Below are 55,815 nucleotides of genomic sequence, written 5' to 3'. Positions count from 1 at the left end.
GCCGGCGATCCGCGCGCCCTTCAGGGGCTTGGCCTCGCCATATTCCTGCCGCAGCGCCATCAGGCCGGGCATCTCGGTTTCCGCGATGTCGAGTTCCTTGCGGCCGAAATCGGCCAGCGTGATGTCGCGGATGATCGAACCGGATTCGGTCTGCATGTTACGGCCACCTGAGATGATTGTTTGCGCGCCCGAATGTCACAGCGGGGGCACGGGCGCAATCAAAAGGGCCGTGAGCGGGGCGTTCAGTTCAGCCCCGCCTGCCGGAAGATCGCGGCGGGGTCGGTGCTGTCGTGATAGCCGGTGCCCGAGGCAACGACGCAACTCGTCTGGTCGGCGCGGGTCAGCAGCATGGTCCAGGTTCCCATCTCGGCCGAGCCCCACAGATGCAGCCCGCCCTGCTTGCTCAGGACCAGCCGTTCGCCGAACTCGGAGCCGAGGGCGCCCGCGATCTCGCTGGTGGCGTCGCACCACGGGGTGCCGGCGTCCGACACGCCCGCCGGCAGCGATTCGGCCAAGTCGATCACCTGCCGCGCGCTGAGGCCCGCAACCGCCGACCATGCGCGGATCATCGACTGCTCGCCGCGTGGCTCGACCGCCGACCAGGCGGCGGTGACGGGCAGGGCGGCGGCCGAAACGGCCATCAGCAGGGCGGCGATACGGGTCTTGAACATGGAACCAATCCTTTGGCGGGAGTTGCCTTCCCGCGATGTCAAGAAAAAACGCGCCGGCCATGCCGAAGTTCCGGCGGAATGTGGCCAACCCGCATGACGTCAGGTAAGGCTGCCGTGAGCGCATTGTGAACGGAGCAGGCCAGGTGACTGACCTCGTGGCGGATATCGGCGGCACCAACCTTCGCATCGGAAGGGCCGAAAACGCGCGAATTTCCGGCGTTCAGGTGCATCGCGGGCCGGTCCCGCAAGCCGATCTGGTGCCGCTGCTGCGCGAGACAGGGCACCCCGAGCGCGTCGTGCTTTCGGTTGCTGGTCCGGTCTTCGACGGAATCGGGCGGCTGACCAACCGCGACTGGACCCTGTCCGAAAAGCAGCTCTCGGCCGAGCTTGGCTGCCCGGTGCATGTCGTCAACGACATGGCGGCGACCGGCTTTGCGCTGCCGCTTCTGGGCGAAGACGGGATCGCCCCGATTCGCGACGGCGGCGGCTGGCAAGGAAGCGGACAGTCGCTGGTGGTGAACGCCGGGACCGGCTTCAACATCTGCCCGGTGCGGCGGATCGACGGCCGGACGGTGGTGATCGATTCGGAAACCGGTCACGCCGCCCTGCCCGCCCCGGTCGCGGCGGCGCTGGGCGAGCGGATCGGGGACGCCGCCGCCTTTCCCACCATCGAGCATCTGCTGTCCGGTCCGGGCCTTGCCCGCCTCGCGGCCCTCATGGACGATTCGGTCGTCTTCGCGGCCGAGCTTCTGGGGATGACCTGCGCCGATCTGGCGCTGCGGCACCTGCCGGATGCCGGGCTGTTCCTGACCGGCAGCCCTGCCCGCGCGATGGCCGGGCAGCCCGAGGCGCTGCGGCGCGGGATCGACCGGGTGCTGTCCGGCTCCCTGCCGCCGCATCTGGCCCGGCAGCTCGGGCGGCTGAGGGTGCTTCAGATCACCGACGACCTGGCCCCCTTGCGTGGCTGCGCCGCAATGCTGGCCGAAATATGGGGCGAAAGCCGCCCTTCTTCTGGATTCTGACGGCCGCTGCTGCAAGACTGCCCGGAAACGACAAGACCGAAGCGGGCGGACAGGCAGATGCAGACCAACTTTGGCAAGAACCGGCCCGCGCGTGGCCGGGCGGGTTTTCTCGGTGCCTCGGCCGCGGCGATCTGCGTGGCGGGTATCGGCGCGGCGATCATCGGCAGCGCGTCGGCGCAATCCTTCGGCTCCGGCTCCATCGGCTCGGCCTCGTCGCCCTTTGCGCGGCTGTTCGGCGGCGGCGCGCCGGGGACGAACTCGCCCGTGGACCTGCAATTCCGCATCGGCGGCGAGGACGAAGGGCTGGAGCGGGCGATCCGCAACGGCTCGCTGCTGACCGGCGCGTTGCAGGAAGGCCGTGTCACCGCGCAGGACATGCTCGCCGCCGCGCGGGCCGATTACGCGCGGCTGCTCGCGATCCTCTATGACAATGGCTATTACAGCAACGTCATCGAGATCCGGCTGGACGGGGTCGAGGCCTCGACCATCGCCCCGCTCGACGCGCCCGAGGTCGTGCGGCAGGTGGTCGTCAGCATCGATCCCGGCCCGGCCTTCCGCTACAGCCGCGCCCAGATCGCCCCGCTCGCCCCCGGCACCGAACTGCCGAACGACTATCGCGCCGGCGAAGTCGCCAGCACCTCGGTCATGCGGCAGGCGGCCAATGCGGGCGTCGAAGGCTGGCGTCAGCAGAGCCACGCCAAGGCCGAGGTCGGCGCGACCGACATCACCGCGCATCACCCTTCCGCCACGCTCGACAGCCGCATCGCGCTGGAGCCGGGCCCGGCGCTGCGTTTCGGCCGCCTGACGATCGCGGGAAACGAGCGGATGAACCTCCGCCGGCTCAACAAGATCGCCGGCTTCCCGGAAGGCGAGCCGTTCGACCCCGACGACCTGGAAACCGTGCGCCAGCGCCTGCGCCGCACCGGCGTCTTTTCCGCCATCACCCTGGTGGAGGCGGACAACATCGGCCCAGGCAACACGCTGGACGTTCACCTGACCGTGGTGGAACAGCGCCTGCGCCGGCTGGGCGTCGGGTTCGAGATCAGCTCGCATGACGGGGCCAACGTCTCGGGCTACTGGATGCACCGCAACCTGCTGGGCGGGGGCGAGCGGCTGCGCGTGGACGCCGCCGTGCGCGACATCGGCTCGGGCAGTTCGGGGCGCGATCTGGAGTTCGGGGTCCGCATCGACCGCCCGGCGACGCTGAACCCCGACACCACCGCCTATGTCGAGGCCCGCGCCGCGCGGCTGTATGAGGAAGACTACGATCAGGATCTGGGCATCCTCGGGATCGGCTTCACCTATCACCCCCGCGACGAGTTGACCGCCGATATCGGGCTGCAATACCGCCGTTCGCGCGTCGATGACCACGAAGACGGCACGACCGATTTCGAGGTGCTGGCCCTGCCGATGTCGGTCACATGGGACCGGCGCGAGCCGCTGGAAACCGACGCCAAGCGCGGCTTCTGGCTTCAGGGCGAATTGACGCCGTTCACCGGCTTCGACGAGACCGGCTCGGGCGTCCGGGCGCTTGGCGAGGGGCGGTTCTACCGCAGCTTCGGCGAGGACGACCGCTTCACCTTCGCCGGCCGCGGCCGCGCCGGGTCCATCTTCGGCCCCGACATCGAGGGCACGCCGCGCGAATATCTGTTCTATTCCGGCGGCGGCAGTTCGGTGCGCGGCCAGCCCTATCAATCGCTCGGCGTCGAGGAGATCACCGGCCCCGGCGGCGCCATCAAGACCGGCGGGATGAGCGTCGCCAACGCCACCGCCGAGTTCCGCTTTCAGGTCCGCGAGCGGATCGGGCTGGCGCTGTTCGCCGATGCGGGCCGGGTCTGGACTGAGGAGGCGTTCGGGGGAGAGAGCGACTGGCACGCGGGCGCGGGCGTGGGGGTGCGCTACAACACCCCCATCGGCCCGCTGCGCTTCGACGTGGCCGGGCCGGTCGGCGGCGACACCGGCGAAGGCGTGCAGGTCTATCTGGGCTTGGGGCAGGCATTCTGATGAAACGCATCCTTCTGACGCTGTGGCTGATCCTGTTGCCCGCCTTCGCGCTGGCCCAGACCGAGGCGACCGGCACCGCCACGCCGAACGATCTGGCGACCGACATCGCGGAACTCTCGGAGGAGGTCGAGGATGACCGCGGCTTCCTGACCCGCCTGCTGGAACGCAACCTTTCCGGCGCGGGGCGCAGCGTCGTCATCAACGGCTTCGACGGGGCGCTGTCCTCGCGCGCGACCTTCACCTCGCTCACCGTCGCCGATGCCGAGGGCGTCTGGATCGAGATCCGAAACGGCGCGATCCAGTGGAACCGCTCGGCCCTGTTCGGGCGACGGATCGAGATCCAGGAGCTGTCGGCCGAGGAAATCCTGCTGCCGCGCCTGCCGCAAGGCGAAGGCGAGGCCGCCACGCCGGAAATCACCGAGTTCCAGCTTCCCACCCTGCCGGTCGCCATCGACATCGCCAATATCGCCGTGGGCCGCGCCGTCATCGGCGAGCCGGTGTTCGGCGAGGCCGCGACCGTGTCGGTCAACGGCGCGATGCGGCTCGGCGGCGGTGAGGGCGCGGCCCAGCTTGCCATCGAGCGGGTGGACGGCAAGCGCGGGACCTTCACGCTGGACACCGCGTTCAACAACGAAACCCGCAACCTGCGCCTGAACCTGACGCTGGACGAGGCGGAAGGCGGCCTTTTCGCCAACATGATCGAGCTTTACGACCGCCCGTCGGTCACGGCGGAAATCAGCGGCGAGGGGGCGCTGTCCGACTTCGCCGCCGACATCCGCCTTGCGACGGACGGGCAGGAGCGCGTCACCGGTCGCGTCGCCATCGCGGCGCGCGCGGGCGAGGACGGATCGCCCGGCACCGGCTTCCATGCCGAACTGACGGGCGACGTGGCCAGCCTGCTGCCGCCCGAGAACCGCGCCTTCTTCGGGGCGCAGTCTCAGCTGCTGGCCGAGGGCTGGCGGGGCGAGAACGGCGCGCTGTCGCTGCCGGTGCTGCTGGTGCGGACCGAGGCGCTGGCGCTGACCGGATCGGTCGCGATCAACGACGCGGGCGCGCCGCAGGCGCTGACGCTGCTGCTGTCGCTGGGCGAGGATGCGGGCGCGACCACCCTGCCCGCCCGCCTGCCCACGCGGGGCGAGCCGATCACCGTGCAGTCCGGCAATCTGCAAATCTCCTACGACGCTACGCAGGGCGAGGCATGGACCGCGCGCGGCCGGCTGGGCGACCTGACGCAGGGCGGCAACCGCATCGGCGCGGTGACGCTGGACGGCAGCGGCAGCGTGGTGACCGAGGCCCGCGCGCTGTCGGAACTGCTCGGCCAGATCAGCCTGTCCGCCAAAGGGCTGCAAGCCGCCGATCCGGGCCTTCAGGCCGCCCTGGGCGACGAGATCGAACTGGCGACCGGCTTTCATTTCACCCCCGGCAACGCGCTGGAGCTCAGCGGCTTCCGCCTGACCGGGCAGGATTACGGGCTGTCGGGCGACCTGCTGGCCGACGGGTTGCAAAGCGGCATCACCGTCTCGGGCGAGGTCGGCGCGGCCTATGAGGACCTGTCGCGGCTTTCCACGCTGGCGGACCGTCCGCTGAGCGGGCGGGCCGATGCGACGGTCAGGGGGCTTTATACCGTCCTGTCGCGCGGCTTCGACGGCGAGGCGACGATCGAGGGCACCGACATCAGCGTCGGGCAGGAACAGCTCGACCGGCTGCTGGCGGGCGGCTCGACCATCCATGCCAGCGCCCGGCGCGACGAGACCGGGATCGAGCTGCGCGAGTTCACCGTGAACGCGCAGCGCCTGACCGCCGAGGCGCAGGGCGTCATCAACAGCGACATGGCGGACCTGCGCGCCAATCTGCGCCTGTCGAGCCTGACCGACGCCGACCCGCAGATGGCCGGCAGCCTGTCGGCGGAAGCGGTGGTCAGCGGCGCGCAAGGCACCCGCCGCATCGCCCTGAACGGCGAGGCGGCCGATCTGGAGGTCGGCATCCCCGAACTCGACGGCGCCCTTCAGGGCAACACCAACCTCACCGTGATCGCGCAGCAGGTCGAGGGCGGGTTCCAGGTCGAGCAGCTTCGCCTCGCCAACCCGCAACTGACCGCCGAGGGTCAGGGCAACTTCGCGCCCGGCGCGCTCGACGCCGACCTGCAACTGGCGGTCGAAGATCTGGCGGTGTTCGGGCGCGGCTTCTCGGGCGGGCTGGAGGCGCAGGCATCGGTGACGGAGCAGGACGGCACCCGCTTCCTCGACCTGACCGGCACCGGCGAGGATCTGCGGCTCGGCCAGCAGGACGTGGACGGCGCCCTGACCGGCACCACGCAGCTTCGCCTGCGCGCCTCGCAGACGGCCGAGGGCGTCATCACGGTCGAAACGCTCGATCTTGCCAACCAGCAGATGCAGGCCACGGCCGAGGGCACCTTGGGCGAGGGGCTGGCCGATCTGCGGGCCAGCGTGGACATCCGCTCGCTCGCCGCCTTCGGGCGCGGCTGGGGCGGATCGCTTCAGGCGACGGGGAGCCTTGTCGATGACGGCTCGGGCGCGCGGCGGCTGGAAGTGGACGGGATCGGGCGCGACCTGACGCTGGGGCAGGCGAATGTCGATAGCGCGCTTGGCGGGGAAACCCGGCTAACGGTCCGCGCGGTGGAACGGGACGGCGTCTATACCATCGAGCAGGCGGTGATCGACAATCCGCAGGCGCAGGTGAACGCGACCGGCACCTACGGCCCCGGCCAGACCGACCTTCGGGGCCGCGTGGACCTGCGCAACCTTTCCGCTCTCGGCGTGGGGTGGAGCGGGTCGCTTGCCGCTGACGCCACCTTTGCCGAGGACGGCACCGGCGCGCGGCGCCTGACGCTTGACGGCACCGCCACCGACCTCGCGCTGGGTCAGGCGAACCTGGACGCGGCACTCGCCGGGCAGACGCAACTGGCCGTGCGCGCGGTGGAACGGGACGGCGTCCTGACCATCGAGGACGCGACGGTGCGCAACCCGCGGCTCAGCGTCGATGCCCAAGGCACGCTCGGCGGCGGGCAGACCGACGTGACCGCAAGCGTGAACGCCGCCAATCTCGGCTTTCTGGGGGGCGGCATCGGCGGGGCACTGAACGCGACGGGCCGGCTGATCGACGATGGCAGTGGCGCGCGGCGGATCACCGCCAGCGGCACCGCCGCCGGCCTGTCTGTCGGGCAGGAGCAGGCCGACCTTCTGCTGGCCGGCCAGACCAGCTTCGACCTTGCCGCGACCCAAGGCCCGCGCGGCATCGCCATCGAGCGGCTGATCGCCCGCAACCCCCAGCTTCAGGTGACGGCGGACGGAAGCCCGCAGCAACTGGACGTCAACGCCACGCTCAACGATCTCGCGCTGTTCGTGCCGGGGCTTTCGGGCCCGGCGACCGTGCAGGGCATGGTGGCCCAGAACGGACAGATCGTGCTGGACCTCGCCGCCACGGCGCCCGGCGGCACCCGCGCGCAGATCGCCGGGACGGTGGCCAGCGACGGATCGGGCAGCGACCTGCGGATCACCGGGGCGACGGACGCGGCCATCGCCAACCCGTTCCTGCGCGTCCGCTCGATCCAGGGGCCGGTCAACTTCGACCTGAGAATGCAGGGGCCGCCCTCGATCACGGCGGTCAGCGGCCGCATCACCCTGCCGAGCGCGCAGCTTTCGGACCCCAAGCTGGGGCTGCGGATCGAGGCGCTGACGGCGGCCGCTGACGTCCAGAACGGCGTCATCAACCTGAACGCCTCCGGCAACGTGGCCGCGGGCGGGCGGTTGACCGTGACCGGGCCGGTGGACCTGCGCGGCGGTGGGCCGGTGCTGGACCTGACCGCGATGCTGGACGGCGTCGTGCTGCGCGATCCGAATCTTTACGAGACCGTCGTGGACGGCACCGTGACGATCACCGGCGCGATGGCGGAAGGCCCGCTGATCGCCGGCCGCGTCTTCCTGCGCGAGACGGAGTTCCGCATCCCCTCGACCGGGTTCGGCGGCGCCCGCGACATTCCCGACATCACCCATCTGGGCGACCGCCCGCCGGTCCGCGCCACCCGCGCCCGCGCGGGGCTGCTGCCCTTCCCCGGCGAGGATGCCAGCATGGCCGGGCTCGCCGGGCCGCCCGCCTCGCCGCCGCAGGTGGCGGCGCGGTTCGACCTGACCATCGACGCGCCCAACCAGGTCTTCGTGCGCGGCCGGGGGATCGACGCCGAACTCGGCGGCCAGATCCGGCTGACCGGGGACGCCAGCAACGTCATCCCCATCGGCGAGTTGCAGCTGATCCGGGGCCGCGTCGACCTGCTCGGCAACCGGTTCGAAATGACCGAGGGGCTGATCGAGTTGCAGGGCAGCATGATCCCGGTGATCCGGCTGGTGGCGGAAACCCAGCAGAACGGCATCGTCACCCGCATCATCATCGACGGCGAGGTGCGCGACCCTGAAATCAGCTTTGAATCCGTCCCCGACCTGCCGGAGGAGGAGGTGCTGTCGCAGCTGCTGTTCGGCCGCGGGCTGGAAAGCATCTCGGCCCTGCAGGCCGCGCAGCTTGCGAACGCGCTGGCGGTGCTGGCCGGAGGGGGCAGCGCCGGAATCATCTCGGGCCTGCGCGATTCCTTCGGGCTGGACGATCTGGACCTGACGACCGACGCCGACGGCGACATCTCGGTCCGCGCGGGCAAGTATCTGTCGCGCAACCTCTATACCGACGTGCAGGTCGAGGCGGACGGAACCTCCAAGATCAACCTCAACCTCGACGTGTCGGACACGCTGACGGCGCGCGGCTCGGTCGCCAGCGACGGCGAAAGCACGCTCGGCATCTTCTACGAACGCGACTACTGAGCGGAGACCCCGATGCGCGCCTTCTACCACCCCGAGCAGGTGCTGCACGATCCGCAGCAATACATGCGGCTGGGCCGCGTCTCGGCCCCGAGGGACATTCCCGAGCGGACCGACCGCCTGCTGCAGGCCCTGAGCCGCAAGGGCGCGGAGGTCGAACGGCCGGGTGCGCTGGAAAGCCTCGCCGCAATCCACGCCGTCCACACGCCCGAATATGTCGCGTTCCTTCAGAACGCCTGGGACAGGTGGCAGGAGCTGCCGCCCGACCGCGGCCCCGAGGTCTGGCCCGCGACCTTTCCCTATTGGAGCGGGCGGCCCGAACAGGACAGCCGCCCGCCCTGCCCCGCCTCGGGCCTTCTGGGGCAGATCGGCTGGTATCTGGGCGACATGTCGGTGCCGGTCGGGCCGAACTGCTGGACCTCGACCCTGCGCTCGGCCGAGACGGCGGTGGCCGCCGCCGATGCGGTGATCGGCGGCGAGCGGATGGCCTATGCGCTCTGCCGTCCCTCGGGGCACCACGCCCGCGCCGACCGGGCCTCGGGCTTCTGCTATCTGAACAACAGCGCCATTGCGGCGCAGCGGATGATCGGCGCAGGGATGGCGCGGGTCGCGATCCTCGACGTGGACGCCCATCACGGCGACGGCACGCAGCAGATCTTCTACAACCGGCCGGACGTGCTGACTGTCTCGATCCACGCCGACCCGGACAACTACTACCCTTTTTACACCGGCTACGCGCAGGAGACGGGCAGCGGCGCGGGCGAGGGCTTCAACCTGAACCTTCCCCTGCCCCACGGCAGCGGCATCAGGGCGATGGAGCAGGCGCTGGACACCGCCGCGACCCGCATCCGCGATTTCGCCCCGCAGGCGCTGGTTCTGGCGCTGGGGTTCGACGCCCATCGCGACGATCCCATCGGGGTGCTGGACCTGATGGCGGGCGACTTCGCCCTGATCGGCCGCGCGGTCGCGGCGCTGGGTCTGCCGACGCTTGCCGTGCAGGAAGGCGGCTACGCCGTCGAGGCGATCGGCGACTGCCTGGGCGCGTTCCTGTCGGGTCTGGACGGGTGACGGATCACTGAACCGATCCGATGTGATTTGAGGAGGCCCGGCCGCAGGCGTATGATGACGCCGCGCCGGTCATCGGCGCCTTTCGTCGGGAGGCGAAAATGGGCCGTCATTACATCGACTGCCGCGAAGTCCCGAGTGACTCGAACTGCACCCTCGCCCTCTCCGCTGACACCGAGGACGAGCTGGAGAGCGCCGCCGCCCAGCACGCGGTGGCCGTCCACGGCCATCAGGACACGCCGGAGCTGCGGGCCGAGATCCGCAAGGCCATGCATGCGGGCAACCCGCCCGCGTGAACCGCGAGGCCCGAGGCGCGCCGCCGCCGGTCAGATCTCGACTGGCACCAGCACCTCGGGCTCGCGCACGTCCACATCCGGCAGCGCGGCCTTCAGCTCGCCGGCGTCCTGCGCCAGCAGCGGGAAGGTCTTGTAGTGGCTGGGGAACACCGTCTTGAAGTTGAAGTAGCGCTTGGCCGCATAGGCCGCCCGCTCCATGTCCATGGTGTAATGCCCGCCCGCGGCAAGGATGCCGATGTCGGGTTTGTGCAGGTCGCCCATCCACTCCATATCGGCCATGATGTCGGTGTCGCCGCTGAAATAGATCACGTGCCCTTCGCCCGCGATCATGTACCCCGACTCGTGCCCGGCATAGACCGGCCCGCTCCGGCCATCCATCGAGGATGAGTGGCTGGCATTGACCATCGTGACCTTCGCCCCGCCCAGGTTCACGGTGCCGCCCTTGTTGAAATCGATCCCGTCGATCCCCTCGAATTTCTTCCAGTAGCCGATCAGATCCGCGATCCCCGCGACAGGGATCTTCGCCTTCTTTGCGATCGCCACCGCATCGCCGGTGTGATCGCCATGGCCGTGGGTCAGCAGGATATGGGTCGCGCCTTCGGTCGCCTCATCCCGGCGGTCCTGGGGAAAAGCGGGATTCCCGTCGAACCAAGGGTCCACCAGGATCACCGCCTGCTCGATCTCGATGCGCCAGCCGCCGTGGCTCAGCCAGGTCAGTTTCATCGCGTCCTCCTTGCGTCGCCCTCCCGCTCCGCGCGGGTTGCAGGGTCCGTGCGCGGACGGTAAACCGCGCTGAAGCGAAAGGAAAACCCCTCATGGCGATTACCGAAGCCGAGGCCCGGAAGGTCGCGCATCTGGCGCGGATCGCGGTCGATGACGCGGCGCTGCCCGCCCTGGCGGCCGAGTTGAACGGCATCCTGCATTTCATGGAGCAGTTGAACGAAGTGGACGTGGATGGCGTCGAGCCGATGACCGGGGTCGAGCGGATGCGCCTGAAGCGGCGCGAGGACGTCGTGACCGACGGCGACATGCAGGACCGCATCCTGCGCAACGCGCCCGACGCGCGCGAGGGGTTCTTTGCCGTGCCGAAGGTGGTGGAATGAGCCTGAACGAACTGACCATCACCGAGGCGCGCGAGCGCCTGCGCAAGGGCGAGCTGACCGCCGCCGAGCTGACCGAGGGCTGCCTTGCCGCCGTCGAGGCGGGCGGCGCGCTGAACGCCTTCGTCCACCACACGGCCGACATCGCCCGCGCACAGGCCGAGGCCGCCGACGAGCGGCTGCGGACCGGCGACGCGCCGTCGATGTGCGGTATTCCGGTGGGGATCAAGGATCTGTTCTGCACGCGCGGCGTGCCGTCGCAGGCGGCCTCGCGCATCCTCGAAGGGTTCCTGCCCGAATACGAATCCACCGTGACGCAGAACCTGTTCGACGCCGGCGCGGTGATGCTGGGCAAGCTGAACATGGACGAATTCGCCATGGGCTCGTCGAACGAGACCAGCGTCTATGGCGATGCGGTGAACCCGTGGAAGGTGGACGAGCGCAAGCTGACGCCGGGCGGATCGTCGGGCGGGTCGGCGGCGGCGGTGGCGGCGGATCTGTGCCTTGCCGCGACCGGCACCGATACGGGCGGCTCGATCCGCCAGCCTGCGGCCTTCACCGGGATCGTGGGGCTGAAGCCGACCTATGGCCGGGTGTCGCGCTGGGGGACGATCGCGTTCGCCTCGTCGCTGGACCAGGCCGGGCCGATGACCAAGACGGTGCGCGACGCGGCGATCATGCTGGGGGCGATGGCCTCGGTCGATCCGAAGGATTCGACCAGCGCCGACCGCGAGGTGCCCGATTACGAAGCAGCCCTGACCGGCGACATCCGCGGCAAGAAGATCGGCATCCCCCGCGAATACCGGATGGAGGGAATGCCGGCGGAGATCGAGGCGCTGTGGAAACGCGGCGCCGAGATGCTGCGCGACGCGGGCGCCGAGATCGTGGACATCAGCCTGCCGCACACGAAATACGCGCTGCCCGCCTATTACGTCATCGCCCCGGCCGAGGCCTCGTCCAACCTCGCCCGCTATGACGGCGTGCGTTACGGCCGCCGCGCGAAACTCGCGGCCGGCGATGGCGTGACGGAGATGTATGAAAGAACCCGCGCCGAAGGCTTCGGCCACGAGGTTCAGCGCCGGGTGATGATCGGGACCTATGTCCTGTCGGCGGGTTTCTACGACGCCTATTACAACCGTGCGCGCAAGGTCCGCGCGCTCATCAAGCGCGACTTCGATCAGGCTTTCGCCGAAGGGATCGACACGATCCTGACGCCGGCGACCCCCTCGGCCGCGTTCGGCCTGGGCGAGATGAACGATGCCGATCCGGTCGAGATGTATCTGAATGACGTCTTTACGGTCACCGTAAACCTTGCCGGACTGCCGGGGCTTTCCGTTCCGGTCGGATTGGGTGAAAAAGGATTGCCGCTGGGTCTGCAACTGATCGGGCGGCCGTGGGAGGAAGGGAGCCTGCTCAACTACGGGTCGGTTCTGGAACGTGCGGCGGGATTTGTCGCCAAGCCCGACCGCTGGTGGTAAGCTGAGCCCAAGGGGCGAGGAGATTATGATGCGCAGTCTGATCCTGGTAACCGTCCTCGCCCTCGCCGCCTGTTCCGGCGAGAACGGCGGCTGGAACCCGAACTACAAGGCCCACGCCACGCCCTATGGCGACTATCTGCGCGCGCGGGAAAACGCGCTGATGGGCCGCCAGGACGAGCCGCCGCGCATCATTCCGGTGGCCCTGCCCATCAAGGCACCGACCGCTGCCGAGATCGCCGGACCCAGCCCGGTCCAGATGCTCGAGCGCGGAACGACCGAGTTCGGCACCACGATCGGCCTGCCGCCCCCGCAGCGGCGCGTCCTGCGCCCGCGCGGCGCGCCGGCCGTCGATCCGCATCTGCACCCGGCGATGTATCCGGCGGCGCAGCCCCAGACCGTCGTCGCCGTGCCCGTCGCCCGGACCCAGACCGTCGTGGTGGCGACCCCCGCGCCGCAGGCGCCGCTGCTGGTCCGCTATGCCGCCGCGAACGGCCATAACCCCGGCACCCGCGTCTGGCAGCGCGGCAGCGCCTCCAACCCGCAGGCCTGCGCTGCCTATGCCGACGCGGCCGCGGCCCAGACCGCTTTCATCATGCGGGGCGGCCCGGCGCAGGATCCGATGGGGCTGGACGCCGACGGCGACGGCTACGTCTGCGGATGGAACCCGGCGGCGTATCGTCAAGCGGCGCGTTGACCTTCCCTTCGCCGAATCACGGCGAAAGGCGCGGAGTCCAGCGGCCCGACCTGATCGTGCTGCATTACACGGGAATGGCCGATGCCGCGTCGGCCCGCGCCCGGCTCTGCGATCCCGAGGCCGAGGTTTCCGCCCATTGGCTGCTGCATGAGGATGGCCGCGCCGAGCCGCTGGTCGCGGAGGATCGCCGCGCCTGGCATGCGGGCGCGGGCTCGTGGCGAGGGCGCGGCGACGTCAACTCCCACTCGATCGGCATCGAGATCGTGAACCCCGGCGACCGCCCCTTCCCCGCCGCCCAGATGGCGGGGCTGGAGCGGCTGCTGCGGGACATCATGGGGCGCTGGGGCATCGGCCCTGCGGGCGTCATCGGCCATTCCGACATGGCGCCCGGCCGCAAGACCGACCCCGGCCCGCGTTTCGACTGGCGCCGCCTCGCCCGCGAGGGGCTGGCGATCTGGCCCGACACGCCCCAGGAAGGCAACCCGCCGCCGCTCGAAGACAGCCTGACCCGCATCGGCTATCCCCCGGCGGACGCGCAGACCCGCCTCGCCGCCTTCCGGGCGCGGTTCCATCCCGGAGCCGAGGGACCGGAAAGCGACGCCGACCGCTCGGTCGCGGCGGCTGTGGCAAGCTTGCCACAGCTTGGGGAAACGCTCGCCTGATTGCGCCCTGAACAGACGAATCACGCGCCGGGCCGTGATCCCGTTAAAGGATGATTAACCATTAACGCCGAAAAAGCTGTCAATGACGGCCGCTGAATGGTCGTGTCAAGCGAGGCAGCGAGATGGCAACCGGCACTTACAAGATAACGATGCTTACCTTCACGAGCCCGGTCACGATGACTTCGGGGCAACAGCCATTCAAGCCGGCCGAAAAATTCTCAGCGACGCAAACCAAGGTCACTCAAATTGAAGTGCTCGACGACGACGGCACTTTCGACACGATTTCTCGGTTCTACTATGAGGACAAGACATTTCAGACCTTGGCCGCCCCAGCCGAGTTCCAGGATGGGAAGGTCACTGCCGCGGGGGCCCGGCTGGGTGTCTGGAGCTACACCAGGATAGAAGAACTCGAGGACAACCAGCCCACCGGAAATTTCTTCTACGCACTGTTCCCCCGTCATTTCAAGAATGAATACGGCAGCAACGATTTGCTGGGCAACCAGCACAGCGTTCTGATCATCCCTGCTCCCAAGGTGAATGCAGCAGGGGACACGGCCTATCCCGTATTCGATCGGACGGCGACCTATCAGGTCCGCGAACATATTCAGATCAGCCAGACGAACTCCCGGCTGACCTACGCGCCGCAATGCTTCACCACCGGCACGCTGATCGAATGCGACAGCGGTCCCCGCCGGATCGAGACGATCCGCCCCGGCGATCTCGTCCGCACCCGCGACAACGGGCTCCGCCGGGTCCGGTGGATTGGCGGGCGCACGCTCGACGCGGCGGCGCTGGACCTGAATCCCGCCCTCCGCCCGATCCGCATCCGTGTCGGCGCATTGGGGAACGGTCTGCCGCGCCGTGATCTGACCGTCTCGCCGCAGCATCGGGTGCTGGTGCAATCCACCCTCACCCGCCAGCTCTGCGGCGAACCGCAGGTGCTGGTCGCCGCCAAGCACCTGACCGACATCGACGGGATCGAGGTCGTCCGCACCGCCACCGACGTCACCTACTGGCACATGCTGCTCGACGGGCACGAGCTTGTCCGCTCCAACGGCGCCTGGACCGAAACGCTGTATACCGGGCCGGAGGCGATGAAATCGCTCGCCCCTGCCGCCCGGCGCGAGATCCTGACGCTGTTCCCCGAACTCGCGAACGGCGAGCCGATCAGCCCGCCCGCCCGGCCGTTCCTGAAGGGCCGAGACGGCCGCAAGATCGCCCGCCACCACGCCCGCCAAAGCGCGGAACTGGTCGAGATGTAGGCGTCACCTGACGGAGATGCGCGACCAGCTGTCGGCGACGGCCTTGACCGCCCCGCCGATGCGCCGCACAAGCTTTCCATGCTGATCTACAAAGTCCTGCGGGCCGCGGAATGGGCCACCCTGCGCGAGCGCGGCGAAACCGCCGGGGCCCCCGTCGATGTGCAGGACGGCTTCGTCCATTTCTCGACCGCCGCGCAACTGCCGGAAACCCTGCGCCGCCACTTCGCCGGGCAGGACGGGCTGCAACTGCTCGCCTGCGACGCCGCCCTCCTCGGCCCCGTCCTGAAATGGGAACCGTCGCGCGGCGGCGACATGTTCCCCCATCTCTACCGTCCGCTGCGGATGGGGGACATCACCTGGCACCGCCCCCTTCCCCTCGGCCCGAACGGCCACGATCCCGGATCGCTGGAATGACGCTGATCGAGCGCATGGGCCTTTCCGCCCTGCACCGCATGGACCCCGAGCGGGCGCATGATCTGTCGTTGACCCTGCTCGCCCGCCGGCTGGTGCCGCTCGCGGGCGCTCCGGTCTCGACCCCGCGCCTGCGCACCGATCTGGCGGGCCTCGACCTGCCGAACCCGATCGGTCTCGCCGCCGGCTACGACAAGAATGCCCGCGCCATCGGCCCGCTGTCCCGCGCGGGTTTCGGCTTCATCGAGGTCGGCGCCGCCACCCCGCGCCCGCAGCCGGGCAACCCGAAGCCGCGCCTCTTCCGGCTGAAGGACGATCGCGCCGTCATCAACCGCTTCGGCTTCAACAACGACGGCGCGGGCGCCATCCGCGACCGCCTGACCCGGCGGCAGCCCGGCATCCCCGTCGGCCTCAACATCGGCGCCAACAAGGACAGCCCCGACCGCGCCGCCGACTTCGCCGAGGTGACGCGCCTCTGTGCCCCGCATGTCGATTTCCTGACCGTCAATGTCAGCTCGCCCAACACCGAAAAGCTGCGCGACCTTCAGGGTGCCGAGGCCCTCTCGGCCCTGCTCGCCGGTGTGGTCGCGGCGCGCGAGCAGTCCGGCGCCCGCCCCCCCATCTTCGTCAAGATCGCCCCCGATCTGGATGAAGCGGCGCTGCACGAACTCGCCGCCGCGATCATGGGCAGCGGGGTGGACGGCATCATCGCCACCAACACCACGCTGTCCCGCGACGGCCTGACCGACCCGCAAGCCGCGCAGGCGGGCGGCCTCTCCGGCGCGCCGCTGTTCGACCGCTCCACTCGCATCCTCGCGCGGCTCTATCTGCTGACCGAGGGCCGCCTGCCGATCATCGGGGTCGGCGGCATCGGCAGCGCGCAGCAGGCGTGGGACAAGATCGCCGCAGGCGCGACCGCCGTGCAGCTTTATTCCGCGCTGGTCTATCAGGGCCTCTCGCTGATCCCCCGCATCGCCCGCGAACTTGACGCGATGGCGCAGGCAAGCGGCCTCGCCCGGATCGCGGACCTCACCGGGCGCGAGGCCGAACGCTGGGCCGCGACTCAGCCCGCCTGATCGACCCGCACCAGCTGGTTCATCGATTCCGACGGATGCTCGCAGCCGGCATCGCCCACGATCCGCGCCGGAACGCCCGCGACCGTCTTGCAGGGCGGAACGTCCTCCAGCACGACCGAGCCCGCCGCGATCCGGCTGCTGTGACCGACCCGGATGTTCCCCAGCACCTTCGCGCCTGCGCCGATCAGCACCCCGTCTTCGATCTTGGGATGGCGGTCGCCGTCTTCCTTGCCGGTGCCGCCCAGCGTGACCGAATGCAGCATCGACACGTCATTGCCGACGACCGCCGTTTCCCCGATCACGATGGAATGGGCGTGGTCGAACATCACACCGCTGCCGATCCGGGCGGCGGGGTGGATATCCACCCCGAACAGCTCCGAGCAGCGCATCTGCACGAAATAGGCCATGTCGCGGCGGCCGTTGTTCCACAGCCAATGCCCGATCCGATAGCCCTGAAGCGCCTGGAAGCCCTTGAAGAACAGCATCGGCTGCATCAGCCGGTGGCAGGCCGGGTCGCGCTCGTACACCGCCTGCAGGTCAAGCTGCCCCGCATCCGCCAGCTCCGGCGCGCGGGCATGGGCGTCGTCCGCGATCTCGCGCAGGATCTGCTCGCTCATCTCGTTGGACGCCAGCTTCAGCGAAAAGCGATAGGCCAGCGCCGCCTGGAACGTGCCGTGATGCAGCAGCCCCGCATGGATCAGCGCGCCCAGCAGCGGCTCGTCCTGCACGACATGCGCGGCCTCGTCGCGGATCTGCCGCCACAGCGCCGCGCGGGTAAGACCCTGCGTCGATATCTTGGTCGGACGCCGCGCCAGCGTCGAACTGTCCAGCCCCTGTCCATCCATGGCGAGACCCCCCAATCGGTTCAGGCCCTCTATCTAGGGAACCCGAGACCCGACGGAAAGCCCCGCCCGCCGATTGCCCGGCCTCAGCCGGGCAGCCGCAGCTCCAGCCAACGCGCGGCAAGCCGCACCCGCCCGCCGGTGAACGCCCCGCCAGATGCCGTAAGCCGCAGGTTCGCCGGTTCCCAGTAGGTCATCGGCTGCGACAACATCCCCCGCGCCCAAGACCCCTGCCCCAGCCCCAGCCCGCTGCCAAAGCGGTCGGCCGCTCCGACGGTCCCCAGACTCCAACTCAACAGCGTCCCGGTGATCGGCTCCACCACCCGCGCGGTGCAGCCGATCACCATGACCGCGCCCGGTATCCACAGTCCGCTCTCCACCACCGTGCCGGCGGAGACCTCCACTTCGGCCTCGCCCATCCCGGCGCAAAGCCCGCTGCCCGAGGCGCCCAGCGACAGCGCCCCCAGCGCCCAGGCGCCGCCGTCATGCACGGCCGTCACCCCCCGGTCGCGCACGAAGGCCCGCTGCCCGGCCCGCGGCGCGGTGAACACCCAGCCGCCATTCGCTCCGGTGGCGATCAGCCCGGCCCGCCCCTCCCATGCGTTCACGGCATTGACGGGCACGCCCCAGCTGAGCCCATCGGCCACGGCGGCGGGCGGCTCGGTGCGCGAGACGCTTTCCAGCGTCAGGTTCACCAGCCCGTCCAGCCGGCTCAGCGCGTCGTTCACGGTGACATGCTTCTGCGCCTGCGCCGGCTGAAGCAGGGGCAGCCCGCAGCGCGCAGTCATCTGGTCAGCCATCTGGTCAGACATCGATCATCCTCCTTGCAAACGGCCCCGCGCCGAACTGGTCGGACAGCTGCGCCACCTCAGCCGCGAACGGCCCGTTTTGCCGGGCCCGCGCCCAGACATCCGCCGGCACCGAACATGCCGCCCAGTCCACCACCTCCTGCCAGATCACCGATCCATCGCGGGTCAGGCGCACGAGATACCGCTCCACGGCCTCGCCCAACGGCACGTCCAGCCCGTCCCAACCATCGCCCCCGATCCGGGTGCGGCGAATCCACCTCAGATCGCGCCCATGGGCCCGCAGATGGCAGGGCGAAAGCGGCCGCAACCCGAGCCCCGCGAAGGCATGGCCGAGCTGCCGGTAACTCGGGTCCTCCGGCGGCCTGGTCGCCGGCCCGATCCGCCACCACCGCATCTGCCCCCGCGCGGTCGGCGGCAGCGTCATCTGCCGCAACGCCTCGTCGATCAGCACCACGACGCTGCCCGCCGGCCAGACATCCCGCATCGCCGCGTCCGTCCCCGCCTGCCCCCGCAGCCGCCGGCTGATCTCCCACAGCCCCGGCCCGACCGGCACCGCGTCGGCGAACTGCATCAGCTCCCACCCGTCCGGCGAGCCATCCCCGATCGCCAGCAGGTTCCCCCCGGCCATCAGCCCCGCGTCCGAAATCGACCGCAGCGCCCCGCCCCGCAGCCTCACCCGCAGCGCCGGACCCCGGTCCCAGATCCCTGCCTTCGCCCGAGCGAGCGGCGCCTGCGTCACCCCCATGATCGCGGGCACCGGCAGGTTGAGATTCGGCACCCAGCCCCCGTTCTCCTCGGCCGAGCCCCATGCCGAAACCGTCCCCGGCCACGGCGTCGCCGTCGCCGCAAGCCACGGCGCATGCTCCACCTCGTCGCCGCGCAGCAGCGGCAGGTCGAGGAACAGCGGCCACACCGGCACCGGCGGCTGATAACGGCGCACGGCCTCGCCTTCAGGCGGCCGTGCAGCGGGCCGGTAAACCCCCGGCTCGACCCGCACCGCGTCGATCAGCAGCGCCCCGGCCCGCTCCACCCGGTCGATCCGCCAGCGCTGCCCGGTCCCCGGCCCGTCACCCAGCGCGATCACGTCCCCTGGCCCCAGCTCCGCGCGAGAGGGCGGCAGCGCCAGCCGCAGCCGGTCCCGCGTCACACCCGCCTCGGCCAGCCAGCGCTCGGCCACGTCCAGCCCCTCGCCCCGCGCGAGCACCAGCGGCAATTCGCTGTCCGACGCAACGGCCTGATCCTGCCCCGGCAGCAGCGCCTCAGCCGTGGCGGTGGCATGATCGCCTCCCGCCGCGATGTGGCTCAGCCGCACCCGGCCCACCAGCTCGGGCGAGGGCGCGCGGGTGATCTCCACCCCCGCGAGCCCCTCGGCGGCGGCCAGATCATCTGCACCAACGTTTGCAGCCACGCGCCCGGTCCGCATGAAGAACCGCAGCACCCCGTCCCGTTCCGCCCCGTCGAACCCGTAGGCGAGCATCAGCGGCTGCAACGCCGACCGCCCGGTCTGCCCGCCCTGCACGGCATAGCCCCGCACGACGCCCGAGAGGCCGGACACGTCATACGCCGTAACCCCCGCCTCCCGGCAGATCGCCGCCACGAGCGCCGCCAGCGGCACCGCCCCCGCGCGGCCGTTGAGCCAGTGCCCCCGCTCCCACGCGGGACCGTCGGACCACAGATCATCCCGCCCCGGAAACGCCGGATAGGGCCGCGCGTCCCAAGCCCAGACATGCGCGCGGCTCAGATCGACCATCCGCCCGCCGCCCGGCATCGCCGGATTGTTGGCCGGATCGCCCCAATATTCCGTGACCGCCCGCACATAGGCCGCCTGCAACGCATCGTCGCGCCGCCCGTCCGAATACCAGGGCAGGCTCGACTCGCTGCTCATCGCATCCAGAAACTTGTTCGGCTGGTCCGTTCCCTTGTCCAGCGCCGCGCAGCCGTATTCCGTGAACCACACCGGCTTCGACCCAGGCACCCATGCGGTCGGAGCCTGCTGCCGCACGCCCCCGATGCGCTCGTGGTGGGCATTCTCCCACCAGCCGCGGATATCCTTGCAGCGCCAGAGCCACGGCTCGCCCAGCCCGTCCGTGATCGGCGTGCGCCGCTGATGATCCCGCGCCGGATCGCTCGCGTAATACCAGTCGAAATACTCGCCCCCGCAGACATTCCCGCGCAGGTAATCGGGATCGTCGATCCGCCCGAACGAGGCATCGATATGCGAGTCCCCGTCACGCCAGTCCGACAGCGGCATGTAATTGTCGATCCCGACGAAATCGATATTCTCGTCCGCCCACAGCGGATCGAGGTGGAACCGCACCTCGGCCCCGCCCGGATGATGTCCGAAATACTCGCTCCAGTCGGCCGCATAGCTCAGCTTCACGCCCGGCCCGAGGATCGCCCGCACATCCGCCGCCAGCGCCCGCAGCGCCGCCACCGCCGGATAGCTGCCGCCCTGCCCTCTGATCTGCGTCAGCCCGATCATCTCGGACCCGATCAGGAAGGCATCGACCCCGCCCGCCAGCGCGCACAGATGCGCGTAATGCAGGATGAACCGGCGATAGGACCACTCGTCCGGCCCCGCATAGACGACCCGCCCGTCCCGCACCGCAAAATCGCCCGGCGCGGCGCGACCGAAGAACGCCTCGACCTCCGCCTCGGCCCGCGCGGACAGGACGTTGCGGAAATCGCAGGTGATCCGCCCCCGCCACGGCATCACCGCCTGCTCGCCCGTGCCGGTCAGCGGATCGGGCAGCCCGTTCCCCTTCATCTGCTCCATCAGGATGAACGGATAGAACACCGCCTTCCGCCCGCCGGCAGCGATCGCCCGCAAAGCCTCGACCACCGAGTCATCCGCCGGCGTCCCGCCATAGATCGGCCGCCCGTTCGCCCGCGCCACGGTCTGCGCCTCCTCGCGCCCGATCCCGCCCGAGCGCCAGGGCATCCCCTCCCCGTCGCTCTCCTTCTGCTCGACCTTGGGCCGCAAGGTGCAATGCCCCGCCCGCAGATCGTCCCCGAACCACGACACCACCAGCGACACCGAGCCCACCCGCGGCAACTCGCGTGAAAGCGCCGCCAGCGACACCTCCATGTCCGTCCCGCCAGCCGGCGTGTTCCGGTTGACGATCCTCGTCTCGCCAAGCCCCAGATCGTGGCTGACCTGAGACGTCGCCAGCGCATATTCCCCGGTCCCGGGGATCAGCGCCACCGCCTGCACATCCTGCGAAAGCCCCGCCCCCGCCGCCCGCGTCACCTCGAAGCTCAGCTGCGGCACCCGGTTGCCCCAGCGCTCCAGCCCCAGCTCCTCCATCACCACATAGGCCACGCCGCGATAGGCCGGGGCATCCTCGCCCTCATGTGCGGCGATGCAGGCGTCCGGCAGCTGCGCCTCATCCCCCGGATAGACGCGCATCCCCAGCTCGTCCGCGGCGACCTCCTCGCCATCCGCCCAGACGCGCCCCACCCCCAGGATCGGCCCCTCGCACAGCGCCAGTGCGAAACTCAGCCGATAGCTCACCTGCGTCACCCGCGGCCCACCGCCGCCCTTGCCGCCGCCCGAGGACCGGCTCACCTCCGTCACCGGCGCCGCCCAGATCACATGCCCCGGCACCCGCATCTGCCCCCAGACGCGAGGGATCGCCGTGCCCTCCCCGGCAGTCTGCAACCGCAGCCGGTCGATGCGCCCCGTCTCCACCGGCCGCGCCCCCGCGCCGAGCAGCCGCTCGTCGATGACGCGCCCCAGCGTCGCGCCGACCGCACGCCCGATCACCGCGCCCGACAGGCCCAGCACCGTCCCGCCGAACCCCGCCCCGATCGAGGCGCCCGCCGCCGCCAGCAGAATGGTGGCCATCGCCCCCTCCCAAGATTGAATGGATGCGCCGCCCCGGCCGGGTCGGCATCAACACCAGCGCCGGCCTCACCTGCCAGCGCACAGGTGCGCTTCTTCTTCGCCCAAATATCCCCGCCGGAGGCTCCGGCCGCACAACCGGAACGCCCGTCGATCCGGCGTCCAAGGGATTTCATACACCGGGAAACAGGAACCGACCCGCGATCCGCGCCCGCCACGGCGCCGAAAGCGGGCTCTCCACCACCCCATGCCGATCATAGGCATGGATGAACCGCGCAGCTTCGCCCACGTCCGAGACGATCCCCAGATGTTTCGCCACCGCCCGGCCCCTCATGCGGAACAGCAGCACGTCCCCCACGGCCATCGTCCCCGACGCCGGCAGCAGATGCCGCAGCGCCGCCTCCATCAACAGCTCCACCCGGCCCGTCTCGCCCCAGTCGGCGGTATAGGGCGGCGGCGCCTCGGGCTCGCGGCCATGAAGCCCGCGCCACACGCCCCGCACCAGCCCCAGGCAATCCGCCCCCGCGCCCAGCGCGGAGGCCTGATGCACATAGGGCGTCCCGATCCAGCGCCGTGCCTCCTCGACGACCACGCTCATCGCGCGCCGCCATTCTGGGGCGAGATCAGCCAATCCTCCGGCGGCAGATGCGGAAAGCCCCGGAAGTTGAGGAAATTGCCGAACTTCAGCCGGCACGTCGCTGCGCGCTTGTCGCACCCTGCCGTCAGCCGCACCCGGTCGCCGGGAGCCGGAGCCAACCCCATTTCCGCCCACAACTCGATCTTCCGCAGGCTCCCCTCCTGCCGGTCCTGCTTGATGGCCCCTTCCAGCCCCTCGGCCACGCCGTCCAGCACGGTCAGCACCCCGCCCTCGAACCAGCCGAGATCGTAGCCCTGCACATCCGGCAGCGTGAACCGCACCCCGTCCTCGACCGCGGCCAGCACCCCCTCGACCCGATAGCCCGGCCGCGTGAGATCGGCCCGGCACTGCCCGTCGCCCAGCCGCGCCGAGCAGCGCGGATGATAGACCCGCCCCAGCGGCAGGTTCAGCGCCTCCGCCAGCCCGCGCAACTCGGCCCGGAACGCCCCATCGGCCCGCGTGACCTCGCCCAAGCCCCCCCGGAACAGCAGCTGCCGGTCCTCCGGCCGCTGCCAGTCCACCTCCCACAGCCGCACCTCGGCCCCGTCCCAGCGGCCCGCGCGCAGGTCGGCCTCGGTGATCGCGTCGTCCGACAGGATGCCCTGCGCCTCGGTATTGTCCACCGCCAGCCCCAGGCCCTGCACGACCGCCTTCGCCGTCAGCCCGCCATCGGGCCGGAACGCGATCCTGTCGAACCTCAGCACCGCGTCGTGATCGGTGAACCCCAGCACCATCCCGTCGCGCCGGCTCACCGCCCAGGCGCGGGCGAGCGTCGTCGTCGCCCCGCCGCTCACAGCCGCACCTCGATCACCGGCACCTGCGGCAGATCGCCCGCCTGGAACGAGGCGACCGACACCGCGATCCGGTCCGTGTCGAACCGCACCGGCACGTCGAACTCGAACCCCGCCGTGACCGGAGCGCCCGGTCCGGGCGGCGCCCCGAACGTCACCATGCCTGTCGCGTAGTCCACCTCGTAATGCACCGTCTCGACCTGCCGGTCGCCGCCGACCGCCACGATCACGGACCCCCGCACCGGCTTCGCCACCGGCCGCCAGTAATCCGCCGGCCCTGACCGATAGAGCTTGCGCAACGCAAACTCCCGCGTCACCCCGTCGCCCGTCCCGATCGCCTGATCGTCCAGCGCCGGGACCGCGCTCGGCGCGCAGCTCTTGAAATCCGCCCAGTCCTTCCAGCGGAACCCGTGCAACTGTCCCGCCCGCGCCTCGTAGAACGCGATCAGCGCCGCCACATCGTCCATGCTCCGCAGCCCCAGCCCCGCGTCATAGCGCCGCCGCGAATGCGCCCAGGGCGAGTTGCGCTCCTCGTAGCCGTTCGTCAGCGCGACGATCTCGGTCCGCCGCTCGGGGCCACCGACCGAGCCGAAGGACAGGTTGGCCGGAAACCTCACCTCGTGAAACGCCATCAGCTGTTCCTTTCCCCCCGCGCGAGCGCCCGCGCCACCTGCGCGGCGATCTGGCTCTGGCTGCGCTGAAATCCCGCGACGTCGGGCGTGGTGACGTTGACGGTGACATTCACCGCCCGCCCGCCGCCCGAGGGCGCCGCCACCCCCAGTCGCCCGTCGGCCCCGCGCCGCAGCGGCATGATCGCCTCCGGCCCCGCCTCGCCCATGAGTCCCGTTGCGCCGCGCATCGGGAAGAAGGTCGGGTCCGACACCACCCCGCCCCGCGCGAAGGGCACCACCCGCCCCTGCGAGAACGCGCCCCCATCCGCAAACGGCAGCGCCCCGGACACGGCCCCGCCGACAGCCTTCGCCATCGCCCCGGCGACCGCACCCTGCACCGGCCGCATGGCGACGGCGAACACCGTATCGGCCATGCTCAGCGCCACGCCCTTCAGCGCGTCCTGCAGCCGCACGCCGTCCAGCACGACGCCCTCGAAGGCCCTCCGCAGCCCGCTGCCAAAGCCCGAACTCAGCGAGCCGACCTCGCGCCCGGTCTGGCTCATCGTCTGTTGCAGGCGGCCAAGCTCGCGCTCGAACGCCGCCGTCATCCGCCCGGCCTGCTCGACATCGTCGCCCAGCCGGTCGAAACCATCCTTGTCCGCCATCCGGTCCCCTCCATGCGAAAAGGGCCGGCGCATCCGCCGACCCCATGTCCCCTCCGCGTCAGTCCGGGAAGGCCGCCGCCAGTTCCGCCAGCCGCTCCCGCGTCATCTGCCCGCCAGCGCCCGCCTCGATCCCCAGCATCAGCGCCAGCTCCGCCGGCGTCAGCGCCCAGAACTGCGCCGGATTGAGCCGCAGCCCCAGCAGCCCCGCCCGCATCAGCCCCGGCCAGTCGAGCCCCCGCCCCGCACTCACGGCCCCGCCCGGAACGCCCGCGCCAGCAACTCCGCCGCCGCACGTGCCCCTTCCACCGGGCCGCCGCGCAGATCGGCGGTCATCAGGTCCGCCGCCTCGCCGGTCCAGCCGCCGCCGCGCAGACCGGCGACCAGCACCGCGATCACGTCGGCGCTGGAGAACCGCCCGCCCTCGAACCGCTCGATCAGCCCGATCAGACTGTCGGCGCCAAGCTCCGCCTCCAACGCCGCCAATGCCCCCAGCGTCAGCTTCGCCACATGCCGCCGCCCGCCCAGCCAGACCGCGACCTCCCCCGTCCACGGGTTTGCCATCACAGCGCCCCCTTCACAGCGCCACGAACGACAGCGCCCCGGCGCTGGCCATCGTCATCTCGTAGGTGGCCTCGCCGTTGTAACTGCCGGCATATTCCAGCCCGGTGATCTGGAACGGCCCCTCGACGATGCCGAAATGCGGGATCACCACCTGAAAGCGCGGCACCTCGCCGTCGAAGAACGCCTGCCGCGCGCGCCCGTCCGTCCCCTCGTCCCGGAACACCCCGGACCCCGAGATCGACGCCGACCGCACCCCCGCGCCCGCCAGCAACTCGCGCCAGCCGCCCTGGCTTTCCAGGCTGGTGACATCCACGCTCTGCGCGTTGAAGCCGATCCGCGAGGCGCGCAGCCCCGCGATGGTCTGGAACGTGCCGTCGCCGGTCATGTCCATCTTGATGAGCAGGTCACGCCCGTTCTGCACCGCCATTGGTCCGTCTCCTCAAACCGCATCCATGCCCAGATCGACGCTCGCCCGGAACGTCATGTCCACGCGCCGCCCGGTGCCGCCATCGGCCCGCCGCGCCCGCGCGCGCAGGAACCACAGCCCCGCGACGCGCCCCGCATCCATCGGCAGCGGCGCCCCCTCCAGCGCCGCCGCCACCGCCGCGGCGGCGGCCTTCACCCCCGCAAAGCCGCCGCCGCCCTCCTCGGCGCCCGACAGCACCGAGATCACGAAATCATGCCGGGCCGCGCGGCCGGTCATGTCGCCCGCGTCCGCCACATCCTCGGGGCCGAGCGCCACATAGACCCCGCTCGGCGCGCTGACGGGCATCGCGTCATAGACCGCGTCGCCCACCAGACCGGTCAGCGCAGCGTCGTCGCGCAGCGCCCGATAGACCGCGCCCTGCAGCGCGGCCGACGCCAGATAGCTCATGCCTGCCTCTCCTCTCTCGCGGTGCAGACCAGCCAGCGGCCGGCCCCGTCGCCCTCGGCCACCGCGTCGATCGCGAAAAGCCGCGCCCCCATCCGAAACCTCTGCCCGGCAGCGGGACGGCGCGGATCACCCTCGGGCGCGCCGCGCACCGTGATCTTCCAGGAAACCACGCTCTCCGCCCCGACCTCGGCCAGCCCGGATCGCCCCGCCCCGGCCCGCATCGCGCCGTAAAGCCGCCCCACGGGCACCCAGCGGACCATATAGCCGCCCAGCCCGTCGCTCACCCGCTCCGCCGCTTCCAGCAGCAGCGGCACGTTCGGCGCCCTCATGTTCGACCCCCGCGCCCGGCCAGCGTCCGCACCTGCCGCCATTTCTCCAGCAGCGCGCTGACCGCGAACGGCACCGCCGCCCGCGCCTGCGGATCGCCCCGGTCGTCGTGATAACGCGCCGCCAGCATCACCGCCGCCTGCGCCAGATCGGCGGGCACCTCGTCCCACGTCTCTCCGAACCCGGCCGTGAACCGCACCGTCACGAACCCGCCGCCCGGCACCGCCGGCAGCAGCGCGCCCGTGGGCAGCAGCAGCGGCCGCTGGCTGTCCGGCACCAGCCGCCAGCGCCCCGGATCGACCGGCAGCACGCGCCCCGCCGCGTCCGTCACCTCCACCGCATCGACGGATGCGACCGGCGCCAGCGGCAGCGGCTGGCGCGCGCGGTCGCGCCACTCCTCCAGCCGCAGCCGGAACGGGCAGCGCAGCAGCACCTTGCCGGTGCGCGCCTCGACCGCGGCGATGGCGGCCCGCAGGAACCCGGCCAGCGCCGCATCCTCGGTTGGCTCCTCCACCGGGGCGAACCCCGAGGCCAGACGCAGATATCCACGCAGCGCGGCAACGGGCAGCGCGCCCGCCTCGGGCGCCGCCTCCTCGACAAGCATCATCCGGAACCTCCCGTTCCTTGCGCAATTGGTCCAAAACGGCGGCCCTGAAGTCGCCTGAAAGTCGGGGGACACGCCGACGCGCCCGCCCTGGCGCGTGCGGACAGCTGCGAATGCCGCCGTGGCCAGCACCCGTGCGCGCCCCCCGCCCCGGCCAGTCGTCAGCCGAAGATCAGCGCCTTCACCGCGCGGGGATCGGTCAGCCCGCCGCCGACGCGCTTGGTGGCGTAGAACAGCACATGCGGCTTGGCCGAGAAGGGATCGCGCAGCACCCGCAGCTCGGGCCGCTCGGCGATCGTGTAGGCCGAGGCGAAGTCACCGAACAGGACGGCGGGGCCGTCGTCCACATCGGGCATGTCCTCGCACAGCAGCACCGGATAGCCGAGCAGCCGCGCCGGCTCCCCCGAGGCGAGCGAGTCCGTCCACAGGAAGCGGCCCTCCGCGTCCCTGATCTTGCGGACCGCGCCCGCGGACTTCGAGTTCATGACGAAGCTGGCATTGGCGCGGTATTCCGCGCCCAACGCATAGATCATGTCGATCAGCGGGTCGGCAGGGCGGTCGGTCCCGAAGCTGCCCAGGGTGCCGGTGGCGAACATGCCGATCTCGTTCTCGGTGGCCGTTGCGTTGGGCGCCATCGGGTAGGTCAGGATACCCCTGGGCTTGTCGATGCCGTCGCCTTTGATGAAAGCCGTCGCTTCGGCGCGGGCGAACCGCTCGGCGATGCGACCGGCGAGCCAGGCCTCCAGATCGAACGCCGCATCGTCCAGCAGCCGCTGGCTGGCTTTCGGCATCGCCGACAGTTCGTGCAGCGGGATGGTGACGCGCTCGACCTGCGGCGCCTCGGTCTCGACGGCCGAGCTTTCCGTCGCCCAGCCGCTCGCCATGTCGCCCTTGTCCACCAGCACCTCGTAAGCGGCGGATTCGACGGTCACGACATTGGCGACGCCGCGCAGCGATGCGGCGCCGCGCAACGCGTCCTGCACCTGCGCGGCGATCTGCGGCGCGGCGAGGAAACCGCCGTCCGAGGCGACCGTCAGCCCCTTCTCCTCCAGCACCAGCCCGCGCAGGCCGTCGTCATCGCCCCGGCGCAGATAGGCCGCAAAGGCTTTCTGATGCGGCGCCTCGGTCTCGGCGGCGGTGGACAGGGGCGCGCGGCCCCGGATGGCGGTCTTGCGGTCCAGCATGGTCATGCGATCTTCCTGTGCTTGCAGTTTCGTCTCGACGTTCTTGCGAAAGGCCTTCAGCTCGCTCACGAACTCGGCCATCGCGCCTTTCAGTCCGGCGGGCATGTCGCCGCCGCCCGCGGTCTTCACCTCGGTCATTGCCATCCTCTCCTTCGAAAAATCCTGGCCGCCACCCCCGCGCCGAACGCCGGTTCGGGCGGCCCCAAATATCCTGGGGGTCCGGGGGCAAAGCCCCCGCCTCACTCACCCCAACCGCAACGCCGCCGCAGCCTCACGCAGCGCAGCGGCCAATCCCGCCGCCTCGTCCAGCTCGCCCGACTTCCGCCCCACCTTCGCCTCCGGCAGCATCGGAAACGTCACGAGCGACACCTCCCACAGCTCCACCTCGGCAAGCCGCCGCCGCCCTTCGGCATCCCGCTCGGCCCGCACGGTCCGATAGCCTATCGACAGCCCGTCAATCGCCCCCGCCTCGACCAGAGCCGCCGCCTCCCGCGCCTGCGCCACCTCGGCCAGCAGCCGCCCGCGGACCCACAGGCCCCGGCCGTCCTCGCGGATCTCCTCCCACACCCCGATGGGGCGCAGCGGGTCATGCTGCCACAGCATCCGCACCTTGCCGCCCTGCGCGGCCAGCCGCGCAAGGCTGGCCGCATAGGCGCCCGGCATCACCACGTCCCCGCCCTGATCGGCGACCCCGAACAGGCTCGCATAGCCCTCGATCACGCTGCCCGCCTCCGTCGCGGTCAGCGCCGGCGCGCCGCCCGCGAATTTCAGCTCCAACCCCAGATCATCCATCCTCATCCGCCCAATCCTCCCTTCGGCCCGAATTGCAGGATCGACTGGACGGCCTGGGTCAGGATCACGGCGACCACGCCGTAAACCGTCATCCACAGCCGCTTCTCCAGCCCCTCGATCAGCGACTCGATCCGCTCCAGCCGCCGGTCCACCTGCCCGAACTGCAACGCCATGATCCGCTCCTGCGTGGCAAAGCGCTGGTCGTGCCAGTCGTATGGCTCCTTGACGAACCTCGACCCCTCCACCTCAGTCACCCGCGGCAATCGGAGGCAGCCCCAGCGCCGCCCGCTTCTCGGCCTCGGTCAGGAAATCCGCCGCCCCGACCCGCGCCCAATGCTGGTCCCGCTCGGCGGTCAGCGCCGGGATCTGGTCCAGATCCGGCTTCAGATCGACCTCCGCCCCCAGATGCTCGGACAGCCACCACGCGATCCCCGCCACCACCCGCGTCGCCAGCGGCAGCACCGTCAGCCGATAGAAGGCCCGGTTCGCCTCGGCATAATTGGCATAGGTCGCGTCCCCCGGTATCCCGATCAGCATCGGCGGCACGCCGAACGCCATCGCGATCTCCCGCGCCGCCGCCAGCTTCGTCTCGTGGAACTCCATGTCGGAGGGCGAGAACCCCATCGGCTTCCAGTCGAGCCCGCCTTCCAGCAGCATCGGCCGCCCGGCGTTCCGCGCGCCCTGATGATGCGTCTCCATCTCGCTCACCAGCCGGTCGTACTGGTCGGGCGACAGCAGCCCCTGCCCGTCCGCGCCCTTGTAAACGATCGCGCCCGAGGGCCGCGCCGCATTGTCCAGCAGCGCCTTCGACCAGGCGCTGGCGCTGTTGTGGACGTCCACGGCAACTGCCGCCGCCTGCATCGGCGACAGTCCGTAATGGTCATCCAGCGGATGGAAACTGCGGATGTGGCAGATCGGATCGGGCGAGCCGGTCATGTCGAACCGGTGCTTCCGCCCGCCCACCGCGTAGTCATAGGCGACCGGCCAGCCATCCGCCCCCGGCACGATGCTCACCCGGTCCGAGCGCAGCACGTGCAACTCCACCGGCAGCCCCTTGGCGCCCGCGCCGACCGCCTCCAGATACCCGTTCCCCGACAGCAGCATCTGCCCGAACAGCGCCTCGAACAACTCCGCCCGCCCCTGCCCCGGATTGGGCCGCCGCAGCAGATCCAGCACCGGATGCACCTCATAACGCCGCTCGGCGTCCTGGCAGACCAGAGGCACCGCCGCCGCCGCCTCGGCCACCAGCTTCACCGCGCGGAACCCCACCGGATTGCCGGTGAACCCCGCCCGCGTCAGGCTGCCGACATCGCGCGGCGACCACGCCACCCGCCCCGACCCCGAGGCGAGCGCCACGACCCGCCCCGTCGCACTCGCCTTCACCTCCACCTGCACGGGCGCGGCGCTCTCAGCCTGCCCGTTCCCCCGTCCGAACCACCGCACGCCCATGCGCCCCTCCTGTTCCGCCAACGAAAAAGGGCCGCCCGCAAGGACAGCCCTTTCCATCTTCAACCCGCCCGATCTGCTCCGCCGCGCCATGCCGCGGCGCTCTCGAACCGCGCTCAACACTCCGCACCGCCCTAAGCATCTTCTGTCCGCAAATATCCCGGGGCCCGGGGCAGCGCCCCGGTCCTTACAACCCCCGCACCTGCGGCCGCCGCCAAGACGCCGCCGGCTCGATCATCAGCTCGTGGATCGCCCAGACCAGCGCATCCAGCCGGTCGGGCGAGCCGCGCCCCTCGAACCCGCGCACCGTCATCCGGCACATCTGGTCCTCCAGCGCGCCGAGGCCCCGCAGATGCCGTACCCGCCCCTGCTCATAAAGCGCCGCGACCGGCTCCGCCCGCAGCCCCTTGCCGCGCCCGGCCCGCAGCGCCCGGAACGGCACCAGCGGATCGACCTGCCGGATCACGCTCTCCACCAGATCGCCGCCCTGGTTCACTTCGGCCACCAGCCGCTCGGCCCCGTGCCGCTGCATGGCCGCGATGGCCGCGCGCGCCCAGTCCAGCGGCCCGCCGCGAACCGATGCGTCCTCCAGCACATACCCGCGCCAGTCCTGCGGCGGCCCCTCGCACACGACTCCCGCGACCACGATCCCGCATTCGTCGCTTCCAGAACCGCCCGTCACCGAAGGATCCACCGCCACCACGATCCGGTCCAGCTTCGGCGCCGCCTCCACCCGGCACGCCTCCAGCCGGGCCGTGGACCACAGCGCCCCCTCGACATCGTCGAGCAGCACCCCCTCCAGCTCCTGCCGCCCCATCCGCGTCCCGGCATAGCGCGCCTCGACCTCGGCGAGGAAACTCTCCGCCAGATAGGCCCGGTTCGCCTCGGTCGGCGCATGCGTCACCACCGTGGACGCGTTCCGCAGGATCGCCTTCAGCACCCCCACATTGCGGGGCGTCGTCGTCACCACCTGCTGCGGATGCTCCCCCAGCCGCAGCGAGAACTGCAGCATGTCCCAGCTGTCCTCGGCCTTCTTCCACTTCGCCAGCTCATCCACCCAGGCCGCATCGAACTGAGGGCCCCGCAGCGCCTCCGGCTCATGCGCCGAATAGACGGTCGCCGTCGCCCCGTTGGGCCAGACGAGCCGCCGCCGCCCGGCCTCCCACACGGGGCGACGGTCGGGCGGCGAGCAGGCGAGAATGCCCGAATCCCCCATCACCATGACATCGCGGCCCTGATCGAACGTCTCCGCCACCAGCGCCACCCGCTTCGCCCGACCAGGGGCAAGCGGCGTCGTCCCCTCGACCTGCGTGCGCACCCATTCGGACCCGGCGCGGGTCTTGCCCGCGCCGCGCCCGCCCATGATGACCCATGTCTTCCAGTCGCCCTCGGGCGGCAGCTGATGCGGCAGCGCCCAGAACTCGAACAGCCACGGCAACGCGGCCAGCGCGTTCGGCGACAGCCCCGCGAGGAAGTCGTCAACCTCCTCCGGCCCGGCGCAGGCAAGCCAGGCGGCGCCCGATCTCGTCTCGTGCGGCGGCAAGGTCGAGCGTTCCGCCTCCGCCATCTCCGGCGATTTCCTTGCGAAGCTTGTCAAGCTTTCCCCTTTCCTCCAGCACCAGATGGGCCGCCGCGCGAAGATCGCGCGCCAGCTGCCGGCTGTCCTTCACCTGATCGAACTCACCCGCCTCGACCTTCTGCCGCGCCCTTTCCAGGTCGTCGGCATAGCTGTGGAAAAGCCCCTCCCACAGCTCCAGCACCGACCGGCGCGTCTCGGCCTCCGTCCCGGCTTCGGCCCCGAGAGGCCCCGCCGCGAACGGTCCTTCCGGCGGCTCGGCCCCCGGATCGAACGTCATGCCCATGTATCTATGCCCTGCCCTCGTGTGCCTGTCCGCACGAGCAGAGAAACGAAAAAGCGGCCGAGGGTCTCACCGACCCGGCCGCTTGCCCACCTCTCCCAGCATGTCGTTGTTCTACCCCGGACCGTTCGCAAAGTCAATCCGCAACGCCGGGGGTGGCGGCGGAAAAACTGATTTATCCTTTATCTTGCAACGACTTGTCCCGCGCAACACCCCAGCGCACGCCACGCAACACCCGCGCGGAAGAGACGAGTCCAGACCCATCGCGCCCCGCAACAGCACCGCTGAACGAAACGGGCCACAAGCCCGATTCCGGGCGAGTCGGTCACGCCAGCACTCCAGAGGGATGCACCCGCCAGAGGCGCGCCCCGGTCCGCTTCGCGCGGGCCGAGGGGCCCATCACACGACCGCTTGCCCAACTCGAACGGGCTCTGCCCCCCTCACCCGTCCGTCTGCACCGGCGTATCCGTCGCCTGCCCCCGCTCCGCCTCGATCCGGCGCCAGCGGGCGACGTTGGCGTTGTGCTCTTCCAGCGTCCGCGCGAAGGCGTGGCCGCCGGTGCCGTCGGCCACGAAATACAGATACTCCGTCGCGTCCGGGTTCAGCGCCGCGTCGATCGCCGCGCGGCCGGGATTGGCGATCGGCGTCGGCGGCAAGCCGTCGATCACGTAGGTGTTGTAGGGCGTCCGCTCCACCAGTTCCGACCGGCGGATGCCGCGGTCCAGCACCGCGCGCCCTTCGGTCACGCCATAGATCACCGTGGGGTCGGTCTGCAGCCGCATCCCGTCCTCCAGCCGGTTGACGAACACGCTCGCCACCATCCGGCGCTCTTCCGGCACACCCGTTTCCTTCTCCACGATCGAGGCCATGATCAGCGCCTCCTCGGGGGTCTCGTAGGGCAGCCCGAACGGCCGCGCCTCCCACGCCGCTTCAAGGATCGCCGCCTGGCTCGCCCGCATCTGCGCGATCAGCGCTTCCCGGTCGGCCCCCCGCTCGACCTCGTAGGTGTCGGGGGCGAGCGAGCCTTCGGGCGGCACCTCGCCCGTCTCGCCGGCCATGAAGTCCGCCGCCTTCAGCGCCTCGACCACCTGCCAGCTGGTCACGCCCTCGGCCACCGCGACGCGCAGCCGCGCGCCGGGACGCTCCACCGCCTGCGCGACCTCGACCGGCACCGCATCCGCGGCCGGATCATAGGTCAGGCGATCCTCATAGCGCCCGCTTTCGGGGTTGATGTCGCGCATCACGACTCTGTTGCCGCGCACGCCGACGCGGAACACGACCTCGACCCCGCAGGTGGACGGCCCGCCGGCGGTCACCGCCTCGATCACCTGCTGCATGCTGGCGTTCGGCGGCACCATGTAGCTGCCGAATTTCAACTGGTCGGCCTTGCCCTCGTAATCCGCGCCGGTCCGCAGGACATAGGCGTTCGAGATCACACCCTGCTCGGCCATCTGCTGCGACAGCGCGTTGAGGCTCGCTCCCCGCGCCACGGTCACGCATTGCGCGACCGCGCTGGGGCCGGGGCCGGTATACTGGTTGCGCCCCCACGCGGCCACGATCGCCACGCCGATCAGGACGACGACCAGCAGCGTGAGGAAGGTGGACGCGATGTTGCGCCACATCATCCGGTGACGCGCCCCACGATCAGGCTCGCGTTGGTCCCGCCAAAGCCGAAGCTGTTGGACAGCGCCACGTCGATCTGGCGGCGCACGGCGGCGTTCGCGGCAAGGTCGATGGCCGTTTCGCGCGCCGGGTTGTCCAGGTTGATCGTCGGCGGCGCGATCTGGTCGCGGATCGCCAGCACGCAGAAGATCGCCTCGACCGCGCCCGCCGCGCCCAGCAGATGCCCGATCGAGGACTTGGTGGACGACATCGTCACCTTGCCCGCGTCATCCCCCAGCAGCCGCTCGACCGCGCCAAGCTCGATCACGTCGGCCATGGTGGAGGTGCCGTGCGCGTTGATGTAGTCGATGTCGCCCGGCTTCAGCCCGGCCTTGTCCAGCGCCGCGCTCATCGACCGGAAGCCGCCATCGCCATCCTCGCTGGGGGCGGTGATGTGATAGGCGTCGCCCGACAGGCCATAGCCCAGCACCTCGGCATATATCTTCGCGCCGCGCGCCCTGGCGTGCTCGTATTCCTCCAGCACGACGATCCCCGCGCCCTCGCCCATCACGAAGCCGTCGCGATCGATGTCCCACGGACGGGAAGCCGCCTTGGGATCGTTGTCGCGCTTGGTGGACAGCGCCTTGCAGGCGTTGAACCCGGCAATCCCGATCTCGCTGATCGGCGCCTCTGCCCCGCCCGCGACCATCACGTCGGCGTCGCCGAAGGCAATCAGCCGCGCCGCGTCGCCGATGGCATGGGCGCCGGTGGAGCAGGCCGTGACGACCGCATGGTTCGGCCCCTTGTAGCCGAACCGGATCGACACCTGCCCGGACACGAGGTTGATGAGCGAGCCGGGAATGAAGAACGGCGAAACCCGCTTAGGCCCCCGCTCCTTGATCAGCACCGCCGTCTCCGCGATCGAGGTCAGCCCGCCGATCCCGGACCCGATCATGACGCCGGTCCGCAGCTTCTCCTCCTCGGACGGGTCTTCCCAGCCGGCATCGCGCACCGCCTGCGCGGCGGCGGCCATCCCGTAAAGGATGAAGTCGTCCACCTTGCGGCGGTCCTTCGGCTCCATCCAGTCGTCGGGGTTGAAGCTGCCCTCGCTGCCATCCCCGAACGGGATCTCGCAGGCGTATTTCGTCACCACGTCCGAGGCGTCGAACCGCGTGATCGGCCCCGCGCCCGACTGCCCGTCCAGCAGCCGCGCCCACGTCTCCTCGACCCCCGAGGCCAAGGGCGTGACCATTCCAAGTCCCGTGACGACGACCCTGCGCATGCTGGCTCCTTCGCAGCTTTCATCCGGCGCGTTCCATACACGCACGCCCCCGACCGTGCAACGCCGCCCCCTTCGGGGCAAGGGCAACGATTGTTAACCGACAAAGCGGCGCCCCGGTTTGAGCGGCTGCGAGGGCCGGAAAGACAGGAAGGCGCCGGGCCTGCGAGCACCGGCGCACGGGCAGCATCTCAAGACGGATTACCCCGCTCACGAAAAGAGGCCGGCGCAAGGCCGGCCTCGCCTGAATCCCTCGCGGGATTCGTCATTCGTAGATATGGATCACCTGCCGGCTCTGCGGCTCGACCAGCACCGGCCGCTCCTGGACATAGACATAGCTGTAGTCGGAGTCCGGGATCGTGTGGATCTCCACCGTCTCGGGAAGCTGCGCCCCGACCGCCAGATCACCGTCGATGACCACCGACTCGGTCTGGTTCTCGAGCACGTAGGTCCTCGTCGCGGGCGTCAGGGCATCCTCGCCGATGTCACCGACAACGGCACCCGCCGCCGCCCCGACAGCCGCACCGACCGGCCCGCCGACAGCGGCCCCGGCAATGGCGCCCGAGGTCGCGCCGCCCAGCGCGCCGCCGCCGCTGGTCGGCTCGTCCGTCTGGATTTCGGTGACGGTCGGGGCGGTTTCCGTCACGATGGCGGTCTGGGCGACAGCCGAACCCGCGACCAGAACGGCAAGGACAGACGTGGCAGTCAGGATCGATTTCATCTCGAATCTCCGTGTTGACGTTGTGCCGGACAATTCCCGATCAGCCTCCGCAGTTCCACTTTCGGCGTTGCTCGCGGCAGGCTCGCGCGCATGTGAGATCAGGGGAACCCGATCACCGGAGGGGTGCCCGTGCGGGTGAGATACCAGGGGCTCCCGGTCAGCCCCGCAGGGCGGGCCGCCGACACGGGCTGGATGGAGATCGATCTTGCCGGCGGGCAGCGGATGCGGATCACGGGCCGCTATGATCCCGACGCTCTCGGCGCGATCCTTGGCCGCGGCGAGCTTCGGCAGCTTGCCGCGCATCTGGTCGGCGACCAGGCGCCACCGGACCCGGGCCACCGCGAGATCTGGCTGGCCGAAGGCGGTCGCAATGAACGCGGATGCCACCCGGCGGCTGTCCTTGCCGGCATGGGCCAGTGCATTGCCTTGCAATTGCACGCGATGACCGGCCGCGAACAGGCCGCCTTTCGCCAGCCCGCTTACGCAGCCGCGCGCCGTTCGGTCCCGTGGAGCAGCAGGCGCATGATGTCGGACCGGGTGATGATCCCGGCAAGGCGCCCGTCCGGGCCGACGACCGGAATCGCCTCTCCGCCCTGATTGGCCAGCCGCTGCAGGAGATGGCCCACCGGCAGGTCCTCGGCAACGGCGCGGTCTGCGGCCCGCATCATCTGCCGGGCGGTGATCCGATGCCGGCCGCGCACGGTGGCAAGGCTGAGGCCGGGCGCGGTCAGCCAGCGGATGACATCGGCCTGCAGGATGATCCCCTGAAGGGCACCCGATGGGTCCACCACCGGGATGCTCTTGATGGCATGGCTGCGGAACAGGCGTGCCACCGCAGCGATCGGATCATCCGGGCCGACCGTGACCAGTTTCGAGGTCATGATCTGTGCGCAGGTGACCGCGTCGAAGCGATGGTTGGCGACCTCCTCCTCGGCGGCGGCGAGGATGCGGCCCAGATCGGCCACCCCGATATTCGGCGTCTGGTTGAAGCGCCGCAGAAGCGAGGCCAGCTCGTCGCTCGACAGGGGAAGGACGGTCGGGGACGGCGACGCCTCTCCTCTGGCCTGCCGGAACGGATAATGCCGGCCCGTGCGCCGGCCGTAGAGAACCCCCACCGCCACGACCGCCCCCGTCATCGCCCCGACCGGAGCAAGCGCGTAGAGGAACCCCATCTCCAGCGCGAGCGCAGGATCGAGCGTGCTCAGCAAGGCGACGGCGCCACCGGGGGGATGAAGGGCCCGAAGGGCGAGCATCCCGAAGATCGCGCCGCCGACCGCAATGGCGGGGGCGAAAGGCGCTGGAACATACCGGAGCACCAGCACCGCGACAACCGCCGAGACCATGTTGCCGACCACCGCCGACCAGGGCTGCGCCAGCGGCGCGTTCGGAACCGCGAAGATCAGCACGGCAGACGCGCCGAGCGGCGCCATCAGCATCAGCGGCAGGCCGAACAGATCCGGCAGCGCCAGCGCCAGCAGCGTGCAGACTGCGATCCCGACGGCGCCGCCCGCACCGGCGCGCAGCAGCTCGCGCGGGCTTGCCTGGGGGAGGACGGGCCCGAAGGCCCGAAGAGGCGGAAGGCTGGTTTTCAAGGCAGGTCTGCTGTTGCTGCGGTCTCGTCCGGCGCAGTGAGCACAGGCGAAGGGGCGAGAAAAGCTCCGCCACTCCTCTCCGCGCCCTTCCCGGCGGGTTTGGCGGAGACAGTATTCCGCCAAAGCAGGGCAGACCGGAATTATGACAGGCTCCTCGCATCGAAAGAGGAAATGCCTGCCAGGTCGCCCAGGTCGGGCAGGCATCCGGTCCTTTTTGGCAGGAACGCCGCGTTACACCGATGCCGGCGGCATTTCTCCGGCAGACAGTCCAAGGCGCTGGAGGGGAACGGGCTCGCAGCAGGACGTTCTGGCCGGACTTTCTGGATCAGCTGGATCAGGGGAACGTCCGATATCCATTCCAGCATGCCGGCGCGGAACAGGTGGTCCAGCCTCTCGGCTTATCGGTCAGGTCCACGCAGGCTTGCTTACGAGCTTGGACCGGGGGACCCGGCTCGACGAAACGCAGCTGGATCCCGCCGCCCTCGAAGCCCACGACAGATCTCGATCATGTTTGAAAGCTCGGCCGCAACCCTCCCGATCTCTCGCCAGCACGATGGCTTCGAGGAGACATGGCCGGGAAATACCCCTCGATCGCCTTGGCCCGGTGTCGGGCATGGGCCGAGGTGATCCCGCTCTTTGCCTCCAGTGCCGCGACCCGGAAGATCATCTACACCACGAACGCCGTGGAATCCCTGAACCGGGTGCTGCGGAAGACCCTGGAGAGGAAATGCTCATTCCCCACCGAGGAGGCCGCGACCAGGCTGATCTTCCTGGCCACCCGCAATCAGCTGGCCATGATGTTCGCCGGGCGCTTCGACGCCTGACCGCATCTGAAAACCGCATGGGTCGGGTGAGACACACAGAGTTCCAGACACTCCCGAACGCGACGACCATGGGGTCCAAGGCCGCCGCCGCGCGTTTCAGATGTCGAACACGACGCCCTGCGCCAGCGGCAGCGCGCGCGAGTAGTTGATCGTGTTCGTGGCCCGGCGCATGTAGGCCTTCCACGCGTCCGACCCGCTTTCGCGCCCGCCGCCGGTCTCTTTCTCACCGCCGAACGCGCCGCCGATCTCGGCGCCCGAGGTTCCGATGTTGACGTTGACGATGCCGCAGTCCGAGCCGGAGGCGGACAGGAACGCCTCGGCCTCGCGCAGGTCCAGTGTGAAGATCGAGGACGAAAGCCCCGCGCCCACGGCGTTGTGCTGCTCGATCACATCGGCAAAGTCGCTGTAGCGCATGACATAGAGGATCGGGGCGAAGGTTTCCTCCAGCACCGGGCCGGTCTGCTTGGGCATCTCGACCAGCGCGGGGCGGGCGTAGAAGGCCGCTTCCGGCGCGACATCGGTCACGCGCGCGCCGCCATGCACGGTGCCACCTGCCCCCTTCGCGGCCCCCAGCGCCGCCTGCATCGCGTCATGAGCGGCCTTGTCCACCAGCGGCCCGACCAGCGCCTGCGTGGTCAGCGGATTGCCGACCGTCACCGAGCCATAGGCCTTGATGAGCCGCGGGACGAGCTGGTCATAGACGCCGTCATGGACGAACAGGCGGCGCATGGTGGTGCAGCGCTGGCCGGCCGTGCCCATCGCGCCGAAGGCGATGGCGCGCAGGGCCATGTCGAGGTCGGCCGAGGCGGTGACGATCCCCGCGTTGTTGCCGCCGAGTTCGAGGATCGAGCGGCCGAACCGCGCCGCTACCTTCGGGCCCACCTGTCGGCCCATCCGGGTCGAGCCGGTGGCCGAGACCAGCGCCACGCGCGGATCGTCCACCAGCGCCTCACCGGTCTCGCGCCCGCCGATGACCACCTGCGACAGCCCCTCGGGCGCATCGCCGAAGCGGGCGAGCGCGCGGTCCAGAATCGACTGGCAGGCGAGCGCCGTCAGCGGCGTCTTCTCGGATGGTTTCCACACGACCGGATCGCCGCAGACCAGCGCCAGCGCCGTGTTCCAGGACCAGACGGCGACGGGGAAGTTGAAGGCGGTGATGACGCCGACGACGCCGAGCGGATGCCAGGTCTCCATCATCCGGTGCCCGGCGCGCTCGGTGGCGATGGTCAGCCCGTAGAGCTGCCGCGACAGGCCGACCGCGAAGTCGCAGATATCGATCATCTCCTGCACCTCGCCCGCGCCTTCGGACGGGCTCTTGCCCGCCTCGATCGAGACGAGGCGGCCGAGGTCCGCCTTGGCGGCGCGCAGTTCCTCGCCCAGCAGGCGCACCAGCTCGCCCCGGCGCGGGGCGGGAATCTCGCGCCAGACACGGAACGCCTCGGCGGCGCGGCCGATGGCGGCGGCGACGGCGGCGGGGTCATGCTCGGGCAGCGCGGCGATCTGCTCGCCCGTGACCGGCGAGAAGCTTTTCAGTGTCCCGCCGGTGTAGAGCGCCGGGGCCACGTCCAGCCGGTTCAGAACCTCGATCGTGTCCTCGGCGATGCTGTAGGACGTGTCTTGTCTGTTGTAGTTCATGTCTGCTCCTCGTCGGTTAAAACGCGCCGCGCCGATGTGCGCAGGGCTTCGGTCTTGCAGGATGGCAACCCGCCAGCCTCCGGGGTCGGCGGGCCTGATGATCGTAATCGCGCAATCGGGCCGCCTGATGCCAAACGCTGCCAGAAACTCTGCGGCACGCTTACGACAGCACCGCCCCCGAGGATCAGCGCAACGCCAAGCAGCGCAGCGTTGTCGGGAAAGTCCCGCAGGAACACTGCCCCGAAAACCACCGCATAGATCAGAATGCTGTAACGGAACGGCGATACGAAACCGCTGCTGCCGGTTGAAGTGGCCACGGCCAGGCAGACATACCCGACGGCGATCGCCGCTGCCGCCAACGCCAGCAGCAGAAGCTCCCGAGATGCGGGAAGAACGAACGCCCCAGCCTCGGCAGCTGTCCCGAACCCCAGCATCATGGCGCCGAGCGCGCTGAACAGCCCGAGGCAGAAAGGCGAAGCGGCAATCGTTCCGCCGCGCATCAGCAGATCGCGCACCACCGAGCACATGACCGCGGCGACCACCGCCAGCGCATGCGGGTCCAGCATCGCGCCATCCGGCCGGACGACCAGAAGCATTCCCGAAAATCCCAGCAGGGCACCCAGCCAACCCCGCAACGGGATCGCTTCTCGCAGGACCAGCGCGCTTGCCAGCATGAAGACGATCGGCGTCAGCTGATAGATCGCGGCGGCGTTCGCCAGCGACAGGCCGCTCAGCGCATAAACATAGCAGGCGGTCACCAGCGAATCGACGGCCGAGCGCAGCAAGGCCCGCCCCCTGAGACTCGGGCCGATCCGGCGAAGTTCGCCGCGAAGCGACAGGATGGAAAGCAGGAACACGGCGGCCAGTGCCGATCGAATTGCCAGAATCATCGAAGCCGGATGATGCTCGGCAACGGCCTTGACCATCAGGTCATTGAACGCATAGCCGCCCATGGCGAGCAGCATGAAGCCCGCCCCTCGCCAGTCATCGCGCTGACCCTGTTTCCCGGCGGAACGGACCGTCATTATCGCCGAAGCTCTTGCCCCATGAGCCGTTCGCGGATCAGCCCGTGAACAAGCACCGCGGCGGCGAGATCGCCGGCGGCATGTCCTCTGAAGCAGAAGGCCTGCCGACTGTCGGCCGGGGAAAGGTCGGACAGCAGATCGAGCGTGATCTCCGCTCCCTCGACAGGCCGTCCCGCCGCGTCGAAGGGGTGGCGCATCTGTTCCAGGCTGTCGGTCGCGATCCGCGAGAAACCGGACAGGCTGCCCGGCTTCCAGCTGCGCCCAAGATCGACCATCACCGCCATCGCATCCGCCTTCATCGACGCGGCGTCGAGCGTCGGCGACAGCCCCGGCGCGGCGGGAACCGTCGAGATGACGATATCCGCCCGCCGCAGCAGGGCATCGGGATCGGCCACCACCTCCGCCTGAAGCCCCCTGCCTTTCGCCAGACCCGCCAACGCCTCGGCCGAAGCCGGGCTTCGGCTGTGACAGAGCACTTGGGCGAGCGACGGGAACAGATCGCGGAATGCCTCGAGATGGCTGCGCGCCTGCGCGCCGCAACCGGCGAAAGCCAGAACCCGCGGCTGGCCCGCGACCATCCGTTCCGCCGCAAGGGCGGACATCGCGGCGGTGCGCAGCAGCGTGATCACCTCTCCGTCCATGACCGCCAGGGGATGGCCCGTCGTGAGATCGTTCAGGCAGATCACCGCGCTGATCGGGGGCAGATCGGTCTCGGGCCCCGCGGGAACGACGGACACCCATTTGACCGCCGCCACAGACCAGCGATGCGAAGCCGCAACCATCGTCTGGAAGCTCCGGCCCGGCCCGAGTGACAACTGGGACTTCGGCAGAAAGCGGCACTGGCCGGAGGCAATATCCGCAAACACCTCGGCCATCGCCGCGCGCATCCTTGCAGGAGATATGTCCAGCGCAAGGATATCACCGCGCGAGACATGCAGGAGCTCAGGCAACAAGGCGGAATCTCCGGGGGGAATATGGCGCAGGATCGATCGCGGGCTGTCCATCCGTGACCAGATCGGCGACGAGGCGGGCTGTCGCCGGGCTCATCGACATGCCGAAATGGGCGTGGCCGAAGGCATGGACGATGTCGGCGCACCCGGATGCCTTGCCGATGACTGGCAGACCGTCGGGGGTCGATGGACGATTGCCCATCCACATGTCGTGGTCGCCGTTCTCGATCACGGCGCTTGCCTGTGGAAACATGCGCTTTGCGAAATGCAGCAGGATGCGCGCCCGGTCCCAGTTCGCAGGCGCGTCTGGCGCGGCCAGTTCGACCTGCCCCGCCAGCCGCAGGCCCGCGGGGGTCGAAGCGACGGCCAGCTTGCCCTCGGCCAGCATCAGGCTGATCTCGGGCCGGACGGGGCAGTCCCGGATAACGACGTGATAGCCGCGCTCCGCGATCAGCGGAACCCGGTCGCCCGACTGCCGGGCCAGCGCGCCCGAGCCGATCCCGGCCGCAACGACCGCATGCGCGCAGGGCACGTCGCCCTGCTTGGTCCTGACCGCGCGCAAGCGCCCGCCGGCAATGTCGAAGCCAGTGGCGCGAGTCTTCAGTATCCGGCCACCCCGGCGCAGGAAAAGCCCGGCGAGCGCCGCGCAGTAGCCGCCGGGATCTCGGAGCGAGCGGGACGGCAGTATCCGCGCGCCCACGGCATAGTCGCTCGAAAGCTCGGGCGCGAGTTCACGCAACTCCTCGCCCCGGTGGAAGCTGCAGGCGATCCCCTGCTCGCGCCGCAGCGCCCAAGCCTTCTCGTCGGCGGCGAATTCGGCTTCGTCGCGGTAGGCATACATGACACCGCGCGCGCCGAGCAGATCGCTGCTGCCTGCCTGATCCGCCCGCGCCTCATAGGCAGCGACGGCACCTCGCAACAGCGCAGCGCGCACGGGAATGTCGCGTTGGACGCGCGCCCAGCTGCGTCCTGCCAGAACAAAGCGTGGAAGCCAGGACAGCAGCCGTGGCAGATGGCGCCAGCGGATGATGAAGGGGCCGTTCGGATCGAGCAGAAAGCCCGGCACCGTCTTCCACAATCCCGGCAGTGAAATCGGGATGATGGCGCCCTCGTTGACCCATGTACCGTTGCCGTAAGAGGCGGCTTGCCGGCCTCCGGGCTGGTCCGGTTCGATCAACTGGACTGCAAATCCGCGGTCCTGAAGCTCCAGCGCAGTAAATAGACCCACGATGCCGCCGCCGATCACGGCCACCGTCCGGGGCCTCTGGACGTTCATGCGCTTTGCCGCGAGGATGGCTGCGCACTCAGATCGTCGCGCAGCTTCAGCATGCCGGTGCAGACCTCCTCCAGATCCGCCATCGCAAAGCCGTCGGCATGTTCCCACCCCGCTTCGGCCAGCAACTCACGCAGCCGCCCATGATAGCGGACCCGCCCAGCCTCGACCGTCAGACCGTTGCGCCGCTCGAACGCGTCGTTCCAGGCGATTGCCTCGGCTTCGGTCACGGCTTCGGGCAGGTCCAGCATCAGCCGGTCGCCCTCCAGCCGGACGGGATAGCCGCCGGGCAGGCCGCTTGGCGCGGGAACATGCCCGCGCCATTCGCGGCCCGCGACAAACGCCAGCATCAGGGTGACCCCCGATGCGCCCGATATCTCGATGGCCGGCTCTGGCGTAAGCTGGCAATGGCTGAAGTCCGCGAAGGGGTCCGCGATCTCGTGATCGTCGATGAACACGCGGGGTGCAGGGGCGCCGCCGCGCTGTCCGGGTGGCAGGCGCCACGGCGCGAGGCATTGATAATGTGCAAGGACGCGCAAGCGCCCTTCGGGCAGGTTTTCCCGCGCGCCTTCGAAGACGTTCGAAAGGATCGCCACGTTGCCGGTGCCGCACAGGACCTCGTGTCCCATTGCGGCGATCATGCCGTTGACCACGTCGGGAAAAGAGCAGTTGATCAGACGGGTGGCCGGCGCGTGCCTGCTGATGGCTGCTGCCATGCGCCCCGAGATCAGCGCCTGGAAAACCGCCGTCGCGCTCAGCCCGCCTTCGGCGACCAGGTCGGTCCAGCGCGAGCCGCCGTCGGAAATCACCGTCGAGGTCTGGATCGAGGCCGCCTGCACAACCAGGCGGGGCTGATATTCGCGGATGAGGGCATCGCTCGCGCCGGGCTCCAGCAAGTCGATCGCGTGGCTGACGAAGCGTGCGGGCGTGCCGAACATCGCGGCGCGCGCGTTTCCTGCGGTGCGCAGCCAGTCCAGACGCATCCGGTTGCGCCCCGCAATCACCACCGTCACGGGCGTCTTGGCCGTGGCCGCGATGTCCAAGGCCATTCGGCCGGCGAACATGCCCGTTCCCGTGATGAGGATGTCAGTGGTCATCGCTGATCTCCGTTGGTTGCAGCAGGCTTGCGCGTCTGCGCGGCTTCCCAGCGGGCGGCCGGGTCGATCGGCATGAGATGCTTCTGGATGCGCTGGCTTGCGGTGCGGGGAAAATCCGGGACTAGGGCGATGTAACGGGGCCGCTGATAGGGGGCGAGTTGCTGCGCCATCCAGGCCCAGATCTCGGCGGGATCAGGGCTGGTTCCCGGCTGCGGCTGAATGAAAAGCTGGATGTCGTATTCCCCGATCTGGGCAGGAACGCCAACCATCGCGGCATCCAGCACCAGAGGATGCCGCGATGCGACGCTTTCCACCTCGAAAGCCGAAACGTTCTCCCCCCTGCACCGCACGGAATCCGTCAGGCGGCCGTGGAAGGACAGCCGCCCCTCGGCGTCCCACGAGCCGGAATCTCCGGTATGGAACCCGTCGGGCCGGATCGCCTTGGCGGTCGCTTCGGGGTTGCGATAATAGCCCTGGGTGATCGCGCCCGGCAGGCTGGTCCGCACGATGATTTCCCCGCGGCCCTCGCCCGGACCCAGAATGCGGCCGGCCTGGTCCTTCAGCTCGACGTCGAACCACGGCGCGGGGCGACCGACCGAGCCCACCGCGCCCTCGTCGTTCCATGTGGTCAGGCTGGAGCATTCGGTCATCCCGTAGCACTCGCGTATCTGCACGCCGAAACGCTCCTCGAAGGGCCGCCACGCGTCGGGGGCGCAGCCGCCGCCCCAGGCGATGCGGACGTCGTGCTTGCGGTCCCACGCGCCTTCCGGCTGCTTGAGCAGTATCTGGATGATCCCGCCCAGGTGGTGGATATGCGTGCACCCGCCTTCCGATACCTGCCGCCAGAATTGCGAGGCGCTGAACCGATCGGCGAGAGTCAGGCGGACCTCGCGCAGCAGGGGAAGCAGGACGACCTGCGCGCCGCCGATGTGATAGAACGGCTCCCACATGAACAGATTGTCACCGGGTGCCAGATCCGCACAAAGGGCGACCGCCTCGGCAGCCAGTTCCAGCATCATGTGCGTGACCATCACGCCCTTCGCCGGGCCCGTGGTGCCCGAGGTGAACATGATCGACGCCAGATCATCGGGCGACGGCAGGGGGATCGACGATTCCGCCAATCCCGACGGCATGGACCGATCCGCGATCACCTCGACCGCGAAGTTCCCCGGCATCCCCGAGAAACCCGCCTCGAGTCCCGGATCACACAGGATCAGCACCGGATCGGTGGTGCGCATGACATGGGCCAGCGGCTCTCCGACGAGGGCGGGGTTGACGGGCACCCAGACCAGCCCGGCGCGCATCAGCCCGTGAATGATCGCCAGCGAGGCCGGGCTGTTGGACATCATCACGACGACGCGGTCACCTTTTTGCAGGCCCCGATCGTAAAGCCGCTCGGCAACGGCATTCGCGGCCGCAGCGACCTGCCCCATCTCGATTGCGTCTGTCGCGGTCTGCGCGAAGACGCGCTGCGGGGTGTTGCGACCATGATCCTGAAGCAGGTTTGCCAAGCCCTGGATTTGCATTCTCGATCGAACCTTGATGTTTGCCGGCGCCGGACGGCCGGCCGGTTTCATTTCTGAAGCTTCTGCGCGGCGAGCAGGATGGCCGTGACGATCACCAGCACGACCACCGACACCGCCGCCAGCGTCGGATTCAGTTGCAGGAACATGTCGTCCCACATCTGCTTCGGCAGGGTGGTCCTCAGCCCGCCCGAGATGAAGATCGCGATGGTCAGCTCGTCGAACGAGGTGACGAACGCGAACAGCCCCGCCGCGATCACCCCGCCGCGCAGCAGCGGCAGCGTGATGCGCCGCAGGATGGTCAGCCTTCCGGCGCCAAGCGTTTCCGCCGCCTGGTTCAAACGCCAGTCATAGCTTTTCAGGACCGCGCCGATGGTGATGAAGCAATAGGGTATCGCCAGCAGCGTGTGACCGATCACCAGCCCCGTGTTGGTCGCGACCAGCCCGATCTGCGCCATCAGATAGAAAAGCCCGACCGCGATCACGATCCGCGGCACCACCATCGGCGCCAGCATCAGCGCGAAAAGCGGCCCGTTCCAGCGAGAGCGTGACCGGGCGAGGCCCAGCGCCGCCAGCCCGCCCAGCACGGTGGCGCAGAAGGCGGTCGCCAGTGCCACCCCGAACGAGCGAATGGTCGCCGAAATCCACACGGGGGAGTTCACGTATTGCTCGAACCACCGCAATGAGAAGCCGGGCGGCGGGAACTGAAGCGAACTGGCGGAGGTGAACGCCAGCGGAAAGACGACCAGCATGGGTGCGATCAGGAAGATGAGGGCCAGGACCGGATAGATCGCCGAGCCACGATCATCGTTGCCGATGGATGATCCGAACCGGTCGAAGGGGCTGGAGATCCAGGCCATGAACTCAAGGAAACGCCGCCCGAGGCGGCGCAGGATGCCGCTGCTTGCCCGAACTCCATCGCTCGAAGAACCGCCGGAGATCGTGGAGAGGCCGAAAAAGCGGTTGTAGATCCAGATCGAGATCAGCGCCGCCACCACCATGAGGCTGGCCAGAACCGCAGCGAATGACCAGTTCACCAGCTCCTGGACCTGGGTGATGATCGTCTGGGCCAGCATGGTCTGCCCGCTGCCGCCCAGAAATGCCGGCACGATGAAGAATCCCAGCGAGGTGATGAAGGTCAGCAACCCCGCAGCGGCGGCACCGGGCACCGACAGGGGGAAATAGACCAGCCAGAACCGCTGCGAGCGACTGGCCCCCATGGTGCCTGCGGCCAAGGTGAGCCGGCGATCGATTCCGTTCATCACCGGCAGCATCGTCAGGACGGCGAGCGGCATCATCGCGTGCACCATGCCGATGATGACACCCAGTTCGTTATACATCAGTCCCAAGGGACGTTCGATCAGCCCCGCTTCCACGAAAAGCGTATTCAGCACGCCGCGATGCCCAAGCAGGATCATCCAGGCGAATGTCTTGACCAGATAGGATGTCCAGAAGGGCAGCAGCACCAGAAGCGCCAGCAAGGACTGTTTGCGGCTATCCATCCTCGAAAGCCACAATGCGAGGGGATATCCGAGGATGACCGAAAACAACGCCGTCAGGATGGCGATGCGAAAGGTGATCCCGAGAATGCGCCAGTAGACGGGCGCCTCGGTCAAGCGCAGGTAATGCTCTGCCGTGAGAGCCCCTGTCTGTGGGTCCTGAACCCCAAGAAGGAACAATCGACCCATCGGGAACAGGAAGAAAGCGGCCAGCAGCAGCACGGCCGGCAACGCCAGCCATAACGGGTTGGACCGAAAGCGCGAGAGCACAAGGGAAGGCGCGCTGCTCATGACACGATCCTGGCCGCCGACTTCGCCCAATGGACCGCCACCTGATCCCCGATCGCCGGCATCGCGCCGGTCGCCGGATCGTGCCGCAGCATGATTTCGGTGCTGTCGGGCAATGACACCAGCAAGCGTGTATCCGCGCCGACATACACGAGATCGTTCAGGCGCCCCGTGACACCGTCATACTCTCCGTCGGGTGGCGGCCCAAGGCGCATCTGTTCCGGCCTGACGATCAGCGCAACTTTCTCGGTCCCCCGATCCCTCGCCGTATAGGCGCCCCGGAAATCACCCGAGGGCGTGCGGATGACCGCTGTCCTGTCATCCATGGAAAGCCGTTTTCCCGTCAGCACATTGGAGTGGCCGATAAACGTCGCGGCGAATAGCGTCTCCGGGTCGGCATAAATCCTGTGCGGCGCGCCAAGCTGCTCAACCTTTGCATGATTCATCACGCAAATTCTGTCCGACATGACCAGCGCCTCTTCCTGGTCGTGGGTGACATAGACAACAGTCGTGCCGTATTCCTTGTGAAGGCGGCGGATCTCCATCTGCATGTTCTCGCGCAGCGCCTTGTCCAGCGCACCCAGCGGCTCATCCATCAGAATCAACCGTGGGCGGAAAACGAAACAGCGGGCCAGCGCCACGCGCTGTTGCTGGCCCCCCGACAGTTCCTTGGGAAAGCGGTGGGCGAAAGCGTCCAGCTGCACCTTCTTCAGCGTTTCATCGACCCGCGAGCGCAGCTCGGCTTGCGGCAGTTTCCTCATCTGCAACGGAAATGCCACGTTCTCCGCCACGGTCATATGCGGGAAAAGCGCGTAATGCTGAAAGACCAGCCCCATCCCCCGTTGGTTGACCGGACGAAAGGTCCAGTCTTCGCCATCCACCCAGAGCTTGCCCTCTGACGGTTCGGTGAGGCCGGAAATCATCTGAAGCAGTGTCGTCTTTCCAGAACCTGATGGCCCGAGCAAGGTCAGGAATTCGCCGTCGTCCACCGAAAGGCTGGTCGGTTCAAGCGCCGTGAACGCGCCATAACGCTTTGAAAGCCCTTCGAGCACGAGCTTGTTCTGACGGGATGCCGCTGTCATCGTGGCTCCTGAGTAATCGACGTTTGTTTTCGGCACGGGCGAAACGCTCCGGGGGCAGCACCCCCGGAGCGCGGGCGCTGCTCAGCCAAGCAGCCACGCATTGAAGCGCTCGGTCAGTTCGGCGCGGTGTTCCTTCCAGTAAGGCTCCGACGCCAGCGACATGACCGCGAGGTTCTGCGGAGCGGTGGGCAGGATTGCGGCCCGTTCCGGCGGGATGAAGTCATAGGCCCGGAGGTTGGTCGGGCCGTACGCCAGATCTTCGGTGTACTTCGCCTGCATCTCGGCTTGCGCACAGAAGGCAACGAATTCGCGGGCAAGATCGGCCTTCGGGTTCCCTTTGGGAATCCCCCAGCCTTCGATGGAATAGAGACCGCCATTCCAGACGATCTTGACCGGCGCTCCGTTATCGACCGCGGCCTGGAAGCGCGCGTTCCAGCCGGCGATCAGGTCCACCTCGCCGCTTTCCAGCAGCTGGGTCGATTGCGCCCCGCCGGTCCACCAGACGTCGATATGATCCTTGATCTCGTCCAGCTTGCGGAAGGCGCGATCGACATCGAGCGGGTAAAGATCCGCCGGCGCCACGCCATCGGCCATCAACGCGATTTCCAGCGTGTCGATGGGATTGCGCCTCAGGCAGCGGCGCCCAGGAAACCGCTCCAGATCCCACATCGCCGCCCATCCTTCGGGCGCTTCGGGAAGGGTGTCCGCATTGTAGGCCAGCACGGCCGAATAGACATCGACGCCCAGCATGTTGGGGTGGACCGCCTCGGGCATCACATCGGCGACCTTGGCGGGGTCAAGGTTCAGGGGTTCGAGCAGATCCTCTTCCTCGAGAATGAGCCGCGCCGAAAGCGTCAAGGTGCAGACATCCCAGATATAGGATTTCGTCTCGACGATGGACTTGAACTGCGCGGTCGGCTCGGCGTCGCGGGCGACCCCGTTGATCGTGATGCCGGTCTCGGCCGTGAAGGGCTCATAGAATGCCCTTCGATAGCCTTCCGTGAAGGGCCCACCCGGATCGGCCACCACAAGCGACTGGCTTGCCCAGCTGCGACGCGCCAGCATCGGGGTGGCCAGGACGGCAGCCCCCCCGATCAGCAGACCACGCCGCGACATTTCGAGAATGCCGTCTTTCGTCATTGGAGTTCTCCTCTGTTGGTCGGATCTCGGCATCGTGGACCGATGCTCGTTTTTGTCTATCCTGCCATGCTGTCACGCCTTGCGCGCAGCGCGCGAGGCGAGAAACTTCTCCATCATGGCCTGCGGCTCGCCCGACGCATAGGCTTCGCGCTGGATGCGGACACCTTCGGCCATGGCATTGTCGAACCCCGCCTGGGTCATATCGGCGAAACGCGCCCGGTTCAGGCGCATGGCGCCCGCCGGCTTGCCGGCCAGAAGCTCCGCCAGTTCCAAGGCCGTCTGCTGGACGTCTTCCGCCGGAACAAGCCGTGAGATCAGTCCGAACTCATAGGCTTCGCTCGCTTCGAGCATCCGCCCCGTCAGCGTCAGGTCGATGGTCCGGGCAAGACCGATGACTTCGCGCATGATCCAGCTGCCGGTCACCGTCGCGATGCCGGAGTTGATCTCGGGCTGACCCATCTGGACGCCGGCATGCGCCACGCGCAGATCGCAGAGAAGCGCGACCTGGAAAGCGGACCCCGCAGCCACCCCGTTCAGCGCCGCGACGATCGGTTTCCGGCCAAGTCGGAACTGATTGTAGAGCCGCTTCCACTCGGCCATCCAGGTTTCGGCGCGATCGGCGTCGAAACCCTTGCTTTCCGACAGGTCCTGGCCAGCCCCGAACGCGCGATCACCCGCGCCGGTCAGGACGATGGCGCCGATGTCGGCATCTTCCTCGGCAGCTTCCAAGGCGGCGATCAACTGGTCACGCATGGCGGTGTTCCAGGCATTCAGCTTGTCCGGGCGGTTCAGTGTCAGCCGACGCACCCGGCCGATAGTCTCCTCCAGCACGAACTCCGCCATCGGTCCCTCCTATTGCATGCCAATAATACTTATTGCATGTTGCTTGCCGAATCGTAGTCAGGTCAAGCTTCATTTTGCGACCCGCCCGATGCCGGCGCAGTTTCTTCAGGGGGTGTCAGATGAAGAGCGACGCAAGCCGGCCCAAACGCAGCGATCCGCTGATGGTGCAATCCGTCGCCAAGGCGTTCCGCGTGCTGACCGTCTTCGACAAGGGACGCGGCTCGCTGACCCTGTCCCAGATCGCCGATCTCGCCGATCTCGATGTCAGCAGCGCGCAGCGCTTCACACACACGCTCACCCAACTCGGCTATCTTCGCAAGGACCCCGCGTCGCGCCGGTTCGAGCTGTCGATCAAGACATTGGAGCTGGCATATCACTACGTCCGGGGATCGCGGCTGATCGATCGGGCCATGCCCGTCCTGCTGCATCTGAGCAAGGAAACCGAGGAAGCCGTCAGCCTGACCGTGCTGGACGGCACTGAAATCGTCTTCGTCTCGCGTTATCTCAGCCGGCGCATGCTCAACACCGATGTCATCTCCGGCTCGCGGCTGCCGGCCTATTGCACGTCAGCCGGCCGAGCCATCCTGTCGCGCATGCCCGACGCAGCGGTGCGCGACATTCTGGAGCGGTCGGAGATACGCAAATATACCCCGGCAACACCGACCGACAAGGAAGAGCTTCTGGCGCGCATCGACGAGGCGCGGCGGATCGGCTACGCGGCGGCGTTCGACGAGATCTATCACGGCGACGCCTCGGTCGCGGCACCGATCCTGGGCGGAGATGGCGAAGTGGTCGCGGCCGTCAGCGTGGCGGTTCCGCTTGCCCGGATGGAGCGTGCGCAGTTCCTGGAGACGTTCCCGCATCTGGTGACGGCTGCGGCACGCGGCATTTCCTACTGAACCGGGGCCAACTTCCTGTTGACAGCGGCCACCCTGTCGTTGCTCCCTGTATGCAACATTTCTTATTGCATGGCAATAGAACGGCAGCAATGATGAACCCGCCTCTGTTCCGCTCGGCCGTAGCACGCCAGCCCGACGCGATCATCTACCTGGACGGCATCGAGATGCCTGCGCGAAGCGGCGAAAGCCTGATCACGGCGCTGCTTGCGGCGGGTCTCATGACGGGACGCTCGGAATTCGACGGCAGCCCGCGTTGCGGCTTCTGTCTCATGGGCGCCTGTCAGGACTGCACCTTGTGGGCAATTTCCGGCGAAAGGCTGCGGGCCTGCATGACCGAAGTCGTGGACGGAATGGAGTTATGCCGCCTTCCGCCCGAACCGGGATCGCAGAATGAGTGAATTGCATCCGGTCGTGATCGGCGCGGGACCGGCGGGGCTCGCCTGCGCGAAAGCCCTGCTCGAGGCGGGCCTGCGCCCCGTCGTGCTCGAGGAGAACCCGCGTCCGGGCGGACAGGGAACAAGGCGGCTTTCACCGCTGATGACGCCGGAGGCGGAACGGCTCTTCGGTCATGCGCAGGCCGGGGCAACCGCGCGCCGGGAGGCCGAGGAAGATCGCGTCCTGGCCGCGTGTGACTGGCGTCCGGGCAGTCTGGTCTGGGGCATCTTCGACAACCGGCTGGCGATCTTGCGGGACGGCCGGCACGACAGCCTGCCCTATGACCGGCTGCTGATCGCGACGGGTGCCACGGACCGCATCATGGCTTTTCCGGGCTGGACCCTTCCCGGCGTGTTTTCGCTGGGTGCGGCGCAGGTCGCGCTGAAACAACATGCGGCGTTCATCGGCAGCCGCGTCGTGCTGGCCGGCGCATCGCCCCTGCTCTATCTCGCTGCCGCGCAATATCTGCGCATGGGCGTCCGCCATCTGACCATCGTCGATGCCGCCAGCCGGGCGCAGAAACGCCGCGCCGCGGCGGGCATGGCGATGACCGGTCTCTCGACACTGATCGAGGGATTGCGGCTTCTGCGTGAGTTGCGAAGGCCGGACGTCCGCCGGATCGATGGCGCAGATCTGGTGCGTGCTATCGGGGGCGAACGGCTGGAAGCGGTCGAGATCCGTCACGCATCCGGCCGAACCGAAACCCTGGCCTGTGACGCACTGGCATTCGGCCACGGCTTGCGGCCCGAAACCCAGTTGGCTGAACTGGCAGGCGCGCGGTTCAGCTTTCACCCGCAACTGCGGAACTGGTTTCCGATCATCGACGCGGATGGCCGCGCCGGGCAACGCCTGTGGCTCGCCGGCGATGGCGCCATGACGGGCGGAAGGGAAGCGGCTGCATATAGCGGAAGGCTGGCGGCGCTTTCCATGCTTGCTGATCGCGCCGGCGCTGCAAGCCCGGTGACGCGCGAAGCACGCGCGTTGCGGCGCAGGGCCCGGCGTCTGCGGCGGTTTCAGGTGCACTCAGCCGGGGCGTTCCCGTGGCCGCATGAGCAGGCCGCCGCCATGCCCGACGACACCATCATATGCCGCTGCGAGCGCGTGACGGCCGGGGAAATCCGCAAGGCGGTTTCGAGCACGGCCGGACCCGTCGAAATCAACCGCGTCAAGGCGATCACCCGTTGCGGCATGGGCCGCTGCCAGGCCCGGTTCTGCGGCCCCACCCTGCAGGAACTCACGGCCGCCGCCAGCGGACGGCCGGTCGAATCGGTCGGACGCTTGCGCGCCCAGGCGCCGTTGCGCCCGATCCCTGTCGGCAGCGCCGACGAAGAGGCACGCGCATGACGCAGAGCTTCGACGCGGTGATCGTCGGCGGGGGCTTGTTCGGCGCGTTCACCGGCCTTTTCCTGACAAGGATGGGCAAGCGGGTCGCGTTGGTCGAACGGGGCCATGTGGGGGCGCAGTCCAGCGGCGCGAATTTCGGGAAGCTGCGGCTTCAGGGGCGGGCAATCGAACAATACCCGCTGTCACTGGCGGCGCAAAGCCATTGGGAAAACTTCGAGTCCCTGACTGGCGAAGGCTGCGAATACGACCGCACCGGCATGATCTATCTCGCAAGCAGCCCTGATGGTCGCCAGAAGCTGCTGAAATACGCGCAGAATTCGCTGGCATGCGGATTGGAGGTCGAGGTCGTGGAAGGCGAGGCGCTGCGCCGGAAGATGCCATGGCTGGCGGCGCAGGACGGCATGATTGCCTCTTGTTCGACCCGCTGCGCCGTGGCCAACCCGCGTCTTGGCACCCCTGCGGTGGTCCGGGCGATGCTGCGGGGCGGCGGGGTGCTGTTCGACAACGCGGAAGTCACCCGGATCGCGCACGGCTCCAACGGGTTCACCCTGAGCGGCCCGACTCTGGATACCGTTTCCGCTCCGGTCCTCGTCAACGCCGCAGGCGCTTGGGCGGCCGCAATTTGCGCGCAGTTCGGAGAGGAGGTTCCCCTCATCGCCGCCGGGCCGCCCCAGTTCGTGACCGAGCCCCTGCCCTACACGCTGCGTCCATCGCTCTACACGATCGAAGGCGACCTGCTGCTGCGCCAGATCCCGCGCGGCAATTTCATCTTTGCAGGCTACCCGCGAACATTGGCGAATGCGGATGGCGAGCATACTCTCGTGCCGCCGCAGAAGACTCTGGCGGGCATGCGTTCCGTCGCGCGGAAACTGCCCTTCCTGCGGCACGCCGAGGTGATCCGCGTATGGTCAGGCGTCGAGGGGTATCTGCCCGACATGCTGCCCGTTCTGGGCCCGAGCCAGACGACACCGGGACTGTTCCACGCCTTCGGCGGCAGCGGCGGCGGCTTCCAGATCGCCCCCGCCGTCGGGGAAAATCTGGCGTATCAGATCTGCGGGCGTCCCCCGCCGGTCGATCTGACCCGGTATTCCATCGGCCGCTTCAGCAGCAACCTCGTGGTCAGCGAAAAGATGACGTCCGAGTTCGACCCAAGCGGATATGATCGGCGCTGCTAGGCCCAGGACTTCGGTAACGGGGTCGTCTTGGTCAAGCAGTTTCGGTATGCGAGGCCCGCCGCTGAGCTGCGGCCGGTGTTTGCGTTATATCCCATCCTGCTGTTGCCGCGGCCTTCGAGGCGTCGCGCCCTGTGAGTGCTGGACGTAATCTCCCCCAAGATCGCTGGCGCCTCGTCGATCGTTCGGATCTGCGTCTGCCTGTCGTCATCGCAGCCTCAGCAGGATGTTGCGCTGGCCGGTTGAACCCGCGCAATTCCCGTCCTCAGCGCGCCAGGCCGAGGCGGTTCAGATAGGCCGCCGAAGGGAGAATTCCCGACTTGTCGCGCAACTCAAGGATCAGGCGCGGTTTCGAGGTGATCTCCCCCAGCGCGCGGAAGACGGCAGGCCAGCAGATCGTGCCCTCGCCGATGCTCCAGTGGCGGTCGGCATAGCCGTCGGCGTCCTGAAGGTGGACATGTTCCAGCCGGCCGCCGGCGCGGCGGACGTAATAGTCCACCGGCGGCGCGCCGGTCGAGCCGAAGGCGTAATGGGCGTGCCCCGTGTCGATGGACACCGCCATCGCGGGCGAATCGAAGCTGTCGGCGAGGATGCGGCGGATGTCGGGGTCCTTGTCCTGGATGTTCTCGATCACCATCGTGACGCCGATCTCCTCGGCCCGCTTCACGACCGCCGCCATGGTCCTGTGGCAGTTGTCCAGCACCCGGTCATAGGCCGCCCGCCCCTGGAAGTTGTCGAGATTGTTGAAGTCCCATGTCGAATAGGGCGAGTGGATGACCATCTGCGTGGCGGCCAGATATTCGCACACATCGAGACCCTGCATAAACTTGCGGGTGTTCAGCGCCCGGATGTCGGGGTCGGGGCAGGCGATATCCAGACCCCAGAAAGGGCCGTGGATGCCGAGGCGGCCGGTATGGCCTGCCAGCAGCGCCTTCGCCCGGTCGGCCACGGATTTCCAGTCGCCGTTCAGCAGATCGGCGTCGATGAAGTCCTGCAGCTCCAGATCGCGGTTTTCGGAAAGGATGAAGTCCTGCAGCGTTTCAATTCCGGCGGTCGGGATTGCGACGCCCAGAAGCGGAAGATCGGTCGTAAGCGCCACGGCGCTCTCCTCCTGCCGCTGCTGATCTGATCGGTCCATTCTCCGCGGGTGGGCATGGCGCGAAGGAGTTGGTTTTGGAGATA

54 protein-coding genes and 1 pseudogene (1 of these 55 only partly in view) are annotated in these 55,815 nt (G+C 69.0%); 17 read left to right on the top strand and 38 right to left on the bottom strand.

Annotated features, from left to right (window positions below; genetic code table 11):
• On the bottom strand, positions 1–156 hold the beginning of the coding sequence (ahcY, locus tag KTN05_RS08870) for an adenosylhomocysteinase (protein ID WP_217329036.1). The gene continues 1,257 nt to the left of window position 1, outside the view; the window shows 156 of its 1,413 coding nt (coding positions 1–156); it begins with the start codon at positions 154–156; its stop codon lies beyond the left edge, outside the window.
• Positions 157–242: 86 nt separating this feature from the next.
• On the bottom strand, positions 243–671 hold the full coding sequence (locus KTN05_RS08865; protein WP_217329035.1) for a hypothetical protein: 429 nt from the start codon (positions 669–671) through the stop codon (positions 243–245).
• A 143-nt stretch (positions 672–814) separates the two neighbouring features.
• Between KTN05_RS08865 and KTN05_RS08860 the strand changes: the two genes are divergently transcribed.
• From KTN05_RS08860 to KTN05_RS08840, 5 genes are all read left to right on the top strand, one after another.
• Positions 815–1,693 (top strand): glucokinase, encoded by an 879-nt coding sequence (locus KTN05_RS08860; protein ID WP_217329034.1) that lies wholly within the window; start codon positions 815–817, stop codon positions 1,691–1,693.
• 57 nt (positions 1,694–1,750) lie between these two features.
• Positions 1,751–3,697, top strand: a complete 1,947-nt coding sequence (locus KTN05_RS08855) for an autotransporter assembly complex family protein (protein ID WP_217329033.1) — start codon at positions 1,751–1,753, stop codon at positions 3,695–3,697.
• A complete protein-coding gene (locus KTN05_RS08850; protein ID WP_217329032.1) occupies positions 3,697–8,523 on the top strand; it encodes a translocation/assembly module TamB domain-containing protein in 4,827 nt (1,608 codons plus the stop codon). The genes KTN05_RS08855 and KTN05_RS08850 overlap by 1 nt, the downstream gene beginning before the upstream one ends.
• Positions 8,524–8,535: 12 nt before the next feature.
• Positions 8,536–9,588 carry a histone deacetylase family protein gene (locus KTN05_RS08845; protein ID WP_217329031.1) on the top strand — a complete coding sequence of 351 codons (1,053 nt, stop codon included), beginning with the start codon at positions 8,536–8,538 and terminating at the stop codon, positions 9,586–9,588.
• Positions 9,589–9,686: 98 nt separating this feature from the next.
• A complete protein-coding gene (locus tag KTN05_RS08840) occupies positions 9,687–9,881 on the top strand; it encodes a DUF1059 domain-containing protein (protein ID WP_217329030.1) in 195 nt (64 codons plus the stop codon).
• Between the two features lie 30 nt (positions 9,882–9,911).
• On the opposite strand, the gene KTN05_RS08835 is transcribed toward KTN05_RS08840, so the two are convergent.
• On the bottom strand, positions 9,912–10,604 hold the full coding sequence (locus KTN05_RS08835; RefSeq protein WP_217329029.1) for a metal-dependent hydrolase: 693 nt from the start codon (positions 10,602–10,604) through the stop codon (positions 9,912–9,914).
• Between the two features lie 92 nt (positions 10,605–10,696).
• Between KTN05_RS08835 and gatC the strand changes: the two genes are divergently transcribed.
• The 7 genes from gatC to KTN05_RS08800 all read left to right on the top strand — a co-directional run bounded on the left by gatC (position 10,697) and on the right by KTN05_RS08800 (position 16,564).
• Positions 10,697–10,984, top strand: a complete 288-nt coding sequence (gene gatC, locus KTN05_RS08830) for an Asp-tRNA(Asn)/Glu-tRNA(Gln) amidotransferase subunit GatC (protein ID WP_217329028.1) — start codon at positions 10,697–10,699, stop codon at positions 10,982–10,984.
• Positions 10,981–12,459 carry an Asp-tRNA(Asn)/Glu-tRNA(Gln) amidotransferase subunit GatA gene (gatA, locus tag KTN05_RS08825; RefSeq protein ID WP_217329027.1) on the top strand — a complete coding sequence of 493 codons (1,479 nt, stop codon included), beginning with the start codon at positions 10,981–10,983 and terminating at the stop codon, positions 12,457–12,459. The genes gatC and gatA overlap by 4 nt, the downstream gene beginning before the upstream one ends.
• A 28-nt stretch (positions 12,460–12,487) precedes the next feature.
• Positions 12,488–13,153, top strand: coding sequence for a hypothetical protein (locus tag KTN05_RS08820; protein WP_217329026.1), 666 nt, complete (start codon positions 12,488–12,490; stop codon positions 13,151–13,153).
• On the top strand, positions 13,117–13,815 hold the full coding sequence (locus tag KTN05_RS08815; protein WP_217329025.1) for an N-acetylmuramoyl-L-alanine amidase: 699 nt from the start codon (positions 13,117–13,119) through the stop codon (positions 13,813–13,815). The genes KTN05_RS08820 and KTN05_RS08815 overlap by 37 nt, the downstream gene beginning before the upstream one ends.
• Positions 13,816–13,937: 122 nt before the next feature.
• Positions 13,938–15,077: a Hint domain-containing protein gene (locus KTN05_RS08810; protein ID WP_217329024.1), complete on the top strand. Its 1,140-nt coding sequence runs from the start codon at positions 13,938–13,940 to the stop codon at positions 15,075–15,077.
• A 78-nt stretch (positions 15,078–15,155) separates the two neighbouring features.
• Positions 15,156–15,491: a DUF952 domain-containing protein gene (locus KTN05_RS08805; protein WP_217329023.1), complete on the top strand. Its 336-nt coding sequence runs from the start codon at positions 15,156–15,158 to the stop codon at positions 15,489–15,491.
• The gene (locus KTN05_RS08800) at positions 15,488–16,564 is read left to right on the top strand and encodes a quinone-dependent dihydroorotate dehydrogenase (protein ID WP_217329022.1); all 1,077 of its coding nucleotides are present in this window, start codon (positions 15,488–15,490) and stop codon (positions 16,562–16,564) included. The genes KTN05_RS08805 and KTN05_RS08800 overlap by 4 nt, the downstream gene beginning before the upstream one ends.
• Here KTN05_RS08800 and cysE read toward each other — a convergent pair.
• From cysE to KTN05_RS08680, 24 genes and pseudogenes are all read right to left on the bottom strand, one after another.
• Positions 16,552–17,409: a serine O-acetyltransferase gene (gene cysE / locus KTN05_RS08795; RefSeq protein ID WP_217329021.1), complete on the bottom strand. Its 858-nt coding sequence runs from the start codon at positions 17,407–17,409 to the stop codon at positions 16,552–16,554. The genes KTN05_RS08800 and cysE overlap by 13 nt on opposite strands.
• 83 nt (positions 17,410–17,492) lie before the next feature.
• Positions 17,493–18,218 carry a DUF2793 domain-containing protein gene (locus tag KTN05_RS08790; RefSeq protein ID WP_254368089.1) on the bottom strand — a complete coding sequence of 242 codons (726 nt, stop codon included), beginning with the start codon at positions 18,216–18,218 and terminating at the stop codon, positions 17,493–17,495.
• Positions 18,211–22,062: a glycoside hydrolase/phage tail family protein gene (locus tag KTN05_RS08785; RefSeq protein ID WP_217329020.1), complete on the bottom strand. Its 3,852-nt coding sequence runs from the start codon at positions 22,060–22,062 to the stop codon at positions 18,211–18,213. The genes KTN05_RS08790 and KTN05_RS08785 overlap by 8 nt, the downstream gene beginning before the upstream one ends.
• 169 nt (positions 22,063–22,231) lie before the next feature.
• Positions 22,232–22,657 carry a peptidase gene (locus tag KTN05_RS08780; RefSeq protein WP_217329019.1) on the bottom strand — a complete coding sequence of 142 codons (426 nt, stop codon included), beginning with the start codon at positions 22,655–22,657 and terminating at the stop codon, positions 22,232–22,234.
• Positions 22,654–23,490 (bottom strand): DUF2163 domain-containing protein, encoded by an 837-nt coding sequence (locus KTN05_RS08775; protein ID WP_217329018.1) that lies wholly within the window; start codon positions 23,488–23,490, stop codon positions 22,654–22,656. Before KTN05_RS08775 ends, KTN05_RS08780 begins: the two co-directional genes overlap by 4 nt.
• Complete coding sequence (locus KTN05_RS08770) at positions 23,487–24,119, bottom strand: DUF2460 domain-containing protein (protein ID WP_217329017.1); 633 nt, start codon at positions 24,117–24,119, stop codon at positions 23,487–23,489. The genes KTN05_RS08775 and KTN05_RS08770 overlap by 4 nt, the downstream gene beginning before the upstream one ends.
• Positions 24,119–24,763 carry a phage tail tape measure protein gene (locus KTN05_RS08765; RefSeq protein WP_217329016.1) on the bottom strand — a complete coding sequence of 215 codons (645 nt, stop codon included), beginning with the start codon at positions 24,761–24,763 and terminating at the stop codon, positions 24,119–24,121. The genes KTN05_RS08770 and KTN05_RS08765 overlap by 1 nt, the downstream gene beginning before the upstream one ends.
• A 58-nt stretch (positions 24,764–24,821) precedes the next feature.
• Positions 24,822–25,013 carry a rcc01693 family protein gene (locus tag KTN05_RS08760; RefSeq protein WP_371823313.1) on the bottom strand — a complete coding sequence of 64 codons (192 nt, stop codon included), beginning with the start codon at positions 25,011–25,013 and terminating at the stop codon, positions 24,822–24,824.
• On the bottom strand, positions 25,010–25,324 hold the full coding sequence (locus KTN05_RS08755; RefSeq protein ID WP_217329015.1) for a gene transfer agent family protein: 315 nt from the start codon (positions 25,322–25,324) through the stop codon (positions 25,010–25,012). The genes KTN05_RS08760 and KTN05_RS08755 overlap by 4 nt, the downstream gene beginning before the upstream one ends.
• 13 nt (positions 25,325–25,337) lie before the next feature.
• Complete coding sequence (locus tag KTN05_RS08750) at positions 25,338–25,751, bottom strand: phage major tail protein, TP901-1 family (RefSeq protein WP_217329014.1); 414 nt, start codon at positions 25,749–25,751, stop codon at positions 25,338–25,340.
• Between the two features lie 12 nt (positions 25,752–25,763).
• Positions 25,764–26,198 (bottom strand): DUF3168 domain-containing protein, encoded by a 435-nt coding sequence (locus tag KTN05_RS08745; RefSeq protein ID WP_217329013.1) that lies wholly within the window; start codon positions 26,196–26,198, stop codon positions 25,764–25,766.
• Complete coding sequence (locus KTN05_RS08740) at positions 26,195–26,527, bottom strand: head-tail adaptor protein (protein WP_217329012.1); 333 nt, start codon at positions 26,525–26,527, stop codon at positions 26,195–26,197. The genes KTN05_RS08745 and KTN05_RS08740 overlap by 4 nt, the downstream gene beginning before the upstream one ends.
• A complete protein-coding gene (locus KTN05_RS08735) occupies positions 26,524–27,132 on the bottom strand; it encodes a hypothetical protein (RefSeq protein WP_217329011.1) in 609 nt (202 codons plus the stop codon). Before KTN05_RS08735 ends, KTN05_RS08740 begins: the two co-directional genes overlap by 4 nt.
• A gap of 158 nt (positions 27,133–27,290) precedes the next feature.
• Positions 27,291–28,451 carry a phage major capsid protein gene (locus KTN05_RS08730; protein WP_217329010.1) on the bottom strand — a complete coding sequence of 387 codons (1,161 nt, stop codon included), beginning with the start codon at positions 28,449–28,451 and terminating at the stop codon, positions 27,291–27,293.
• 105 nt (positions 28,452–28,556) lie between these two features.
• Positions 28,557–29,111: an HK97 family phage prohead protease gene (locus KTN05_RS08725; protein ID WP_371823312.1), complete on the bottom strand. Its 555-nt coding sequence runs from the start codon at positions 29,109–29,111 to the stop codon at positions 28,557–28,559.
• A complete protein-coding gene (locus tag KTN05_RS08720; protein WP_217329110.1) occupies positions 29,108–29,350 on the bottom strand; it encodes a hypothetical protein in 243 nt (80 codons plus the stop codon). Before KTN05_RS08720 ends, KTN05_RS08725 begins: the two co-directional genes overlap by 4 nt.
• A gap of 1 nt (position 29,351) precedes the next feature.
• Positions 29,352–30,554, bottom strand: a complete 1,203-nt coding sequence (locus KTN05_RS08715) for a phage portal protein (protein ID WP_217329009.1) — start codon at positions 30,552–30,554, stop codon at positions 29,352–29,354.
• Between the two features lie 184 nt (positions 30,555–30,738).
• A complete protein-coding gene (locus tag KTN05_RS08710) occupies positions 30,739–32,118 on the bottom strand; it encodes a DNA-packaging protein (protein ID WP_217329008.1) in 1,380 nt (459 codons plus the stop codon).
• Positions 32,030–32,413 (bottom strand): permease, encoded by a 384-nt coding sequence (locus KTN05_RS08705; RefSeq protein ID WP_217329007.1) that lies wholly within the window; start codon positions 32,411–32,413, stop codon positions 32,030–32,032. Before KTN05_RS08705 ends, KTN05_RS08710 begins: the two co-directional genes overlap by 89 nt.
• 437 nt (positions 32,414–32,850) lie before the next feature.
• Complete coding sequence (gene mltG / locus KTN05_RS08700; protein ID WP_217329006.1) at positions 32,851–34,032, bottom strand: endolytic transglycosylase MltG; 1,182 nt, start codon at positions 34,030–34,032, stop codon at positions 32,851–32,853.
• Entirely contained in the window at positions 34,032–35,294 is a 1,263-nt protein-coding gene (gene fabF, locus KTN05_RS08695) for a beta-ketoacyl-ACP synthase II (RefSeq protein ID WP_217329005.1), read from the bottom strand. The genes mltG and fabF overlap by 1 nt, the downstream gene beginning before the upstream one ends.
• A gap of 262 nt (positions 35,295–35,556) precedes the next feature.
• A complete protein-coding gene (locus KTN05_RS08690) occupies positions 35,557–36,012 on the bottom strand; it encodes a DUF1236 domain-containing protein (RefSeq protein ID WP_217329004.1) in 456 nt (151 codons plus the stop codon).
• A gap of 255 nt (positions 36,013–36,267) precedes the next feature.
• Positions 36,268–36,453 (bottom strand): annotated as a pseudogene (locus KTN05_RS08685) (IS256 family transposase); the annotation flags it as partial.
• Between the two features lie 38 nt (positions 36,454–36,491).
• Entirely contained in the window at positions 36,492–37,604 is a 1,113-nt protein-coding gene (locus KTN05_RS08680) for an HPP family protein (protein WP_254368088.1), read from the bottom strand.
• A 569-nt stretch (positions 37,605–38,173) separates the two neighbouring features.
• Here KTN05_RS08680 and KTN05_RS08675 point away from each other — a divergent pair.
• Positions 38,174–38,428 (top strand): transposase, encoded by a 255-nt coding sequence (locus KTN05_RS08675; RefSeq protein WP_217329002.1) that lies wholly within the window; start codon positions 38,174–38,176, stop codon positions 38,426–38,428.
• Between the two features lie 96 nt (positions 38,429–38,524).
• Here the strand turns inward: KTN05_RS08675 and KTN05_RS08670 are convergent, their stop codons facing one another.
• The 10 genes from KTN05_RS08670 to KTN05_RS08625 all read right to left on the bottom strand — a co-directional run bounded on the left by KTN05_RS08670 (position 38,525) and on the right by KTN05_RS08625 (position 50,783).
• Positions 38,525–40,063, bottom strand: a complete 1,539-nt coding sequence (locus KTN05_RS08670) for an aldehyde dehydrogenase family protein (protein ID WP_217329001.1) — start codon at positions 40,061–40,063, stop codon at positions 38,525–38,527.
• The gene (locus KTN05_RS08665) at positions 40,060–41,088 is read right to left on the bottom strand and encodes a DMT family transporter (protein WP_256449496.1); all 1,029 of its coding nucleotides are present in this window, start codon (positions 41,086–41,088) and stop codon (positions 40,060–40,062) included. The genes KTN05_RS08670 and KTN05_RS08665 overlap by 4 nt, the downstream gene beginning before the upstream one ends.
• Positions 41,088–41,975, bottom strand: a complete 888-nt coding sequence (locus KTN05_RS08660; RefSeq protein WP_217328999.1) for a hypothetical protein — start codon at positions 41,973–41,975, stop codon at positions 41,088–41,090. The genes KTN05_RS08665 and KTN05_RS08660 overlap by 1 nt, the downstream gene beginning before the upstream one ends.
• 55 nt (positions 41,976–42,030) lie before the next feature.
• Positions 42,031–43,314 carry an FAD-binding oxidoreductase gene (locus KTN05_RS08655; protein WP_217328998.1) on the bottom strand — a complete coding sequence of 428 codons (1,284 nt, stop codon included), beginning with the start codon at positions 43,312–43,314 and terminating at the stop codon, positions 42,031–42,033.
• Positions 43,311–44,408 (bottom strand): hypothetical protein, encoded by a 1,098-nt coding sequence (locus tag KTN05_RS08650; RefSeq protein WP_217328997.1) that lies wholly within the window; start codon positions 44,406–44,408, stop codon positions 43,311–43,313. The genes KTN05_RS08655 and KTN05_RS08650 overlap by 4 nt, the downstream gene beginning before the upstream one ends.
• A complete protein-coding gene (locus KTN05_RS08645) occupies positions 44,405–45,934 on the bottom strand; it encodes an AMP-binding protein (protein WP_217328996.1) in 1,530 nt (509 codons plus the stop codon). The genes KTN05_RS08650 and KTN05_RS08645 overlap by 4 nt, the downstream gene beginning before the upstream one ends.
• Positions 45,935–45,981: 47 nt before the next feature.
• Positions 45,982–47,721: an ABC transporter permease subunit gene (locus tag KTN05_RS08640; protein ID WP_217328995.1), complete on the bottom strand. Its 1,740-nt coding sequence runs from the start codon at positions 47,719–47,721 to the stop codon at positions 45,982–45,984.
• On the bottom strand, positions 47,718–48,800 hold the full coding sequence (locus tag KTN05_RS08635; RefSeq protein WP_217328994.1) for an ABC transporter ATP-binding protein: 1,083 nt from the start codon (positions 48,798–48,800) through the stop codon (positions 47,718–47,720). Before KTN05_RS08635 ends, KTN05_RS08640 begins: the two co-directional genes overlap by 4 nt.
• Positions 48,801–48,881: 81 nt before the next feature.
• Positions 48,882–49,940 (bottom strand): ABC transporter substrate-binding protein, encoded by a 1,059-nt coding sequence (locus KTN05_RS08630; RefSeq protein ID WP_217328993.1) that lies wholly within the window; start codon positions 49,938–49,940, stop codon positions 48,882–48,884.
• Positions 49,941–50,012: 72 nt separating this feature from the next.
• Positions 50,013–50,783: an enoyl-CoA hydratase/isomerase family protein gene (locus KTN05_RS08625; RefSeq protein WP_217328992.1), complete on the bottom strand. Its 771-nt coding sequence runs from the start codon at positions 50,781–50,783 to the stop codon at positions 50,013–50,015.
• 191 nt (positions 50,784–50,974) lie between these two features.
• Here KTN05_RS08625 and KTN05_RS08620 point away from each other — a divergent pair, with 191 nt between their 5' ends.
• The 4 genes from KTN05_RS08620 to KTN05_RS08605 all read left to right on the top strand — a co-directional run bounded on the left by KTN05_RS08620 (position 50,975) and on the right by KTN05_RS08605 (position 54,636).
• Entirely contained in the window at positions 50,975–51,682 is a 708-nt protein-coding gene (locus tag KTN05_RS08620; protein WP_371823311.1) for an IclR family transcriptional regulator, read from the top strand.
• A 92-nt stretch (positions 51,683–51,774) separates the two neighbouring features.
• Positions 51,775–52,080: a (2Fe-2S)-binding protein gene (locus tag KTN05_RS08615; protein WP_217328990.1), complete on the top strand. Its 306-nt coding sequence runs from the start codon at positions 51,775–51,777 to the stop codon at positions 52,078–52,080.
• Positions 52,073–53,461 carry an NAD(P)/FAD-dependent oxidoreductase gene (locus KTN05_RS08610; RefSeq protein WP_217328989.1) on the top strand — a complete coding sequence of 463 codons (1,389 nt, stop codon included), beginning with the start codon at positions 52,073–52,075 and terminating at the stop codon, positions 53,459–53,461. The genes KTN05_RS08615 and KTN05_RS08610 overlap by 8 nt, the downstream gene beginning before the upstream one ends.
• On the top strand, positions 53,458–54,636 hold the full coding sequence (locus KTN05_RS08605) for an FAD-binding oxidoreductase (protein ID WP_217328988.1): 1,179 nt from the start codon (positions 53,458–53,460) through the stop codon (positions 54,634–54,636). Before KTN05_RS08610 ends, KTN05_RS08605 begins: the two co-directional genes overlap by 4 nt.
• A 262-nt stretch (positions 54,637–54,898) precedes the next feature.
• Here the strand turns inward: KTN05_RS08605 and KTN05_RS08600 are convergent, their stop codons facing one another.
• Entirely contained in the window at positions 54,899–55,771 is an 873-nt protein-coding gene (locus KTN05_RS08600) for a sugar phosphate isomerase/epimerase (RefSeq protein ID WP_217328987.1), read from the bottom strand.
• Positions 55,772–55,815 lie beyond the last annotated feature (44 nt).

Source organism: Paracoccus sp. Z118 (assembly GCF_019061185.1).
Classification (GTDB): domain Bacteria; phylum Pseudomonadota; class Alphaproteobacteria; order Rhodobacterales; family Rhodobacteraceae; genus Paracoccus.
The sequence above is the reverse complement of the archived record's forward strand: the minus strand, read 5'-3'. Positions and strand labels throughout refer to the sequence as shown.

Excerpts from the sequence above, each read along its gene's own strand:
- KTN05_RS08645 (WP_217328996.1), bottom strand. The coding sequence starts at position 45,934 with ATGCAAATCCAGGGCTTGGCAAACCTGCTTCAGGATCATGGTCGCAAC.
- KTN05_RS08750 (WP_217329014.1), bottom strand. The coding sequence starts at position 25,751 with ATGGCGGTGCAGAACGGGCGTGACCTGCTCATCAAGATGGACATGACC.
- KTN05_RS08745 (WP_217329013.1), bottom strand. The coding sequence starts at position 26,198 with ATGAGCTATCTGGCGTCGGCCGCGCTGCAGGGCGCGGTCTATCGGGCG.
- KTN05_RS08625 (WP_217328992.1), bottom strand. The coding sequence starts at position 50,783 with ATGGCGGAGTTCGTGCTGGAGGAGACTATCGGCCGGGTGCGTCGGCTG.
- KTN05_RS08865 (WP_217329035.1), bottom strand. The coding sequence starts at position 671 with ATGTTCAAGACCCGTATCGCCGCCCTGCTGATGGCCGTTTCGGCCGCC.
- KTN05_RS08705 (WP_217329007.1), bottom strand. The coding sequence starts at position 32,413 with ATGGGCATGACGTTCGATCCGGGGGCCGAGCCGCCGGAAGGACCGTTC.
- mltG (WP_217329006.1), bottom strand. The coding sequence starts at position 34,032 with ATGTGGCGCAACATCGCGTCCACCTTCCTCACGCTGCTGGTCGTCGTC.
- KTN05_RS08690 (WP_217329004.1), bottom strand. The coding sequence starts at position 36,012 with ATGAAATCGATCCTGACTGCCACGTCTGTCCTTGCCGTTCTGGTCGCG.
- KTN05_RS08810 (WP_217329024.1), top strand. The coding sequence starts at position 13,938 with ATGGCAACCGGCACTTACAAGATAACGATGCTTACCTTCACGAGCCCG.
- KTN05_RS08765 (WP_217329016.1), bottom strand. The coding sequence starts at position 24,763 with ATGGCGGACAAGGATGGTTTCGACCGGCTGGGCGACGATGTCGAGCAG.
- KTN05_RS08855 (WP_217329033.1), top strand. The coding sequence starts at position 1,751 with ATGCAGACCAACTTTGGCAAGAACCGGCCCGCGCGTGGCCGGGCGGGT.
- KTN05_RS08805 (WP_217329023.1), top strand. The coding sequence starts at position 15,156 with ATGCTGATCTACAAAGTCCTGCGGGCCGCGGAATGGGCCACCCTGCGC.
- KTN05_RS08790 (WP_254368089.1), bottom strand. The coding sequence starts at position 18,218 with ATGTCTGACCAGATGGCTGACCAGATGACTGCGCGCTGCGGGCTGCCC.
- KTN05_RS08730 (WP_217329010.1), bottom strand. The coding sequence starts at position 28,451 with ATGACCGAGGTGAAGACCGCGGGCGGCGGCGACATGCCCGCCGGACTG.
- fabF (WP_217329005.1), bottom strand. The coding sequence starts at position 35,294 with ATGCGCAGGGTCGTCGTCACGGGACTTGGAATGGTCACGCCCTTGGCC.
- KTN05_RS08780 (WP_217329019.1), bottom strand. The coding sequence starts at position 22,657 with ATGAGCGTGGTCGTCGAGGAGGCACGGCGCTGGATCGGGACGCCCTAT.
- gatA (WP_217329027.1), top strand. The coding sequence starts at position 10,981 with ATGAGCCTGAACGAACTGACCATCACCGAGGCGCGCGAGCGCCTGCGC.
- gatC (WP_217329028.1), top strand. The coding sequence starts at position 10,697 with ATGGCGATTACCGAAGCCGAGGCCCGGAAGGTCGCGCATCTGGCGCGG.
- KTN05_RS08610 (WP_217328989.1), top strand. The coding sequence starts at position 52,073 with ATGAGTGAATTGCATCCGGTCGTGATCGGCGCGGGACCGGCGGGGCTC.
- KTN05_RS08800 (WP_217329022.1), top strand. The coding sequence starts at position 15,488 with ATGACGCTGATCGAGCGCATGGGCCTTTCCGCCCTGCACCGCATGGAC.
- KTN05_RS08605 (WP_217328988.1), top strand. The coding sequence starts at position 53,458 with ATGACGCAGAGCTTCGACGCGGTGATCGTCGGCGGGGGCTTGTTCGGC.
- KTN05_RS08815 (WP_217329025.1), top strand. The coding sequence starts at position 13,117 with ATGGAACCCGGCGGCGTATCGTCAAGCGGCGCGTTGACCTTCCCTTCG.
- KTN05_RS08755 (WP_217329015.1), bottom strand. The coding sequence starts at position 25,324 with ATGGCAAACCCGTGGACGGGGGAGGTCGCGGTCTGGCTGGGCGGGCGG.
- KTN05_RS08640 (WP_217328995.1), bottom strand. The coding sequence starts at position 47,721 with ATGAGCAGCGCGCCTTCCCTTGTGCTCTCGCGCTTTCGGTCCAACCCG.
- KTN05_RS08600 (WP_217328987.1), bottom strand. The coding sequence starts at position 55,771 with ATGGACCGATCAGATCAGCAGCGGCAGGAGGAGAGCGCCGTGGCGCTT.
- KTN05_RS08650 (WP_217328997.1), bottom strand. The coding sequence starts at position 44,408 with ATGACCACTGACATCCTCATCACGGGAACGGGCATGTTCGCCGGCCGA.
- KTN05_RS08820 (WP_217329026.1), top strand. The coding sequence starts at position 12,488 with ATGCGCAGTCTGATCCTGGTAACCGTCCTCGCCCTCGCCGCCTGTTCC.
- KTN05_RS08615 (WP_217328990.1), top strand. The coding sequence starts at position 51,775 with ATGAACCCGCCTCTGTTCCGCTCGGCCGTAGCACGCCAGCCCGACGCG.
- KTN05_RS08635 (WP_217328994.1), bottom strand. The coding sequence starts at position 48,800 with ATGACAGCGGCATCCCGTCAGAACAAGCTCGTGCTCGAAGGGCTTTCA.
- KTN05_RS08725 (WP_371823312.1), bottom strand. The coding sequence starts at position 29,111 with ATGAGGATGGATGATCTGGGGTTGGAGCTGAAATTCGCGGGCGGCGCG.
- KTN05_RS08850 (WP_217329032.1), top strand. The coding sequence starts at position 3,697 with ATGAAACGCATCCTTCTGACGCTGTGGCTGATCCTGTTGCCCGCCTTC.
- KTN05_RS08710 (WP_217329008.1), bottom strand. The coding sequence starts at position 32,118 with ATGGCGGAGGCGGAACGCTCGACCTTGCCGCCGCACGAGACGAGATCG.
- KTN05_RS08785 (WP_217329020.1), bottom strand. The coding sequence starts at position 22,062 with ATGGCCACCATTCTGCTGGCGGCGGCGGGCGCCTCGATCGGGGCGGGG.
- KTN05_RS08845 (WP_217329031.1), top strand. The coding sequence starts at position 8,536 with ATGCGCGCCTTCTACCACCCCGAGCAGGTGCTGCACGATCCGCAGCAA.
- KTN05_RS08670 (WP_217329001.1), bottom strand. The coding sequence starts at position 40,063 with ATGAACTACAACAGACAAGACACGTCCTACAGCATCGCCGAGGACACG.
- KTN05_RS08655 (WP_217328998.1), bottom strand. The coding sequence starts at position 43,314 with ATGAACGTCCAGAGGCCCCGGACGGTGGCCGTGATCGGCGGCGGCATC.
- KTN05_RS08630 (WP_217328993.1), bottom strand. The coding sequence starts at position 49,940 with ATGACGAAAGACGGCATTCTCGAAATGTCGCGGCGTGGTCTGCTGATC.
- KTN05_RS08740 (WP_217329012.1), bottom strand. The coding sequence starts at position 26,527 with ATGAGGGCGCCGAACGTGCCGCTGCTGCTGGAAGCGGCGGAGCGGGTG.
- KTN05_RS08840 (WP_217329030.1), top strand. The coding sequence starts at position 9,687 with ATGGGCCGTCATTACATCGACTGCCGCGAAGTCCCGAGTGACTCGAAC.
- cysE (WP_217329021.1), bottom strand. The coding sequence starts at position 17,409 with ATGGATGGACAGGGGCTGGACAGTTCGACGCTGGCGCGGCGTCCGACC.
- KTN05_RS08660 (WP_217328999.1), bottom strand. The coding sequence starts at position 41,975 with ATGCGCGCGGCGATGGCCGAGGTGTTTGCGGATATTGCCTCCGGCCAG.
- KTN05_RS08835 (WP_217329029.1), bottom strand. The coding sequence starts at position 10,604 with ATGAAACTGACCTGGCTGAGCCACGGCGGCTGGCGCATCGAGATCGAG.
- KTN05_RS08770 (WP_217329017.1), bottom strand. The coding sequence starts at position 24,119 with ATGGCGTTTCACGAGGTGAGGTTTCCGGCCAACCTGTCCTTCGGCTCG.
- KTN05_RS08735 (WP_217329011.1), bottom strand. The coding sequence starts at position 27,132 with ATGATGCTTGTCGAGGAGGCGGCGCCCGAGGCGGGCGCGCTGCCCGTT.
- KTN05_RS08675 (WP_217329002.1), top strand. The coding sequence starts at position 38,174 with ATGGCCGGGAAATACCCCTCGATCGCCTTGGCCCGGTGTCGGGCATGG.
- KTN05_RS08665 (WP_256449496.1), bottom strand. The coding sequence starts at position 41,088 with ATGACGGTCCGTTCCGCCGGGAAACAGGGTCAGCGCGATGACTGGCGA.
- KTN05_RS08715 (WP_217329009.1), bottom strand. The coding sequence starts at position 30,554 with ATGGGCGTGCGGTGGTTCGGACGGGGGAACGGGCAGGCTGAGAGCGCC.